Below are 57,671 nucleotides of genomic sequence, written 5' to 3'. Positions count from 1 at the left end.
GTTGCCTTACCAGACGGCGATGTCGATGCCAGCTTCACCACAACCCACGTCAAAGGCGGAACTTTTCCAGGCGGTCGTGTTTATTTCTGTGAGCATCATACGCCAGATGTGGTTTGGCGGCCGGAATGGCAACGTCATGCCAATGGTGCTGAGGCCATCACAGATTTTGTTGTCGCCTCCACTTCTCCAATGGAAGAAGCGGAGAAATTTGCCGCTCTCCTCGAAACCGAGGTCGCAACAGATGGTCAGACAAAAACCTTGCCGCTGAATGGTGCAACACTGACGATACTGTCTCCCGAAGCCTATGCGGCGCGGTTCGGGTCTCTCGCCTGTTCTCTCAACGATCGGCCGTCGATTTTTGGCGCCCTGCAAATTCGCACGAGCAGTCTTGAAGCCGTTAGGGAGGTCCTGAAAACGCTAAAAACATCAGTACCTGTTGTCGACGAACAGACCCGTATTCTCCTGTATGAACCAACCTTCGATAGTCTGTTCGAATTCACGGAATAGTCACATTACACGTCTATATAAATACCAACATATCTAGCCAACGGAGATCATCATGGGAAATCAACAAGCCATCCGCACAAACAGCATGTCCCTTGATGAATGGCAGGCCCGCGTCGACCTTGCGGCCTGTTATCGCCTGATCGCACATTTCGGCATGGATGATCTGATTTATACCCATATCTCTGCCCGGGTTCCCGGACCAGAAGAGCATTTCCTGCTCAACCCATTTGGGTTGTTATATGAAGAAGTCACCGCTTCCAATTTGGTCAAGGTGGATTTGAACGGCAATATCATTGACCACGGCGAAGATGAGATTAACCCGGCCGGATTTATCATTCATTCCTGTGTGCATGAGGCGCGGCCGGACATAGCCTGTGTTATCCATACCCATACAGTTGCCGGTGTTGGTGTTGCAGCGCAAAGTGAAGGCCTCCTCCCGCTCAGCCAGACGGCCCTGCTTTATACCGGCCTAATCGGTTATCATGAATATGAAGGGCTCGCCCTCAATCCCGAAGAACAGACCCGCTTGCTTGCGGATCTGGGATCGGAAAAACAGATATTGTTCCTACGCAATCATGGCCTGCTCACCTGCGGCCGCAGCATCCCCGAAGCCTTTATCATGATGTATTACATTGAGCAGGCATGTCGCATGCAAATTGCGGCACAAGCTGGCAATAATGTGCATCTGCCGTCAAAGGACGTTCAGGACCTGGCCCATGCGCAAGCCATGACCGGTCTCGGCGCCCCCATTGGCTCCCGCGAATTTGCCGCTCTCAAACGCCGCCTCGACAGACTTGGCGCCGATTACGCCCGGTGATATGATCACGCTTTACTAAGATCCGGAACGGTCCGAGCAAAAGTTCGACACGTTCTGTTGGGGGACTACAAAATTTGCGCAGATCCATGACGCCATGGTTCCGAAAATTCGTCTATGGGACGACCACGCCGCTGGCCTCCATTTTTGGCAGCGGCTTTTTGGTCATCGTCGCTGTCCTGGCGGATTCAGTTGGGCCCTACGCCCTGCCCGCCATGGCCGGCATCTGCTTTGTTGCCTATGGCGTTGGCGCGATTATCCGCTTTAATATCCGATATGCAGAACCGGTACTGGAAGCCGGTAAAGCCACCGGAATAACGTCCCTATTCGAGCGCATTGCCGATATCGCTTTGGTCCCGGCCTATGTTATTTCGGTCACCCTGTACATTCGTATTCTAGCGTCTTACGGCTTGGGATTTCTCGGCAATAACACGGAATATAATCAGCGGGCCCTGACCACCGGTATCATCCTGTTCATTTTGTTTATCGGGATCACCAAAGGCCTGCGCGTGCTCGAGGGTCTGGAACGATGGGCGCTGATCACCACGATGGCCATCATTGCCTTGATGATCGTCGCCTTTTTTGTGCATGACATGGGTGTCCTGTATAATGGCGGCCTGATCCTGCCAGATATCACCGACCAATCCCTCTGGCAGATTGTCACAGTTCTGGGCGGCAGTTTGATCGTGGTCCAGGGGTTTGAAACCACCCGCTATCTTGGCGATGAATTTGACGCCCCGACCCGTATCGCTGCCAGCCGTAATGCCCAGATTGTCTCGACAATTGTCTATATCCTGCTTGTTGGCCTGGCGACACCTATCATGTATGTCCTGTCCGACGATGTTGCCGACAACGCCCTCATGGATCTGGCCATGGCCGTCGCCGTCTGGTTGCCTCTGCCGCTGGTTATCGCTGCGATTTTCAGCCAGTTCAGCGCGGCCACCGCTGATACCATCGGTGCGTCGGGCAATATGCTGGAATTCACCGGCCACAAAATTCCGGTGCGGCTCACCTATCTGATCATCTGCGGCTTCGCCATTCTCCTGACCTGGTCCGCGGAAACATTCGAAATCCTGACCCTGGCCTCCCGCGCCTTCGCCTTTTATTACTTTATGCAATGCCTTGTGGCCTTCAGCGTGGCCACAACGAACAAACAGCGCGGCGTTTTTCTACTTGCCGCCGCCGGTCTGCTCTTCATCACGATTTTCGCCGTGCCCGTTGGCTAGCCTGCCGGTTTGCCGTCGCGATACGGTGTGAGCAACGCGTAGCACATATCATGGATTGGTGTCGGCACATCGAGGCGTTTGCCTTCCGTGCAAAGCCAACCCATCGTGCTATCAATTTCCAACGGTTTGCCGCGCTCCAGATCTTCCAGCATCGACGCCCGGGTGCCCGGATCCGCATGGGTTTGGCAGAATTCTACCTGCTTTTGGGCAATATCGCCGGAGATGGCGACGCCTTTGCGCATACCGACCGCGCAGACTTCCAGCATGGCCCGCAAAAACAGGTCCTGCATTTCCGGATTGACGATCCATTGGCCCAGCGACATGCGGGTCAGGCAGCCAATAATATGAAACGGTGCCAGCACGACAAATTTTTCCCAGACAGCCGGTAACGGCTCGTCCAGCGCTTTCAGCTCCAGTCCGGCCGCCTGCAACGCCGCTGCTAGCTCGTGATGCAGAGCCATATCCCGCGGCGTGTAGGGTCCGAACACCGATCGGGTCACCTTGCCCGTATGCCGTAACTGACCCGGTGCATCGATAACCGCCGGAATATAGGTAATCCCCGCCGACACCCGGTGTTCGCCAAACAACTCCACCAGTAATTCCACGCCAGACAGGCCATTCTGAAAGCTGATAATTTCCGTCTGCGGTCCGATCATTGGCCACATATCCTCGGCGGCCTTGGCCGTATCCTGCCCTTTCACCGTGAAGATCACCGCGTCCATTTGGCCCAGCGCTTCGGCCTTGTCTGACACCCCGGCGAATTTTACCGTGACATCCCCCGTATCTGAATGAACGGACAGGCCGTCGGTCGTCAGCACCTCAAGATTTTTTCCGCGGGCCAGTACGAAAACCTCATACCCGGCCGCAACCAGTTTCGCCCCGAAGAACCCGCCAATGGCCCCCGCCCCCACAATCCCGATTTTTTTCGTCATGTTACGCTGTCTCCACAGCACGGCGGCGAGCATAGTTTTCAGCGGGCCACAGGGTTTCCTGATGATAATAAACGTCGAAGACCGCCGCTTCATTGCTCAAATTGACCCAGGGCAATTTGGAGCGGGTAAAAATATGCACGTCCGGCGGCATCCGCGATGGCTCATCCAATGTGCCTACCCGTAAATATCGCAACGCTGGTTTACGGCCATAGTCACTCCACAGCGCTGTCTGACAGCTGCTGCAATGATAGATATCGTGGGGTCCACCGCTATGCGTCGGTACGGAAATCGGCGTCAAATCGCCGCTTTTGATCTGAATATGCGCGGTTTCAATCAGCGCGTTCATGACAAAAGCACTGCCGGTCAGCCGTTGGCATTCCGTGCAATGGCAGCAATGCACAAACATCGGCGGAACCATCACCTCATATCGCACAGCGCCGCAGGCGCAACCGCCAGAATAGGTCTCAAGCATTCTCGTTCTCCTGATAGGGTCGGTTACGGTAGGAAATAAAATGTGCGGCGGCAAGCGTCAAAACTGTTCAAGCCAAAAGATCAGGCCGGGTCGACGATCACGACGCCAAGGGATTGCCGATAGAGAAAAGACACAAAGGTGATCGTCACGGCGAGAACAAAAGGCGCAATCACAAAACTGGATGTCAGGAAGATCACCAAATCTCCAAGATCGGGATTCCGAAGGGCAATCAATATTCCGGGCAGATAAAGCAAAATTGAAATCCCGACGACGGCAACGAACCCCATAAATATGGTTCCAACCAGGGGAACAATCATGTCCAGAATGCGCCGGGCAAACACACCGATCTGAAGCGGCTGATCCAGGGCAATGGCGGGGAAAAGGAAGATGAAGGGCAAAAAAGCCAGATAAACAACGGCAATCACGACAAACACGGAACTGATAGAACTCACACCAACCGCACCCGCAAGACTACGCCCCAGAAGATAACTGGTCACCACGAAGACAAGAAGTGCTGCGGCAAACTTGATTTCTCGCAGCCCGAACGCCAGACCAAATCCCATCTGCGCGCGCAAATCGGGGCGCAGGACATATCGGTGCCAAAAGACAGCAAAAATCGCGTATAAAATTTCCCTCATCACCAGAGTGAAATATTCGGTGGCAGCCAGGATACTGGTTTCCAGAAAAGCCATAATGCCCGTTATCAAAATGATCGGTACCGCCCGGATCAGACAGGACCAACGGTGCGCCAGCACAAAGCGGAACGCGTCGAACAAACAAATTGTGGGTCTCAGCTCGCTGATCATCCTATCTCCTTCGCCCTGAAAATAGGCTGCAGACACTAAAGATCGGTTAATTCGGCTGGCCCATAAAAAAACGGCGACCCAAAAGTCGCCGTCTTGTCGTCCCTATGATCGCCCTGTTAGGCTTGTTTTGCTTTGATTTTACGCCGGCGGCTCAGGAAAACGAGGCCGAGAAGTGCGGCACCAAACAGCGGCAAGGCTGCTGGAAGTGGTACGGCCGATATCTGTGTGTTGTAGACACGGAGATTACTCCAGCCCTTTGCCGCCATATTAGCAAAAAAACCGTCCTGAACAGTTTCAAAGTACCAAGCCATGGCATATTGCCCAGCATGCAAATAGTAGATTTGGCCATCAATACCGGTAGAATAGTTTTTAACTTCATTATTGTCTGTCGAAATGCTGTCAACCTGTCCGACCAGTGTCAATGCCTCTCCGAACCAGTCTGATGATTCTAGTACAAGCCGGACGGCATCGGGGCTTTGATTTGGAAACGCTTTTGACGACCGCGGTGAATACGAGAATTGGGATTTGCTGAAACCCGGTGATACAGAAAGTTCTGACCAGTTATCTTCAGGGCTTCCATCAAAGGTCATTTGCCAGTCAAGAGCATTTTTAAAATCACCACTAGGATCGCCTCGACCGTTGATGTTCCAGCATTGCCCGCCGCCTGCAGTATCCGGACAGGTAAAGCTTGCCGCCGTCGCGGAATTTGTTGCACCGAGCAGCATGGTCGCGCCAATTATGGCCGCGGCACCAAAGCCCAGTACTTTAAGTTTTATAGAAATTGCATTAATGGACATTATCGCCCCTCTCATAGATAAAAGAATTAATTACGAAATATACGCAACAATAAATGACTGAACACTCTTAGTGCAAACGAGTGCTTTCGGAATATTGAATAGTCAGCACCTGATTAGTTAGAACGGGTGCATTTTACTAATTAATCTTTTTTTAACCACAATTTTAAACAAATACAAAATAAATTTTCAAACACGGTTAACGCTAATTGCTTGAAATCAAACAATTATATTTGTGAAACGTAATAAAACTGCCAGAAAAACGGCCGATTTTGTAAATTTTCCCACATCAGTTCCACATTTTCCTCACAGAAGAACACCGCCAATCACAACATAAACGAAGCCTAAATCCCTCTAATCGCTTGTTTTTCAGAATCGGTTTAATCGATTCTGCGCGCTCCCCTCACCTGATTGCGGATTTATATCAGCGTATCGCGGGTGAATTATTGATGTTTTCACCAACGAGCGTAATAAAGGTTTCGCGGGTTTTGGAAGATTTATTATGGTTAATAAATATAGTTAATAAATATAGTTAATTATTATAGTTAATTATTATGGTTAATTTTTAGGTAAAATGCGTCAATTTCGGCGTTAGTTCTAAATGCGTAGCTGCTCGAAGCTTCGGGCGGCTTCATCGGCCAGGTCCGCGAGGTCTTCGCCGTTGGTTCCGCGATGGGCCTCAATTCTGAGGGTCATCACCTCGGATTGGTAGCGCCGGGCAAGCCGCTTTACATCCAGATCCGCCGGCAGTTCCCCTGCCGCCTTTGCGGTCTCGAAAACCGTTGCAAAATCACCTTTCAACTCGTCAAGATATCCCCGCGCCTGATCGGCGATGGCATCCTCATCCGGTGTTGCGCTGAGCAGCGTCTTGACCAGCATGCAGGCCCGACATTCTGGATCTTCTGCCGGATTCTGTCCAAGATACCGCAGATAATCCACCATCTTCCCAAGCGGTGATACATTGCCGTCAAAGCCGCTTAAAAACTCTGCCTTATTGCGCCTGTAGTAGCGTTCAAGCGCCGCGCTGAACAAGGCTTCCTTACTGGAAAAAGCCGCATAAATACTGCCCGGCTTCATGTGAAGTGCGTCTTCAAGATCTTTGAGTGATGTCGCATGATACCCTTTTTTCCAGAAAAGGCGCATGGCGGCATCCAGAGCAACATCTCGGTTATAAGGGCGTGCACGGGTCATAGCCCTATACTTAAGGCAAATTACCCCGGTTGTCTTGCAGCTTTGCCCGGCACATGATCACGTTTGAGTGATTGCTCAAAGTTACTATTGAGTGATCACTCAAAGATACCTATATCCGGTTCACCCAACACGGGCTCAAATTTATACAAACCTGGAGCAAACCATGACTGACTTTACCCTGTACACAGCTACCGACGCCCCCACCGAAGAGGGCAGATCCCTTCTCGCCAATTCAATAAAGAAATTCGGCATGATCCCCGGCCTGCATGCCGTCATGGTGGAGGCACCGGGACTATTAAAAGCCTATAATGTTGTTGGCGATTTATTCACAGACTCGAGCCTTGATGCGGATGAGGTCACTGTGGTCTGGCAAACGGTCAATGTGGAACATGACTGCCATTACTGTGTGCCCGCCCATACAGCCATTGCCAAGGGCATGGGCGTCGGTGACGAGATCAATGACGCCCTGCGCAACGAAACACCGCTACCCAATGCACGGCTGGAAGCGCTTCGCGATTTTACCCTGAGCGTCGTGCGCAATCGCGGCCATGTAGATGACGCGGGCGTCCAGGCATTTCTCGATGCCGGCTTCAGCAAGCGCCAGATACTCGAAGTGGTGCTTGGCGTCGCCCAAAAAGTAATGTCCAACTACACCAATCATCTGGCGGACACACCGGTGGATGCGCCGTTCCAGAAATTTGACTGGCAAAAAGCGGCTTGACGGCACAGGCGGACGAACTGGGTTTCGTCCGTCATTTCCCCGCACTTCTGTTACCTTGAAAATCGCGATGACGCCGACACTCTTCCTGCACCGGAGATTATTAAATGACACGCACCGTTCACCCGACTGTATTCGCCGCGCTTTGGCAATCATTCCGATCCCTGCCCGGCTGGGTTCAAATTTGGATGCTGATCTTTCTCATGCCAATAAATATGGTGAGCTTGTTCTTTTTGACCGAACCGTTGGGTTACTGGATTGCCTTCCTGGCCAATGTCGGAATGATTTTAAATCTCCCGGTCATGCTATGGTGTCGCGGATTTTCCAAGGCAATGGCCCTGCCCCATCTGATCCCGTGGACGGCATTGGTCATCCTAATCGCCTTCTACCGGCCTGACGCGTCGGCGGCGTATGATATCTATTTGTGGATTTTGCTGGCGACCAATGTGATGTCACTGGTCTTTGATTATAGGGACGCACTTCACTGGTTCCGGGGCGATCGGCACGTCGCCGGCCAGTAAGCCGGTTTCCGTGAAAAAGGCTGCCGGACGGTCAGCCTTTTTTCTGGATCACGTCAAGTGTCTTGATAACACCGCTTGTCTCGATGCTCTGCGCGTTGGTTACATCATGATCACAACCGGTTGCAAAACCCGTTTCGCAGGTTGTCGCGTTCAACAATGTCATAGCGCCGATAATCGCCGCTACACCCACTCCAAGTACTTTAAGTTTTAAAGAAACAAAATTAATAGACATCGGCCCCTCCCGAAAATTTATACACATCCATACCGCTTTTACGAACTGTCTTCTATGACCCCGGTTACAAAATGAACTTAAAATCGGATCTTTTTCACCAGTATGTCCAGTTTAACGAGTAATAAGGCAGAAATAAGGTGTCGCTCGAGCTTTTTCGCATCAATGAATTGAACCAGAAAAATTCCATGCTACTCTGGCGTCATGGAACTGTATCTCACCTTGATAATTGTCAGCCTGGGGCTGGTGGTGATCCCCGGGCCCAATGTGGCGCTGATCATCGCCAACGCCATGCGCTAGATGACTTGGTTGAGGTTGTTTGGCCGTAAGAAGTGGCCTTCGAGTGTTCACCCTTCATAATTCCTCGCAGTCTGTACAAATAGCGTGGATAAATTATTTCCACTTGTTAGATATTAAATGGCCGGAAAACGGCCATGGTTTCAGATCTATAGTCGAGGGGAAAGTAAGTGTCAGATGGCCGCGTCGTTTCTGATTATATTTAAGGTAGCGGCATAGTCGGTATCCCTGGTTGCCTTATAAATTGCTCCACAATGAAAATGCCAGGCGAGTGAATAACACTCAAATTAGTTTTAAATTACTATATATTCTATTTATACTTTAGATGAATTTGATGAATGAGTCAAGAGATTCGGCGTTTCTTCGCCGACAACCCTTTGAAATACAATGCATTATTTAAGAATTTTGAATCTTGCTCTCGAAAGCTTTACTGAGGGTTTTTCGTTCTATCGATCTCAGCCCTTGAATATAAAGTGGGATATCCATAGATTAACAGGAATATACTGGTATAAAAAACAAACCACAGATGGATCACATGGAAACGCGCAAAGATTTCGTCGACAGCATCGGCAACACCCCCCTCATTAAATTAACTGCTGCCTCGGAACTCACCGGATGTGACATCTATGGCAAAGCCGAATTTCTTAATCCAGGCGGTTCTGTCAAGGACCGGGCGGCACTTGGCATTATCAAGGATGCGGAAAAAAAGGGGTTACTCAAACCCGGCGGTATAATCGTTGAGGGAACGGCCGGTAATACAGGGATTGGTTTGGCGCTCGTCGCCAATGCAAAAGGTTACAAGACGGTCATCGTCATGCCAGAAACCCAGACGGACGAAAAGAAAGCGCTGCTGCGTTATTGCGGGGCGGATTTACGTCTGGTTCCCGCCAAACCCTATAAGGATCCGGACAACTATATCAAATATTCCGGCCGTCTGGCCGAGGAACTGAACAAAACCCATCCGCAAGGTGTGATTTGGGCGAATCAATTTGATAATGTCGCTAATCGTCAGGGACATATCGACGGTACCGGCCCGGAAATCTGGGAACAGACCGATGGCAAGGTGGATGGCTTCATCTGTGCTGTGGGCAGCGGCGGCACCCTTGCCGGCATTTCAACCGTCTTGCGCGGCCATAATCCCGACGTCAAAATCGGCCTGGCCGACCCAATGGGCGCGGCGCTGTATAACTATTATAAACATGGTGAATTGAAATCAGAAGGCAGCTCCATTACCGAGGGCATCGGCCAAGGCCGGATTACTGCCAATCTGGAAGGGTTAGAAATCGATTTTCCGTATCAAATCGATGATGTGGAAGCACTAAACGTCCTCTATGACCTGAATATCCATGAAGGCCTGCAGCTTGGCGTGTCATCCGGTATCAATGTGGCCGGGGCAATTCGCATGGCGCGAGACATGGGGCCTGGGCATACCATCGTCACCATTTTGGCCGATACAGCGCAAAAGTACTTTAGCAAATTGATGGACGTTGATATGCTTCGGGAAAAGAACCTCCCGGTCGCTCCCTGGCTGGAAGGATAAAAATCCACACTGGAGTCTGTTATGACGCTGCCCCTGTTTCGAGATGATGCCTACCTGACCACCACTGAGGCCGTTGTCACGGCTATTAACGAGGCGGGCGGCATCGTCCTCGATCAGTCCATCTTCTATCCCACAGGCGGCGGCCAGCCCGGAGACAACGGCTGGATGACCATGGCGGACGGCACTGAAATCGCTATTGTCACCGCGGTAAAAGGGGATACTCCCGACGAAATCGTCCATGTCCCGGCAGAAGGATCAATTCTGCCCGACATTGGCAGCCCGGTCGATATTGAAATCGACTGGAAAACACGCCACCGTTACATGCGCATGCATAGCTGCTTGCACCTGCTCTCTGCTGTCCTGCCCTATCCGGTGACCGGCGGTCAGGTGTCCGATGGCAAAGGCCGTCTTGATTTCGATTTACCTGAAGCCACCCTCGACAAGGAAGAAATCACAGCCCAGCTAAACCGGGTGATAGCGGGCGGTCATTCGCTGACCAGCGACTGGATCAGTGAAGAAGAACTGGACGCGCAGCCGGAATTGGTTAAAACCATGTCCGTGCAGCCACCGCGCGGTAACGGGCGTATTCGCCTGATCAAAGTTGGTGACATCGATTTGCAACCTTGCGGGGGTACACATGTACGTAATACCTCTGAAATTGGGCCCGTACGGGTCCGAAAAATAGAGAAAAAGGGTCGGCAGAACCGCCGGGTATCCCTGATATTTGATGACGAAAATACCGGATGACGAAAGAACACGCATGTCCTATGTAAATCCCAATTCCCTTGTTTCCACTGACTGGCTGGCCGAACATGCCAACGCCCCAGATGTCCGCATTGTCGATGCCTCCTGGTATATGCCTGCTGCCAACCGCAATCCACGGGCCGAATATGATGCAGCTCATATTCCAGGCACCGTCTTCTTCGATATCGACGAGATCGCGGATACCGACAACTCCCTGCCGCATATGGTGCCGAGCCCGGAAAAATTCTCCAGCCGCATGCGGAAATTGGGCCTGGGCGATGGCAACCGTATCGTGATCTATGATGGATCGGGATTGGTTAGCGCCGCCCGTGCCTGGTGGTTGATCCGACTGTTCGGCCATGAAGATGTGGCGATCCTTGATGGCGGTTTGCCGAAATGGAAAGCCGAAGGCCGTCCGCTGGAGGATTTGCCTGTCAAGCCAGCGGAACGTCATTTCACCTCCCGTATCAACAGCTTTATGCTGCGCGAGAAAGATCAGGTTCTGCGTAATATTGACAGTGCCCGCGAACAAGTTGTCGACGCCCGCTCTGCTGGCCGTTTTCTTGGAACCGACCCGGAACCCCGCGCCGGTCTGCGCGGCGGCCATATTCCCAATTCCCGTAACCTGCCGTTCACCGACCTGCTAAATGCAGGCGACAGTACAGTGCGTTCAGCCGAAGAATTATCTGCGGCATTTGCCAAAGCAGGTATTGAATTCACGCGACCGGTTATTACGTCCTGTGGGTCCGGCATCACCGCTTGTGTGCTGGCATTTGGGCTGCATTTGCTGGGCCATCGACGGGTCGCCGTGTTCGATGGTTCCTGGACTGAATGGGGCCTGGACGAAACAACACCTGTGAATACTGGACAATAAACAATGCCTATCAAGCGCCCCCCCGAACCGACATTATCGGGCAAATGGCCGGTGACGATTACTTATTTGAAGATGGAAGATCGTCCAGCCCATGCCATGCTCCCCGCTCCGGCTGCCCCCCATGCGATTATCAAGGCCGAGAACCCGACGGTGTCCTTTTACCGTTATCTGTATGATACCGTGGGACGGGACTGGGCCTGGACGGACCGCAAGAAGCTTACCGATGCGGCGCTCGAGACGATCATCACCAGCTCGACAACAGAAATTTATGTCCTCTATATCAAAGGCGTTCCCGCGGGCTTTGCCGAGCTGAATAAAGCAGATATACCTGAAGCGATTGATCTGGCGTATTTCGGCATCATGCCGGAATTTATCGGTATGAAGATGGGCCCGTATTTCCTGAGCTGGGCGTTGGAAGAAGCCTGGCGCGATGACCCTGCCACGGTGACCGTCAATACCTGTACGCTGGATCACCCGAAAGCTCTGCCGATGTATCAACGGTTCGGGTTTCAGCCGATCCGACAGCAAGAACTGGAAATCGATCCCGTTATCGAGTCCTGATCACTTTTTTGGCAAAACCCTGAGTTTTCTTGACCTCTGCGCTATATAAACATACTCTGATAAAAGGGTGCATGAATGCCCTGTTATCGGAGTGGTCCTTATGAATTCTCAAACTTCAAGGGCAAGATTGTCACGATCCACTGCCCTCGCGTTACTCGCCACACCTCTTTTCGCTTTCGCCAGTGCTGCGGCACCGCAAATTATGGCTGTCGCTTCCACCGATCTGGCGATCCCGGTGACCTGTGACGGCGGCGAATGCAGTGTGGAACTTTCTTCTATTTGCTTGCAAGAACATCGCGGCTCGCCGTATCCCGGCACGGCCTATTATGTGCATGGGGATACCAATTTCCAGCTAACAGGCATCACCGACACGGGGCAGGAAGTCAAGCTGTCTAGCGTCGACTTGAAAATCGAGGCCGCCCGTGGCCATAACGCCGTCAAAGTCGCCTTTAACGAGACGGCGCTCAAAAAATATGGGCCCATGTCTGTTCGGATCTCGGTCCCTAAAGATATGTCCATTGTGCCCCTGCCCATCGCCAACGACATCAACCCGCAAACGGACGCGGATATTGACCTGGCGACCGGCCCGTTACGGCAATTGGCCAGCAGCATTGTCGATGACAATACGCAAAAGCGCGATGCAGCGGAGCTTCTCAATCAGACGATCAATCGCCTGCCCTGGCGTGGCCGGGCCACTGACGGTGAACGGCTGGCAGCCGAAGCAGAGTATCGAGACATATTGGCGACGGCGCCCTTCTCGCAGCAAGCGAAAGACAATGCCAATGCCGTTATGAAGGAATGCTCGGTCCGCACCTATGCCGGCTCGCTTACCCTTCGCCAATGCCTTGGCAGCTGGCATGACCGGCTGATCGGCAAGCTCAATACAAAATACTGGAACCAACTGAAAACCGGCAGCTAGCCTTTTCATCCAACAAAAAAAGCCCGGTGATTTCTCACCGGGCTTTTTTGTTGTCTTGCGCGATTTAGCCGTTGTGCAGGATCTGCGACAGGAACAGTTTCGTCCGGTCACTCTGCGGATTGTCGAAGAACTCCTGCGGCGGAGCCTGTTCGATAATCTCACCGGCATCCATAAACATGACCCGATCCGCCACGGTCTTGGCAAAGCCCATTTCATGGGTCACGCAGATCATGGTCATGCCTTCTTCAGCGAGACTGATCATAGTGTCCAGAACTTCCGAAATCATTTCCGGATCGAGGGCCGACGTCGGCTCATCAAACAGCATGATCCGTGGGTTCATGCAGAGCGAGCGGGCAATCGCCACACGCTGCTGCTGGCCCCCGGAAAGCTGTCCCGGATATTTCAGCGCCTGCTCGGGGATCTTCACCCGTTCCAGGAACTTCATAGCTACAGCCTCGGCTTCCTCTTTCGGTGTTTTGCGAACCCAAATCGGCGCCAAAGTGCAGTTTTCCAAAACCGTCAAATGCGGAAAGAGATTGAAATGCTGAAACACCATTCCGACTTCACGGCGGATTTCATCAATCTTCTTCACGTCATTGGTCAGCTCTATGCCATCGACGATAATCTGTCCTTGCTGATGCTCTTCCAGACGGTTGATGCAGCGGATCATTGTCGATTTGCCGGACCCGGAAGGCCCGCAAACCACAATCTTCTCACCCCGTTCAACCGTCAGGTTGATATCTTTAAGGACATGGAATTCACCATACCATTTGTGCATCCCGATCAGTTGGATGGCAACATCTTCTTGTGTTTGAGTATTGGCAGCTTCACTCATATCTCTGCCTCCTATCTTTTATGACCGGTATGGAGTTTGTTCTCCAACCAGATGCTATAACGTGACATGCTGAAACAGAAAACCCAGAATACCATGGCAACGAAGATATATCCTTCGTTCGCCATTCCGAGCCATTCCTTATCCGTTGTGCCGGTTTTAACGATGCTCAACAGATCCAGTAGACCAATGATCAGCACCAATGTCGTATCCTTAAACAGACCGATAAAGGTGTTCACAATTGACGGGATGGATATTTTGAGCGCCTGGGGCAAAACAATCAGCCCCGTGGCTTGCCAGAAACCGAGGCCAAGGGAATTGGCTGCCTCCGTTTGTCCTTTGGGGATTGCCTGCAGACCGCCGCGCACCACTTCTGCCATATAAGCAGCAGAGAAGAGCGACATACCTACCAATGCCCGAACCAGCTTATCGAAATTCATGCCTTCGGGCAGGAACAACGGCAGCATGACCGAGGACATAAACAACACCGTGATCAACGGCACGCCGCGGATCAATTCGATAAAGCCAACACAGAGCATTCTGACGATCGGCATTTCAGACCGCCGTCCCAGTGCCAGAACAATTCCCAATGGCAACGCCACGAAAATCGACACCGACGCCAAAACCAGAGTCAGGAACAATCCACCCCACTCAGATGTTTCAACGGTCGGTAAACCGAAATAACCACCTGAGAACAGGAAGTAGCAAAGCACCGGATAGATGGCGAACATGTAAACAGCTGGCCATTTCTTGTTCTTCACCCAATCTGACAGGATCGCAAAGATGCCGATGGCCCCAAGAACATAGCCAACATCGACGCGCCAGCGTTCTTCCACAGGGTAGAAACCATACATGATCTGCCCAAATCGCGCCTTGATAAAGACCCAGCACGCCCCGGTATCCGTGCAATCAGCTCGGGTTTCCCCGGCGAAATTCGCATTGATGACCGTATAGGACAGGAAGTTAGTGATTGCGACATAGGCCACATAAATGGAAACCAGGGTCAATATTATGTTCAACGGTGTGGAAAAAAGGTTTTTCCTCATCCAGCCAATAACGCCCGCTTCTGACACCGGCGGTGGCAGGTCGGGATGACGATCTGTTTTTACTATAGCCATCTTACCTCTCCACCAATGCAATACGTTTGTTATACCAGTTCATGAACATGGAGATGATCAAGCTGATCGAAAGATAGAACAGCATGGTAATCCCGATGACCTCAATGGCCTGGCCGGTCTGGTTCAACGATGTTCCAGCGAAAATCGCTGTAATATCCGCATAACCAATAGCGGTCGCCAAAGACGAGTTTTTCACGAGGTTGAGATATTGACTGGTCAGTGGCGGTACGATCACCCGAAGTGCTTGTGGCAGAACCACCAGACGCATAGCGAGGCCGGACCGGATACCTAATGAATTGGCCGCCTCCGTTTGTCCATGGCTGACCGAATTAATTCCTGACCGCACAATCTCAGCGATAAAGGCACCGGTATAAACCGACAGGCCAATCAACAGCGCCAGAAATTCCGGTTCCAGAACCCAACCGCCCCCGATTCCAAATCGTCCAAATTTCGGATAATCAATGGTATAAGGCAAACCCATGATAAAGGCCGCGATCGTCGGTAAGACGATGATCAAGACGACAAAGGACAAGAAGACCGGGAATGTTTCCCCCGTAAGATCCTGCCGCTTCTTAGCCCATTTGGAAATGAATACGCCAATCACGATCGCCACCAGTAGCGCCACTGGTATCACCCAGAAGCCTTCTGATGGAACAATGCTTGGAAAATTGATTCCCCGGTTATTGACGTAGAAATTTTCGCCCAACTGGAAGCTTTCTTTCACCAACGGCAAAACGCCAAGCACGGCGAAATACCAGAATAAAAGCTGCACCAACAGGGGAATATTCCGGACGACCTCGATATAAACAGCGGCGATCTTATTGACGACCCAGTTACGCGATAGCCGCAAAACACCGAAAATAAAACCGAGAGTGGTGGCAAGGAAGATACCGGAGATCGAGACGGCAAGTGTATTGATGATACCAATCAACAAGACGTCAAAATGAGTGGAAGTCTGGCTGCTATAGTCCATGATCAGGACAATGCCAATTCCGAAGCCCGAAGGCTGTTTCAGGAAACCTAGTCCAGAACTGATTCCCAGTTTTTGTAGGTTGTCTGCTGTGTTGCTGCCGACGTAGTAAACAAAAGCGATAAATAGAACGATGACAAGAATTTGGTAAATGATTGCCCGTATTCTCGGATCTCGTAACTTACTATCTCCCGCTCCTAGACCCTGTGCATCAGTGGTCATAAGAGTCCCCTCCTCAAAACGTTACTGCAAAATCAAGTAGTAAAAAGCAAAAAGAGTGCATGTCCCGTGAGGGGCATACACTCTTTTCTTTTCTTTTCGTTACTAACCTCGCTTAACGCATTGGTGGAGAGTAAAGGATACCGCCTTTGTTCCACTGAGCATTCAAGCCACGAGAGATGTTCAGAGGTGTACCTTCACCAAGGTTGGTGGCAAAGCTTTCACCATAGTTACCGACCAACTTAAGGATGTTGTAAGCGAATTCTTTTGACAGACCCAGCTGTTCGCCGAGATCACCAGAGGTTCCAAGAATACGGGCGATGCCAGGATTTTTGGTGTTGGCTTTCAAGTCGTCAACATTCGCAGAAGAGATGTTATGCTCTTCGCCTGCAATCATTGTATTCAATGTCCAACGAGCGATATCACCCCATTGATTGTCGCCGTGGCGAACCAATGGACCAAGAGGCTCTTTGGAAATGATTTCTGGAAGAACAATATGTGCTTCCGGATCAGCAATAATAGAGCGCTGTGCATACAGGCCGGATTGGTCAGTCGTGTAAACGTCACATGTGTCTTGAATGTACGCTTCACGAACTTCATCAGCTGTGTCGAACAGAACTGAGTCATATTTCATGCCATTGGCAGTGAAATAATCAGCCAGGTTCAATTCAGTTGTTGTACCGGACTGCAGACAAATACGCGCGCCATCAAGTTCCAGGGCAGATTTAACGCCCAGAGCCTTTTTGACCATGAAACCCTGGCCATCATAGTAATTTACGCCGATAAACTCGAAACCGAGGTTAACGTCACGGCTGAATGTCCAGGTTGTATTCCGGGCCAACACATCAATTTCACCGGATTGAAGCGCTGTAAAGCGCTCTTTAGCTGTTGTCGGTGTGTATTTTACTTTGTCTGCATCTGCAAAGATTGCAGCTGCCATTGCACGGCAATAGTCGACGTCGAAGCCTTCCCATTTGCCGTCATTATTTGGTGCTGCGAAGCCGGCAAGACCTGTGGTAACACCACATTGAATAAAGCCTTTAGCTTTCACATCGTCTAGGGTTCCAGCGGTTGCCGCTGTCGCCAAAAGTGTTGCAGAGGCTGCAACAGCAATAAAAATTGCTTTCTTCATGAATAAACCTTCCTGTCTATTTTTTAACATTTTATTATTTAGCACCCTTAATTGAGCGCTTTTTCACATGCCCTTATAAATTGGACATTTAAGTGAAAAAAAACTGAAAATCATAATTGAACTTTTCTGACTTTCTTCAAAAGCGACGATAGTATTTCTGGACCGATCGTCAACGGAAAAATGAACAAGAGTTTCTTTTTTTTGCCACACTAACTTCATCACCCTTCCAAAATTTGCCCTTTAAACTTCACACACCTTCCTATATTCAACTAGCAATACCCGGACATCGAGGACAAGGAGACACAGTGAATGAAAGACGAGACAAAGCTGGTAACAGCGGGCAGAGATCCTGAAGGAAATTTTGGTGTCGTAAATGCGCCTGTTTATCATGCGTCAACAATTCTATTCCCGTCATTGGACGCCTTGCAAAAAACGATGGCGGCCCGTGTCGCCGGTGAGCGAGTTGTCTCCTATGGCCGCAAAGGCACACCAACGACCTGGTCTTTGGAAGATGCGATTACGGCCCTCGAAGGGGGCCACAGATGCCAGGTTTTTCCGTCGGGTCTAGCTGCTTGTGCAAATGCCATGCTGGCCTACGTTAAAACCGGGGACCATCTTCTGATGACGGATAGTGTCTATGGTCCAAGCCGCGCTTTTTGCGACAATGTTCTGAGCCGGTTTGGTGTGGAAGTCACTTACTATGATCCACTGATTGGTGCTGGAATAGCAGATCTGATCCAACCCAATACCACTGTCTTATATGTTGAGGCTCCGGGATCGCAAACCTTCGAAATGCAGGACATCCCTACGTTATCGGAAGTAGCTCACCGCAAGGGGCTGGTTGTCATGATGGATAACACCTGGGCATCTCCGCTGTTTTGCAAACCATTTGATCTGGGTGTTGATGTCTCTATTCAGGCCGGAACAAAATATGTAGTGGGCCATTCTGATGTAATGATTGGAACCGTCACAACCACGAAAGAATGTTGGCCCGCATTGGAGGCAGGAGCCGCCGCATTCGGTCAAACAGCTGGCCCGGATGATGTCTATCTGGCACAACGCGGGATCCGTACTTTGTCCGTTCGGTTAAAGCAGCATATGGAAAATGGAATTGCCGTCGCCGAATGGCTAAAAGGCCGACCAGAAGTACACTCTGTTTTGCATCCCGCCCTGCCCGATCATCCGGGATATGATATATGGAAGCGGGATTTTCATGGCGCATCTGGATTATTTTCGTTCCGTCTCAACGCTGTTTCGCAAGACGCTATCGCCGCCTTTATTGACCATCTCGAATTGTTCGGAATGGGCTATTCCTGGGGTGGATATGAAAGCCTTGTCATACTGGCAGATCCGACGTCAAGCCGAACCGCAACCACTTGGGATAACACCAATCCTCTTCTCCGTCTGCATATTGGACTGGAGGCCGTTGAGGACCTGATAAGCGATTTGGGCGCGGGTTTTGACAGGCTAAATACAGCAAAATAGTGTATTTAATGCGAATCGCTGTTGAGAAGTTGAAATAAGGAATATGGTCAACAGATTGATTCGCATCTGAATTATGACGTTTTTGAAATTTAGGATAAACGCATGAACGCAGAACTTTTAGGCCAGATCAGCTTTGATAAAGCCGGGCTTGTCCCAGCAATTGCCCAGCAACATGACACCGGTGAAGTGCTGATGATGGCTTGGATGAATGCGGACGCCGTCGCCGAGACCCTGAAAACCGGACAAGTGTGCTATTGGTCCCGCTCCCGCGCTTCTTTATGGCGTAAGGGGGAGAGTTCTGGTCATGTGCAAAAATTGATGGATATCAGGATCGATTGCGATGGTGATACGGTGTTGCTGCTCGTCGATCAAACCGGTGTGGCCTGCCATACGGGGCGGCATAACTGCTTTTTCACCTCCATAAAGGAGGGCAAAAGCGAAATCATAGCCGATGTCGAAATCTCCCCGGAAACCATGTACGGAAAGCCGGCTGATCCGTCATGATGCTGTCCGTGGAAGAATGGGGCGTTATCCAGCTTTCCTTGAAAGTCGCTATTTGGTGTGTACTGGTATCCCTAATTCCATCCATTGCATTGGGGTGGGTGTTAGCGCGAAAGGATTTTTATGGAAAAGCCGTTTTAAATACGCTTATTCACCTGCCAATAGTTCTGCCGCCTGTCGTCGTCGGTTATTTTTTGCTGATCACGTTGGGACGCCGCGGATTTATCGGTAGTTGGCTCTTAGATACATTTGATATCTCTTTGATATTTAACTGGAAAGGCGTTGTTGTCGCTACGGCTGTTATGTCCTTTCCCCTGATGGTGCGGGCGATCCGACAAGGCATAGAAGCCATCGATCAGAATCTGGAAATTGCTGCTCAAACCCTCGGCAGGTCACCTATATATGTATTCCTATCCATAACGCTTCCGCTTGCGCTTCCGGGCATCTTCGCCGGTGCCGTCCTCGGCTTCGCCCGGGCGTTGGGCGAATTTGGCGCAACCATAACCTTCGTTTCCAACATTCCCGGCGAGACTCGAACCCTGCCCCTTGCCATTTATTCTTTGCTGCAAGTCCCCAATAGTGAAGATGCGGTCATGCGGCTGGTTATTATTTCCGTCGTTCTGGCTTTTGCCGCCATTGCCCTGTCCGAATGGCTTGCACATCGATCTCTCAAGAAGCTTGGAGTTCAGGGCTAATGCTGGATATTCATGTAAAAAAACAGTTTGATAATTTTGCCCTCGACGCCGTTTTTTCGGCCGGTCCAGGTATCACCGCTTTATTCGGACCCTCTGGTGCTGGAAAATCCACCATAGGCAAAATGCTCGGTGGGTTGCTGGCACCGACAGAAGGCCAAATTGTCATCGACGACAACGTAATTTTCGATTCCAGGAAAAACATCGATATCTCTGCTTATAAAAGGGAAATTGGTTTTGTTTTTCAGGAACACCGGCTATTTCCCCATTATACCGTGCGCGGCAATTTGAAATATGGCTCAAGACGCCGGCAAGTTGGAAAGCCGTCCGTGACATTTGACGACATGGTGTCTTTGCTCGGCCTGAAAAATATTCTCGACAGACGCCCAAATTCCTTGTCAGGCGGCGAACAGCAGCGTGTAGCCCTTGGGCGGGCGCTGCTAAGCAATCCCCGTGTTTTGGTCATGGACGAACCGTTGTCCAGCCTTGACGACGCCCGAAAACATGAAATCCTGCAGCTTTTAGAAACATTGAAGCAGGAATTGAATCCGACAATTCTTTATATTTCCCACTCAATTTCCGAAATCACCCGGCTGGCAGATAACCTTGTTCTAATCGAAAATGGTCAAATCAAAGGGTTTGGGCCGCTGGAAGAAACAGTGAGCCGATTAGATCTTCTGCCGTTTACTGGTGGATATGATGCCGGATCCGTGGTGACAGCCATCGTCGCCCGGCACGATCATACATATCAGATGTCAGAACTCGACACCGCTGGCGGACGCTTATTCATCCCAGGCCGTAAATCAGCGATTGGCACAACCCTTCGTCTGCGCATTCGGGCTAGAGATGTTGCTATTTCAATATCAGAGCCGTCCGATATATCTATTCTAAATCGATTTAAAGGAACTCTGACCGATCATCGGTCCGGCGCCGACGGAATGGAGGAGTTGCTTCTGGATGTTGGTTTTCCTCTCACAGCCCGTATTACCCGGCAATCCTATGAGCACTTAAACCTTTCAGTGGGATGTTCGCTTTGGGCATTAGTCAAATCTGTTACCATTAGCGCCTAAGCCGGTGACTTACTTGGATCCCTGTCCGGACGTCATGGCGAGGGTATTGATATAATCTTCGATAGCCGTACGATCCTTCAAGTAGAGGCTTTTCCCTTTTTTCAGAACCATGGCTTCTTGGGTGAGCTGGCCGAGGACCCGTGCCACGGTTTCCCGTGTTGTTGAGACGCGGCTGGCAATGACACTTTGCGTCGGCATCGGATATATAATCCAGGAATTTGGGGTAACTGGATCAGGCTCCGCCATCCGCAACAATTCCTGGCAAACCCGCTGAACCGCCCCCAATGTGGACAAATCCAGAATACGGTCATCATTGACCCGAATAATCCTCGCAAGCCGCTGCATTACGGACATCATGATTTCCGGATGGGTCATCAATAATTCCTTGAAATTTTCTGGGCTTAAAGACGCCACCAGGCATTTGGACCGAGCGATGACATTGGCTGACCGTGGTCGACCATCGATGGCGGAAAGCTCCCCAAAGAAATGGCCGGCTTCAACCGTCGCATACGCAACTTCCCGGCCGGTTACGCCGAAATTGACAATATTGACACTCCCGTCCGCAACAAAGAAAACATCACGGCTTTCGGTCGACCGTTCAAGAATCTGTTCCGCATTTTGGAATACCCGCCAGACGCACTTTGCGCCAAGTGCGGCTCGATCTTCTGGCGAAAGATCTTTAAAAAGCTCTATGTTATCAAGATTTTGCATTATTTACTTTATCTGATTCAGATGACTTATGCGAACGGAACATGGTATTTTTCAAACGCAGATTACGAACAGAACGGTCCAAGAGCAATAAAGATTTGAATAGATAGAAAAATATCGCTCTCTAAGTGAAAAAAAAGATAAGATATTTGAACAAGAATTCTTCATGCACAAGGAACAGGCGTGGCACATTTAACCTGGATAAAAAACCCACTGGCGATCCTCGCGGAAAATGCCGAGGGCGGAATAGTCGTTGAGGATCAGGAAATCGTTGAACTGGTCCCCGCTGGCGGATCACCAGCCGCCAGTTCTGACGACCAGATAACTATCTTTGACGCCTCCTACCATGTCGTGCTACCCGGCCTGATTAATGTCCATCATCATTTTTATCAGACCCTGACACGTGCCTGTCCAGTTGCCATCAACAAACCGCTTTTCCCATGGCTGAAATCACTCTACCCACTATGGGCTGAACTGGATGGGGAAATGATGGGTCAAGCCTCTACTTTAGCTTTAGCGGAATCCATGCTGTCAGGGTGCACGACAGCATCCGACCATCATTATTTATTTCCCAAGGCCCTGCCTGATGCCATCGACATTCAAGTGAAGCAGGCAAACATGTTGGGAGTGCGCGTTCACCTGACCCGCGGTTCCATGAGCCTGGGTGTGGATCAGGGCGGCTTACCTCCGCAATCAACGGTTCAAGACGAAGACACTATTCTGGATGACAGCGAGCGGCTCATAAATCTGTATCATGATCCCAATCCTGGCTCCATGGTACAAATCGCCCTCGCCCCCTGCTCGCCTTTCTCCGTCAGCACGGAATTGATGAAATCATCAGCCTTGCTTGCCCGAAAATATGGGGTTCGATTGCATACCCATCTGGCAGAAACCCATGACGAAACAGAATTCTGTCTGTCCATGTTTGGCCGCCGTCCCGTGGACTATCTGGAGGATGTCGGTTGGTTGGCCGACGATGTTTGGCTCGCTCATGGCATTCATTTCAATGATGAGGAAATTGTGCGCCTCGGGAAGGCTGGCGTTGGTATCGCTCATTGCCCGTCGTCCAATATGATCTTGTCGTCGGGAATTGCCCGAACGTTAGAGCTGGAAAAGGCTGGGTCCCCTGTTGGACTAGGTGTCGATGGATCTGCGTCTAACGACGGATCGAACATGATCCAGGAAGTACGGCAAGCCTTGCTGCTGCAACGCTTGCGCTATGATGCCAGCGAAATCACGCATCAATCCGCCTATCGTTGGGCGACAGAAGGATCAGCCCGATGCCTTGGCCGCGATGATATTGGAAAACTCAAAGTCGGCAATCAAGCTGATTTGGCCCTGTTCAAACTGGACGAGCCGCGTTTCTCCGGTTCCGGCGATCCCCTCGCCGCTTTGGTCCTGTGCGGTGCCCATCAAGTGGATGCCCTGATGATTGCCGGAGACTGGCGTGTGCGGGATGGCGAAATTCCAGATCTTGATATGGCAGAACTTATGCATCATCATCACCGGCTGGGATTGAAATTGCAGGCGAGTAGTGTGTAATCGGACAGGTGTTAATGTGAAGAACCATATGGACAAGCAGCTCAACTCCTTGTTCGAAAAACTCGATTTGAAGGCTAAATCCCTGCTGGTGACAGTTTGGGGTGATTGCGTGGCGCCGCACGGTGGCACCGTCTGGTTGCGCAGCCTGATTAATCTAGTCGAACCGCTCGGGCTTAATGACCGCATGGTGAGAACCGCCGTCTTCCGCTTACAAAAAGATGAGCTTTTGTCTTCAGAACAGCAGGGCCGGAAAAGTTTTTACAGTCTGACGGAAAATGGTCGTCACCGTTTCGCCGAAGCCACCCACCGCATCTATGCCGCAGAAGACATGCCGTGGAATGAAAAATGGGTTTTGGTCTTTGCCGCCCGCCGTGACATGAACGAAAAACAGCGGCGTCAACTTCAGGCGGAGCTTGGTTGGCTTGGGTTCGGAAGTCTGGGTGCCGGTATCTTTGCCCATCCAACCATTTCATTGCCGTCAGTGGAATCCGTCCTTGCCGATTTAAGTTTGAAGGAACGGGCAACCGTTTTGTACGGGAGCAGCTTACCCCAATCCCATTTCGGCGCGCCAAATGCCCTTGTCCGCAAGGGATGGAATTTAGAGACTCTGGAATCAGATTATCAGCAGTTCATCGATCGGTTCACAGGTTTTTTATCGCTGAAAGAACAGAAACCTGCCATCGATGAAAAAAAATGTTTCATTATTAGGAGCCTTCTGGTGCATGATTATCGTCGCGTTCTGTTAAGGGATCCGATGCTGCCAGCAAAACTGCTGCCTGAGGAATGGAATGGGAGTCAGGCACGGACATTGTTTCGGGAGATTTATCAACAGGTCTGGGAGGGCGCTGAAAGGCATTTGTTAAATGTGCTGGAAAATTCCACGGGGAGATTACCTCCCGCATCAGAAGAATTTAAAGCCCGCTTTGGCGGCCTGAAACGGTAAACGAGTAGTAGACATGGTAGCTGGTTTAAAGATTGTCATTGTCGGATCCGGTCCGGCAGGAATGTACGCAGCAGGCGCAATCGTAAAGAAAAATCCGGAAAGCGTCATAGATATAGTCGATAAATTGGCCACTCCGTACGGATTGGTCCGCGCCGGTGTCGCCCCCGATCATCAAACCACGAAGAATGTAACGCGCGCCTATGACAAGGTCATGGAGAACAAAAATGTCCGATTTGTAGGAAATATCGGCCTGGGCGATGATATCCCTCTTGATAAATTACGCGACCTTTACGATGTAGTTATTATTGCTACCGGGACGCCGAAAGATCGCAGCTTGGGTATCCCCGGAGAAGATAAAGATGGCGTCTTTGGCGCACAAACCTTTGTTTACTGGTACAACGGCCATCCCGAATTTCGGGACGCTGTACCAAATTTGGATATTACATCGGCCGTTGTTATCGGTAATGGAAATGTCGCCCTCGACGCCGCGCGTATTCTGATGCGAACGGAGGAAGAGATGGCTAATTCCGATCTTGCTGACCATGCCGCCGCTGAAATCTTCGACAGCCCGTTGCAATGCGTTCATGTGGTGGGGCGCAGGGCGCCGGAAAACGCCCAATTTTCATCAAAAGAATTAAGTGAATTTGGCGACCTGTCATCGGCCAAGACCTACACGGATAAAACAAATTTACTGGAGGAATTTATCTCCGAGGACAAAAAAGAAACCAAGGTCGTCAACCACAACCTGGATCTTCTTCGGAGTTTCGAGCAAATCGGCCCCAGCATTAAAGGGCGGTCAGTCCATCTGAATTTTCTGGCAAGTCCCATTGAAATTATGGGAGATACAGCTATTACCGGCGTGCGCTTCGAACGTAACGAAATTGTCGATGGCAAAGCAGTTGGAACCGGGGAAACCTATGATATCGAGTGCCAGCTTCTTGTTTCCTGCATTGGATATGAAATGGGCATACTGGAAGGGCTGCCTGTCGAAAAAGGTATTATCAAAAATGACGAAGGTTGTGTCGCCGATGGTTTGTATGTCGTTGGCTGGGCAAAGCGCGGCCCCTCCGGGACAATCGGGACAAATCGGATCGATAGCCAAAACGTGGTTGATAAAATTCTTGGCGACTTTGTAAAAGGTGGAAGCCCAGATAAAACGGGCCCCGCCGGCCTGGACCATTGGTGCCAGGAGCACAATATCCATGCTGTTTCGTTTGATGATTGGAAAAAAATTAACGCCGCGGAAATCGACCGCGCCGGAGACCAATCCCCCCGCCGAAAATTTGTTCGGACCCGTGATATGTTGTCTTTGTTGAAGGAAAGCGGCTAATTCATGATCATTGCGCAGATTACAGATATGCATGTGGTGTTACCTGATGATCCGATGGCGGAGTTGTATCAGACCGCCGAACGATTGGCAGAAGCTGTCCTTCATCTCAGCACAACACTTAATAAACCGGATATGGTTTTTATGACCGGTGACTTGGTAAACTGCGGGAAAATTGAAGAGTATAAATTGTTACGTAAGCTTATTTCACCGCTCACCATGCCCGTTTATCTTCTCGCCGGAAATCATGACGATTGTGCAAACTTGCGATCTGTTTTTCCTGACCATGACTATTTACCCGCCGAAGGCCCTTTATGTTATGCCCTCAACGGCGGATCCCTGAGATTGATCGCACTGGATACGAATATTCCTGGAAAACCACAAGGTCAGCTCGGCGAAGCGCAGCTGGCGTGGCTTGATGCTGAACTGACGGCATGCAAAGACAGGAACGCAGTCATCTTCATGCATCATCCTCCGTTTAAAACAGGGCTGGTGACCATGGATGCCATGAACCTGATTGACGCCGACGCATTTGGAGACGTTGTGGCCCGCCACCAAAATATCGAGCGTATTCTTTGTGGGCATTTACATCGGGGCATACAAACGCTGTATAAAGGAACCGTTGCCCAAACCTGTCCGTCTACGTCTCATCAGATCAATCTTCTATTGGGCGACAACAACGAATTGGAAACCGTCAAGGAACCGCCGGAGCTGATGTTGCATTACTGGACTGAGACCGAGGGGTTGGTCACTCATAATGACTATGTAAAGCGCTACCCGATTGCGTGGAAATTGGACGGCGGCGTCCAGTAACCTGAAATAAGTCGCCTATTTCTGATAATCCAATCCCATTTGCCAAAACCCGACTTCCAACCGGGTCGCATCACGAAATATTTTCGATATATGAGCTTTCTTTTGATCTGTCAGATGCCTATCTGCCAGCTCATCCAGATGCTTTAGAGTGTTATCGACAACTTCCTGATACTCTTCGCTGGCATACATATCGATCCACGACCCATAAGGGTTGCCGTCACTGACTGTGTCGGGTGAGCATTTAAGGCGCGCGCCGATTTCCCCATACCCCACAACACAGGGGCTAAGAGCGATCAACAGATCGAACACATCTCCCGACATACCACGATCCAGCACATAGCGAGTATAGGCAAGGTTTTCCGGAGCCTCTTCAATATGTTCGAGAGTGTCCGTATCAATGCCCCATTCCTTACAATAGGCTACATGCATATCCATCTCGACGTTGATCAATCCATGAAGAGTGTCTGATACAACACGCATTTCAGCCAAGGAATGGGATTTGAAAATAGCCAGCGCATAAGCCCGGGCAAAATGGATCAGGAACACGTAATCTTGTTTCAAGTAATGCTGGAAAGCTGCTTTCGGCAGATCACCGCGCTGTATTCCGGCGACGAATTCATGGTGCGTATAGGCTTGCCAAACGTCCGTATTCTCGGATTTTAGCCAATCAAAAATACCGTTTTTTATCATAACGTTATGCCTTGTCGCTAACATTTTAAGTAAATCAGAGAAGCAGGTTGTTAGACCCGCTGGGTAAATTCACGACAATACCATCCAGCTCCTCGGTGATACGAATTTGGCACCCAAGCCGAGAGGTACGCATCAAGCCATAGGCCAGGTCCAGCATATCTTCTTCATCATCATCCGCGTCCGGCAAGCGATCAAAATCTTCGTCGTCGATGATAATGTGACATGTCGAACAGGCAAGGCTGCCTTCGCATGCCCCCTCAAGATCAAGTTTATTCCGATGAGCAATTTCCAAAATGGACATGCCCAAAGGCGCGTCCACTTCAAGCTTGCTGCCATCCGGTTTAATAAAAGTCATCTTGGGCATAAAATATGGGCTCCTGAGTAAACTACCTGTTTTACCTATCGTGCTGGCACTTCGCTGTCCAGCTCTAAGGGTATATAATCCGGCGATTTTCGCTGAAACAAGGCCGTCCAGCTTTTTAGGACCGCGGCAATATCAGCGGAAGTCGTCGTCGTGCCGAGGCTGATGCGGATTGCCGTTCCCGCTTCGTCTTCCCCCACTCCCATCGCCATCAACACGTGGCTCGCCTTAACTTTCCCCGATGAGCAAGCTGAACCTGCACTCACCGCAATACCAGCCAGATCAAAGTTCATCACTTGTAATTCTGAGGGCACGCCTGGCATGGAAACCGAAATTGTGTTGGGTAAACGTGGGACATCGGCACCATATATCGTCGCACCAGGTGAGATTTCCGACAGCGCCTTTTCCAGTTTGTCCCGCAACTGCCGCACCTGATCTTGTTCATTAAGCCGTTTGTCCGCCAACATTGCGGCGACACCAAAGCCAACAATTCCGGCAACATTTTCCGTTCCGGCGCGCCGGCCCAATTCCTGTCCGCCGCCTTTAACCACAGGAACAATGGCGAGGCCCTCACGCAACACCAAAGCACCCATGCCCTGTGGTCCGCCAAATTTATGGGCGGAGACGGACATCATATCCACCCCGAACGCCCTGAAATCCACTGGAATTTTGGCCACAGCTTGAATGGCATCGCAATGGAGTAACGCGTCGTACTGATGGACAAGGGCTGCTATTTTCTCCACCGGCTGGATGACGCCGGTTTCGTTATTAGCCATCATGATGGAAACCAGAACTGGCCTCGCGGCGGATTGCAGCTGCTCCTCCAGATCCACCAGATTGATAACTCCGTTATGATCCACATCGACAATAATCGGTTCCAGCGCAGCGGCTGTGGTCAAAATGGAATCATGCTCGGTGGAGGAAATCATCACTTGTCGATCTATCAGTCCGGACAAGGCGAAATTATTTGCTTCCGTTCCGCCTGAGGTGAAAATGATTTCCTGAGCTTTGCAGTTTATCAAGCCAGCTATTTGCCGCCGCGCCTCTTCTACCTTATTGCGCGAGGTCCGGCCCTGTTTATGGACAGAGGAAGGGTTACCCCCCGCTTCCATGGTCTCCACCATGGCGGCAATGACTTCGGGACGTATCGGCGCCGTCGCATTGAAATCAAGATAAATAGTGTCAGTCATATTCATAAAATAGGCCCTGCCGATGGTTGCGGCAAGGCCTTACTCGTGTCTTGCAAATTGTATTTTAAAGTTCGCTCTTCCGATCCGGCGCCGTTGATTTTTCAGCTGGCTTTTTTCCTTTGAGGGGAATCGTCGTCTCCGACGATGATCCGGTTTCGCGTTCCAGTTCTTCCACTCGCATGGACAAGGATTGAACTTTATCCAACAGACCATCCATAACTTTAAAGACCGGATCCGGTAAATCGCTCGTGCCCACACCATACGCGGCAAATTTCGCATCTTCACGCACTTTTTTCGACGAGCTGACAGCCCGCGCCGGGATGCCGACAACCGTCGTCCGGTCGGGTACGTCTTTTAACACAACCGAGTTCGCACCCACACGGGCACAGTTTCCAACCGTGATCGGCCCAATGATCTGGGCGCCGGACGCGATAATGACGTTATCGTTCAATGTCGGATGGCGTTTTACGCCGCGTTGCGATTCTGAATCGATCGATGGCGCTACGCCGCCCAGGGTTACACCTTGATACAATGTAACGTTATCACCGATTTCAGCGGTTTCACCGACAACGATGCCCGTACCATGATCCATAAAGAATTTGCGGCCAATGCGCGCACCCGGATGAATTTCGATGCCAGTTATAAAACGACTGAATTGCGACAAAAACCGCGCAGTTATGCGCCATTTTCGCGTCCAGAGCCAATGGGCTATGCGATGGCTGACGATAGAATGGAAGCCCGGATAGAGCAAAGCGACTTCGAATCTGCTCCGCGCTGCGGGGTCCCGCTCCATAACGCAGGTAATTTCTTCGCTTATATGCTTGAACATTTACCTATACCTTCTGTATTGTGCCGCACTTGATGCGGAAATCATCGGAGGTTGTTTATAGCGCCCTTAACTACGAGATATATGTATTTCGTCCGTCCAGTCAAGGACCGAAAGACAATTGTAGCTGGCATTTCAACACTGTACCGATACAGATGCAACAGAATTAGAACATTTTTGGTCGGCCTGCCGATCTAGATTTAGGAATAATACGAATAATGCCTGACGTAATTTTTAATGGACCAGAAGGCCGCCTTGAAGGGCGCTATCATCATTCGGAAATCACCAATGCCCCACTTGCGTTGGTTTTACACCCCCATCCGCAATATGGCGGTGCGATGAACAACAAGGTTGTCTATCACCTGTTTACAACGTTCAAGAGGCGCGGATTTTCAGTTCTCCGCTTTAACTTTCGCGGTGTTGGCCGCAGCCAGGGCGACTATGATGGTGGCATTGGCGAATTGTCGGATGCAGCGTCCGCGCTTGACTGGATGCAAACTCATAACCCAAATGCACCGGCTGTCTGGATCGCCGGATTTTCATTTGGTGCCTGGATCTCCATGCAACTGTTAATGCGGCGACCTGAAGTTGCGGGATTTATTTCCGTAGCCCCGCCCGCAAATATGTATGATTTTTCGTTTCTGGCACCCTGCCCGTCTTCCGGCATCATCATTCATGGTGAGCAGGATGTACTTGTTCCGCAAAGCGACACATTGAAGCTTGTAGAAAAACTACAGTCTCAAAAAGGTATCGTCATTCACCATGACGAAATTCCCAACGCCGACCACTTCTTTGAAAATAGCCATGATGCGTTAATGCAATCCGTCGACGGCTATCTTGATATGCGCCTGCATGGCGAAGAGGAAGAAGTATAAATTTTAAACAACAGAGCTCATTTGAGATGGCGAGGCGGAAAAGAGCGTTCCGCCTGTCATCGGTTTGGGCACACCGGTTGTCTTTGGCAAACTGAGCGGCAAGCCTTTCAAACTTCGAACGGCGAGGAAGGCAAAAGCTTCAGCTTCCAGATCATCTCCGCGCCAGCCGACATCCTCCACAGGAGCAACCGGAGCGGCGACGGCTTCCGCAATCAATCGAATAAGTTCCGGGTTCTTGCGCCCCCCACCTGTCAGCAACCAACGTTTTGGCGCCGTCGGTAAATGACCCAATGATTTTCGGATGCTTTCGCTCGTGAAGCGCAATAGTGTCGCGGCACCATCTTCCAATGTCAGCCCGTCGACAACCGCTGTCGGGAATTGATCTCTATCGAGGCTTTTTGGTGGTACAATGTCAAAATACGGGTGATCCATTAGCTGTGCCAACACCGTCTCATCCACCGTCCCTGTGGCGGCAATACGCCCTTCCGCATCATATGTCTGCCCGGTATGCCGAAGGACCCAGTCATCCACCAGCGCGTTTGCCGGTCCCGTATCGAACGCAAGGACATCATCCCCATTAAGATAAGTGACGTTTCCGACACCCCCCAAATTAAGGACAGCAAGAGGGCCGCCCAGCTCATGGGATAATGCTCGATGATATAGCGGTGCAAAAGGAGCGCCTTCGCCGCCAGCTGCCACATCCTCCATGCGAAAACCGGCAATGATATCAATTCCTGTCAGATCCGCCATTTGCTGGCCGTCACCGATCTGAACCGTTAGCCTATTCGCCGGATCATGGAAAATAGTTTGGCCATGAAATCCAATAAGATCGACATCAGACGCGCCCAATCCGTTTTCATTCAATAGATTCTGTACAATTTCACAATGGATCTGCGTAAAGTCGCTGATCAGTGCCGGTGTTGCAGTTTGATGCCCCAGACAAGCCCGTAGCTTATTCCGAAATCCCGTTTGGTACGGCGTCGAACTTACGGGGCCATGCTCAAAAACACCAATACCATCGGTTTTTATTAGCGCAGCATCAATGCCATCCAATGAGGTGCCACTCATCAATCCAATCGCCGTCAATGGCCGATTTGGATCGTTATCTCGCTTATTCTGCACCATTTACAATCCTGCCCTTTAAATTTGGTTCCCTTATGTGCTAAAGGAGTGCTCGCAAATAACCTACTAGAAACAGATTAAATTCCAATGACCGATTTAAACTCACAATTCCTGAACGTGTTCACCGGACGCGGATACCTTCATCAATGTACAGATATTGAGGCTTTGGATAAAGCTTTTGATGACGGCATTGTGCCCGTTTATATCGGCTTTGATTGTACCGCGACTAGCCTGCATGTTGGCAGTCTAATGCAAATTATGATTTTGCGGTGGCTTCAGAAAAGTGGGCATAAACCGATTGTTCTGATGGGCGGCGGCACGACGAAAGTCGGTGACCCCACGGGTCGCGACGAAAGTCGTCCCATCATCACCGATGAAATCATCGCAAAAAACATGAACGGAATCAAAAAGGTATTTGAGAAGTTTCTGACGTTCGGCGACGGACCAACAGACGCGATCATGGTGAATAACGCGGACTGGCTGGATAATCTGGAATATATTCCGTTTTTGCGGGAATACGGCCGGCACTTTTCCATCAACCGCATGTTGTCTTTTGAAAGCGTAAAGTTACGTCTGGATCGTGAAGAATCCATGAGCTTTCTGGAATTCAACTACATGATCCTGCAAGCCTATGACTTCGTTGAACTGAAAAAGAACTACAATTGTTCTGTACAGATTGGCGGCTCCGATCAATGGGGTAACATTATCAATGGCGTGGAGCTCGGCCGACGAACTAACAGTTTTAATCTGTTCGGACTGACCTCGCCCCTACTGTCCACCGCGTCCGGTGTCAAAATGGGTAAGACGGCTGGCGGAGCGGTATGGCTAAACGAAGATATGCTCTCGCCATATGATTACTGGCAATACTGGCGCAACACAGAAGATGCGGATGTCGGCCGGTTCCTGAAGCTGTTCACTGAGCTGCCACTAGACGAAATCTCACGACTAGAGGCGTTGGAAGGTCAAGAGCTAAACGACGCCAAAAAGATCCTGGCAGATGCCTGTACGACCATGGCACATGGTGAGAACGCCGCAAAAGAAGCAGCAGAAACCGCCCGCCAAACGTTCGAAGCCGGCGAAACTTCTGAGGGCCTTCCAACCCTTGAAATTCCTAAAACGGAATTACAAGATGGAATTCCGGCTTTTGTTCTCTTTCAGAAAACCGGGTTATGCGCCTCTAGCTCTGAAGCTCGCAAATTAATTAAGGGTGGTGGTGCCCGCTTGAATGATGAAAAAATCAGCGACGAGAAACTAATGCTGACGGAGGCCCATCTCGACACCGAAGGCCGCCTCAAACTTTCAGTCGGCAAGAAACGCCATCATCTGGTGATTCCTGCCTAGTGTACAGGATTCATGGGGAAATACTGTTATCTTTACCACGGACATTGTCTGGCGGGACAATATCCGTTTGGTCCCACGGCTCAAAAAACATGCGACGTAATATGCCCGGTGCCAAAGCAGAAACGGCGTTGACGCTAACGTCTGGATCTTCCAATCCACCGGTCACCTTGTAGGAAAAGCCAAAGATACCTTCGCCTTTCTTACCCACCAACAAGGTACCCAAAATCGGTATATTACCAAGAGCAGAATTAAGTGTATAAGACGGGATTACCGTGCCAAAAGCATCTATGGTGCCTTTTGGCTGACTGACTTTTCCTGTGATGGTAATTCCGATTGACCCAACCGCTCGAAAATCCTTCGTTGTCAGTATACCATTTTCATAGGTAAACGGTCCTTCAATTGTCGCGAAAACAATACCGTCGCCATTGAGCAAATCAACAATTCCACCCAATGATCCCAGCGTCAACACTTTACCAAGAACGGGGGCATCAACAAGGCGGACGTCTTCAATATTCACGGTGCCAGTTGCGGGCCGACCTGCCACTGTATCGTCAATTTCCGCGCTCAGTGTCAGCTTACCCTCCCGCAGATCATCATAAAGGTCCAGCCCAGAGAATAACGATCCGGCGTCATCCGTTATAAATGTCAAAAACCGCGTCGTCGTCCGATCTTCAATCTTGAAGCTTATGTCTGCACCATTGCTAAACTTTCCAGTTAGGTCAGCGGTCATTATCAAAGTACCTTCAATATCCATATCAGCTTGAATATTATTGAGCGATTGATTGGAATCGAGCAAAAGTTTATCCAGGCGACCGGAAATCCTGAGATTCCGATCTAATGCCAAACCTTCGACATCAGCTTCATTAAAATCATAGGTTCCGACAACAAAGGGCCGTAAATCAAACTGTCGGCCGTCGAACTCTATCTCCATGAAATCCGTACCATTATCCTTGAAGATAAAGCCCAAGTCGTTGGATCCAAATGTTAGCGACGGGACATCCATCCTGATGATCGTGCTATCTCTGAGGGTTGCGCTCCCATTTGCTTCTAAACCACCCGCGATAATTATGACGTCGGACAACGTCATATCACCATCCGGATCCGAATTAATATTTGCCGTTATATTGCCGGGCACCGCCGCCTCTTTCGACCAGCGCAAACCTTCCATCGTAATTTCCGTATCCGTTAGATCGGCGGCAAAATTTCCGGTTACCGCGCCGTTCGGGCGCGTCTCCACGGTAAAATCAAGCTTAACCAAACCATCAATATATTCACTGGCAATATCCAGCGCCTGTCGATCCGCTTCATCCAAATCAACTTTGACATGATAGGATCGATAACCGGCTTTCTCACCCTTAAACCAGCTGTCCGCTTCGATAACAGAATCAATGCCTTTTATTTTGCCGGTTCCTTGAATATCTATGCCAGTCGCATCAACCTCCACAATCATATTGGCGTCGGACAGGTTTACGTCTTCAACAACATCGGCAATAAATGCATTTTTAAAAGTTCCTTTAGCTTCATAGCCTACTCGCTCCATCGTCAGATCATCTTTCAACGGAAACTGGAAAGATGCATCGACAACGCCAGTACCTGTCATCTCAGCAAGAGTAATGCCATATTCCGTCGAAAACCCCAAAGGCTCATGATCCAGAAAGGTAAAGATATCCTTGTTATTGGCTTCCACATGGACATTGATATCGGCCCGTTGCGTGTCTTCATCAAAGCCAAATATATGAACCTTGTCAGAGGTCACGTTCATATCGCCAAGCTTACCGGTGAGGTTAGTCAACAGGACGTCGCTCGCTGTTAAAACACCATCTCCGCGAATATCTGTCACCTTGGCGAGCGGCGGAAAATAATTCGTCGCGGCCCCCTCAATTTTAAACTTCAGTGTCACCGCATCCGCGGGAATTTCACCCGACGCCAAAGAACCGACAGGAAGGTTTATAGCAAAGGTCGCCGCCGGTATCTTGCCATCCCGAATTCGTGTTGTTACCCAGTTATACCCGTCCACCGCCATGGAATAAGGCCAAAATCGACCAAGATCGTTGGCTTTCAAATTGCTGACATCCCCTGATATTGTTAGGCCTAGTCCTTCTTGCGCTAGCGTGATGGATCCACTCATATTGACATCTGTACCCAACGTCAGTGCCGACACTTTTTCCAGAGTAATTTTTGTGAAGGCCTTATTTACAGATCCGGAAATCTGAAGATTGTCGATTTTCAACGGCTCCCGATACAGGTCCGGACGATTAATGAAGCCAATACCAGAGGTAATTTTGAAATCAATGTCTTGAAACGAAAAGGTTTCATCCAGATCCAGATGGAGCTGGCCCGACACCAGCATATCCAGCCCCTCTAACTCGGCGAGATCCGGAGATTGTTCAGATAGCATTTTGAGAGGTACATCTTCGATCTTGCCGTCAAGTTGCACGCGTTTCAACTGCCGGTCATAGTCGGCGAAGACAATCACATCGACATTTTCTGATCCGACTTTCAAGGCCCCGTTTGCTTGGCCGCTCAAGCCGTTTTCTTGACGCCAGACAAAAAGGTCGACATTCTTCGCCTGCCAGAATTTTTCCAGCGACTCATCTTCGATGAAGATTTTCGTATTGTAAAGTTCAACCCGGCTAAGATATCCGGTAAGAGACGACGTGTCCGGCGCAGAGCTCAATTCATCCAGCAACGCCAATAAGGCGTCTTTAGACGCGTCATCGAACTCCGGCTGTGTTACTTCTTCCGTTGGAACCTCCGCTGGACTTTCATTCATCAAGGCGTATTGATAGCCGAATTTTATGTTGCCATCTTTAGTCCGGGTCAGGCGTATGCTCATACCTGTGAATTCAAGTTCCGATGGCGCGATCTGCCCTTTCAGGAGAGCTTTTCCGCTGAAGGTCACAGCAACATCCGGGATCGTTGCTATTTGTCGGCCTTCTTTCTTGATAACCAAGTCGTCGACAGCGACAACCAGATTTTTGTCCCGGCCATTCCATTCCAATTCCAACTTGTCGAAAGCAAGATTAAATTGCGGGTATTGGGTAACCAGGGTTTGTTCAACATAAGGCGCTAAATATGTAAGGGAAACCGGCCCTCTCGCCAATCCTGCGATTACCGCCAAGAGCGCAATAAAGACGAGAACAAATGTACCCAGGATAACGCGCAGAAAAATTTTAGAAGTCGCTGTTACCAATTGCTTTTTGCGCCTATATTAATTGCTACTGCCCTGACAAATTGAACCGTAACCTAACCCATTAAAAACGGATAAGGAATGCAGGATATAAAAAACCTGAAAAATTTTCCGTTTGCCGACGAAGTAACGGACCTGCCTGCCGCCAGTAACCTTCAAGCATTGAAGGTCGGAATGGAAGAATGGGCGCAATTGGCCTCTGCTTCACCGGAGCGGACGAATTTTGCCAATGCTTTTCAAGATGGCACAACCAACTTGAAAATTTTACACTCTATTTTCGGTAATAGCCCTTATCTCAGCCACTGCCTGCAGTCAAATATCCCGTTCTTTCATCATCTTATGTACGAAGGCTCAGATGCCGCCTTGTCTCTTATATATGGCGACCTGAATACAAAAGTAAATCCGCACGGCGATAAAAACGAGATCATGTCAGTTTTGCGCAAGGCAAAGCAGCAAATAGCTTTGCTTACTGCCCTTTGTGACATGGGCCATGTTTGGCCGTTGATGCAAATCACCAAAGTATTATCGGATTTCGCGAGGCACGCCGTCGAGATTGCCTGTGCTCACCTGCTCACGGCGGCCGCGAACAAAGGAGAGTTGGTTCTCAAACACAATGACGATCCAACCAAAGACAGTGGTCTCGTTATTCTTGGAATGGGAAAACTTGGAGCCAATGAGCTCAATTACTCCAGTGACATAGATTTGATCATTCTATTTGATGCCGAGAAAATTAACTACACGGGTCGCCGAAGCCTCCAGGATTGCTTCGTAAAAATCGCCCGAGGGCTTGTACAGATGATGCAAGACCGCACCGCGGATGGATATGTATTTCGGACGGACTTGAGGTTACGGCCAGATCCAGGCGCAACACCCATCGCGCTGTCTTTCGCGGGTGCCCATGTCTATTACGAGAGCCAGGGGCAGAATTGGGAACGCGCGGCCATGATCAAGGTTCGCCCCATTGCCGGCGACCTGGTTGCCGGTGCAGATTTCGTCGAATTTCTTGTACCCTTTGTTTGGCGGAAATCCATAGATTTTGCCGCCATAGAAGATATTCAAGCCATAAAGTCACAAATTCATGCCCACAAAGGTTTCGCAGAAATCTCGCTCGCCGGCCATAACATTAAAATTGGCCGCGGCGGCATTCGTGAAATCGAATTTTTCTGTCAAACGCAACAGTTAATCGAAGGCGGGCGGAATCCACAATTACGGACGCCTAAAACACTGGATACGTTGGATCAGTTGACTATTCTTGAAAAAATAACAGAAACGGTTCGGGATGATTTACGGGAAGCCTATGTGTTTTTACGGACACTTGAACATCGATTGCAAATGATCAATGACGAACAAACGCAGATCCTCCCGGACTCCCAGATAGAACTCGATCAACTCGGTGTGTTTATGGGATATGATGATGCCGGGACTTTCCGCACTAAATTGTTGTCGACATTGATGTGCGTGAAAGGCCACTACGATAATTTGTTCCGGTTCGAGAAATCGCCAGAACGAACCGCAGGTCGTCTGGTTTTTACCGGATCCGACAATGACCCTGAAACTCTCAAATCTCTCCTGGCACTCGGGTTTACGGATGTCGGGCAATTATCGCAAACGGTACGCGATTGGCATCACGGACGCTATCGCGCAACTCGTACTGAACGAGCGCAACAAATGCTCACGTCTCTTATGCCGACACTCCTCGAAGCGCTGGGGAATACCAGCAATCCCGATGCCGCCTTCGTCCGTTTCGATACATTTTTGAAAAAACTTCCCGGCGGTGTACAGCTTTTTTCATTGTTCAAAGCTTATCCCAGCCTGCTAGCATTGGTCGCTAAAATTATGGGCATGGCGCCGGAGTTGGCCGACAAACTTGCCCACAATCCGACATTGCTCGATGGCGTCCTGACAACAGATTTTCTCTCGCCCCTTCCGAGCAGAGCTGATCTGGAAGAAGATCTCGCACTGATTTTGTCAACAGCCCGTGACTTTCAGGATATTCTTGATCTATCTAGACGATGGGCCAATGATCTCAAATTTCGCGTTGGCGTCCAAATCTTGGACAACATGGATCACGGCAGCAGCAAAGGCGCGACTGTTGCCGCTGGCAGACCCTTATCAAATATTGCCGAAGTCTTGCTGAATACTCTTTATCCCCTGGTGTTGACGGACCTGGCGCAAAAGCATGGCGTAGTTGAAGGCGGGGAATTCGCTGTGCTTGGTCTGGGAAAATTTGGTAGCCGGCAATTGATGCCTCAGTCAGACCTAGACTTGATCTTCATATTTGACACACCCGAAGAAGATATGATGACGAATGGCGAAAAACCTATTTCCGCTGGCCTCTTTTATACGCGCCTCAGTCAGCGCTTTATTAATGCCTTGAGTGCGCTCACGAGCGAAGGGGCCTTATATGAAGTGGACATGCGGTTGCGGCCGCATGGCAAATCGGGCCCGATCGCTCTTAATCTTGCCGCCATCGAAAAATACTACGAAGAAGAAGCCTGGACTTGGGAACATATGGCGCTGACCCGCGGCCGAGTTGTCGCTGGGAATGCAAACCTGCAAGAAAAGGCTTCTGCCGTACTCCTGCAAATCAACAGCAGGTTAAGTGATCCTAAAAAACTGAAACAAGATATTCAGAGCATGCGAGAGCGTGTTCATAAAGAGCATTCCGATGGCTCCCTGTGGTCTCTCAAACATGCCGTTGGCGGGCTAATGGATCTGGAGTTTCTCTGCCAATATTTTCGTTTGTTGCACGGGCATTCCCATCCGGAAGTTCTCATTCCCAACACTGTTGAATGTTTCCTGAAGCTAGCGGACTTGAAACTAATACCTGAAGATGAGACCGCTGAACTTGTCCAAGCCGGCCGCTTATACTTAAATATCATGGGGCTGCTGCAGCTATCCCTTGGAAGTCGAAAAATGGACGACGACGCGCCCCTTGCCCTTCAATCTGCCTTGGTAAAAGTTTGCGGATCTAACAACTATGGCACTTTAAAAGAAAAACTATCTGCTGCACAAAGTTACGTCGACAATCGCATTACGTATTATTTAAGCTCGTAAAACAGGAAAATGAGAAATATGGAAATTGGCAACCCCGCACCGGATTTTACTATGGCGACGGATACCGCCGGAGAAGTTAGTCTCAAAAGCCTTTCTGGGCAAAAATTCGTGCTTTATTTTTACCCAAAAGATGACACACCCGGTTGCACGAAAGAAGCAATTGGATTTACTGAAAGCGCAGCAGAATTCGAAAAACTAGATGTCCAGATTATTGGTGTCTCCAAGGATACCATCGCAAAGCATGAAAAATTCAGAGCCAAGCATAATCTTTCTGTCCAGTTGGCATCCGACGAAGATGGGGCAACTTGCGAGGCCTTTGGCGTCTGGGTGGAGAAGAACATGTATGGGCGAAAATATATGGGCATAGAACGCGCGACGTTTTTAGTGGATGGCGAAGGTATTGTCCGATCCATCTGGAAGAAGGTTAAAGTAAAAGACCATGTGGAAAGCGTCTTGGCCGCTGCTACGGATCTTTGATGCCGTCCATTGCAAATCTTGCTGTTGACGTTTTACGAACTGTTGAAGGAGCCGACAAAGCAACAGCAAGTCGCGCTGCTGCGGAAGCCTGGCGGGCATCAAAAGGTCTGATGGCCATTGGCAACGGATTACCGCCAGAGCGCCCCTCTCGCCCCTTAAAGCCAGAATTGTTGCCGCCGAATGAAATGCCCCGTCGGCGCGGACAGTCGGATGAAGCCAGAGCTGCTTTGCTCCATGCGGTGCTTCATATTGAACTCAACGCCATCGACCTGGCTTGGGATATGGTCGCACGTTTCACGCACTTAGAGCTGCCACGGCAATTTTATGATGACTGGGTAAAAGTCGCCGATGAAGAAGCCAAGCATTTCACTCTTTTAGCGACGCGCTTGCAACAACTCGGCTATAAATACGGTGACTTTCCGGCCCATGACGGCCTCTGGGAAGCGGCTGTTTCAACCAAAGATGATCTCGCGGGCCGCCTAGCGGTCGTTCCTATGGTATTGGAGGCACGAGGGTTGGATGTTACGCCCGCGATGATTACCCGATTCGGGAAAATGGGCGACACGGACAGCGTCGACGTCCTTAAAATAATATTAACAGAAGAAGTCGGGCATGTGGCAATTGGCTCCCGATGGTTTCTATATTACTGCGATAAACAGAAATTGGACGCCGAAAAATTCTGGCAGCAAATGGTTCGCAAATTCTTCAAAGGCCTTTTAAAACCTCCGTTTAACACAGACGCGAGAAGTCTTGCCGGGCTACCCCCGGAATACTATCTTCCGTTAGCAAAAATTGACCCAATAAAAGAGACAAAAAAAGGGTAAATTTTAACGACGGGTTTGCAGGTTGATGTTAACAAAAAAATCAGTTTTATTAAGATATATTGTTGCAAACTAAATCGACAAATTTATCAAATCAGGATGAACGACATGAAGCTGAAGGCCGTACTAGATAAAATATTTACGGACCGTCAGATCATCATCAGTACGCGTGGGCAGCTAAAATATTTCCGCCTGGGCGTATCTGCGCAAGTGATGGCAATGACCGTCGCCATCGGTTTTGGCGGCATGTTCACATACTATTTGGCAACTGAAACGTCTCAGGAAAAGCAGCTGGTCGCGCAAACAGCTCAGTTGTTTAAACTGAAAAACCAGTATGAAACTGCCTTTGCGGATTTGCAGTTGGCCAGTTCAACGCTCGACGCGACACAGACTGAACTCGATCAGCAATATGCACGCCTAGAAGGCATGCTTGCAGAACGCAAAAATGTTGAATCTGCCTTGAAGCTTGCATCTAAGACAAAAAAATCGTCGGAAGATCTTACGTCCGAAGAGCGCGTCCGCGCCCTGGGTGAAAGTCTGCATACCAGCAACACACAGCGCGAGCGCCTAGAGCTTGAGATCATGCAGGTCAATAAGGCTCTCTTTCAAACAGCTCAACAACGGGATCAGGCCGCCAATGATCGCCTGAAAACCGAACAAAAGCTTTCAAGCTTGCGTATGGTCCTCAATATGTATGCGTCGACCAAGGACGAAATTTATTCGGAGCTTCAAGAAACCAAACAAGAATTTGCGCGCTTGCAATTCGACCGCCAGGAAAAAATCGATACGGAATTCCGCCTGTCTTCTGAAATTTCTGGGCTGAAATCTCGCCTGACAAATATTTCATCAGAAAACAAGGAATTGATTGCCCGGGTCAACGATCGTGCGCACGAAAGCATAATGGCACTGAAAGAAGTCATTTCGATTACGGGCCTCGATTCCGAAAAGATATTGGGATCAACCAAAATCCTGGGGCAAGGCGGTCCGTATGTGGATTTCAAGCCCACGGGCGATATGTTACAAATGGAACAAAGTTTCTACGAGGAAGCCCAAAAAATGGAAGCCAGCCTTGCGCGCTGGGAATCCTTACAAACCATCCTAAAACATATCCCCCTCGCCCGACCTGTCGATGTCGGCTATGTAACATCAAGTTATGGTAAACGCCGCGACCCGATGACAAAGCGCAAGGCACATCATTCTGGCGTTGATATTGCTGGTCCGAAAAATTCAAAAATTCTAGCCACGGCTCCGGGCGTTGTCACCTTCGTCGGGACCAATGGCGCGTATGGGCGAATGGTCACGATTGATCATGGCAAGGGCTTTAAAACCCGGTATGGCCACCTTAAGAAGACCGTTGTCAAAAAAGGTGACAAGATAGACTTCAGAACTCAAATCGGCGTCATGGGCTCCACCGGTCGAAGTACCGGTCGGCATGTTCATTACGAAGTTATATTTGATGGAAAACATCGGGATCCGGTAAAGTTTTTTAAGGCCGGGAAATACGCGTTCAAAGTGACGCCAAAAATTCAGGAAGCTTCCAACAAGTAACTTTTTTAAAGCGAGGTTGTAGATGTTTTCCAACAACAATAAGACAGAAACGAAAATCACCAAGATGAATTTAATGCCGTCAATTATCAGTGAAAGCCTTACCATCGAGGGTAATCTTATCTCTGAAGGAGAAGTTCAAATAGACGGAACTGTCAACGGTGACGTAGCAGCAGCAAATCTAACTGTCGGCCAGTCAGCAGTCATTAATGGAGAAATCGACGCCAGCGTTCTGACCATTCGCGGTTACGTGGACGGACGGATCAAGGGGGAAGAAATTTCGATTATGTCGACAGCGACTGTAAAAGGCGACGTCATTCATACCTCTTTGAGCATCGAGCCTGGTGCGAAAATTGATGGCCATTTGCAGCATAACGATAACCCTCGGGATTTGCCACAAACAGTCTCCTATCTCGACAAGACAGAAGCCAGCGGAACTGACAGCTGAAACCTCCTAATTCAGCTAAACCGAAAAAGGCCCGCATTGCTGCGGGCCTTTTTTGTTGAGATTTGCTACCTGGAATTAGCCGGTGATTTCGGATCCAGAGAAGAAATATGCGATTTCAATTGCGGCATTCTCTGCGCTATCGGAACCATGCGCTGAGTTGGCTTCAATATTCTCCGCAAAAGTTGCACGGATTGTACCTTCCGCTGCTTCAGCTGGGTTCGTCGCGCCCATGACTTCCCGGTTACGCGCAATGGCATTTTCGCCTTCCAGAACCTGGACAACAACCGGACCGGAAGTCATGAATTCAACAAGGTCGTTGAAAAAAGGACGCTCTTTATGAACACCATAAAAAGTTTCTGCGTCACCACGGGTCATCTGTATCCGCTTCTGCGCTACGATCCGCAAACCGGCTTCTTCCAACATGGCGTTAACCTTGCCTGTTAGATTACGACGAGTCGCGTCTGGTTTAACGATTGAGAAAGTACGTTCTAGAGCCATTATTTTACCCACGGTTAAATCGAAAAAAGGAATATTGCGCGCCTTATACCGGGGATGCTGCGGCTCGGCAACCTAATTGATCCTTTTTCCCTGAATTCTGTAATTTTCAGCCTTCGCACCGGCCCCGCTTTCTGATAGAGAGTGCTCCATGCTTCAAATTAAAGACATTACATACCGCATCGCGGGACGCCTATTGTTGGAAAATGCATCTTTGCATGTTCCAGTTGGACATAAATTTGGCCTGATTGGTCGCAACGGAACGGGCAAATCAACTTTGCTCAAACTGATCATCGGTGAAATTCAGCAAGACGATGGCACAATCGAGCTTCGCAACGGCGCACGCCTCGGCGTATTGCCGCAAGAAGCGCCCTCTGGTCCAGAAAGTTTGCTTGAGGCCGTCCTGAGTGCCGACGTCGAACGAACCCGTTTGATGGCTGAGTCTGAAACGGCGACGGATGCACACCGGATATCGGAAATTCATTTACGTCTCGCCGATATCGATGCCCATACAGCGGAATCCCGGGCGGCAAAAATTCTTTCTGGACTTGGCTTTGACCACGATGCCCAGCAACGCTCTTGCTCATCCTTTTCAGGCGGATGGCGAACACGTGTGGCTCTCGCTGGTACGTTGTTTTCGGAGCCAGATTTGCTGCTGCTCGATGAGCCCAGCAACTATCTCGATCTGGAAGCAACTCTTTGGCTGGAAAGCTTTCTTCGCAACTACCAACGAACTTTGATCATTGTCAGTCATGATCGCGATCTTTTGAACAACGTTGTCACGACGATCGCCCATCTGGATAACCTGAAACTGGTCAAGTATACCGGCAATTATAATTTCTTCGAGAAAACACGCCGTCAACAACTTGAGCTCCTTAGTGGCATGCAAAGGAAACAAGACGCGCAGCGCAAACACCTGCAATCCTTCGTCGATCGTTTTAGGGCTAAAGCCTCTAAAGCTCGACAGGCACAAAGCCGCGTCAAAATGCTGGAAAAATTGAAACCAGTCGCCGCCATGATGGAAGAACATACGGCAAACTTCAGGTTTCCGGAACCAGACGAGCTGTCCTCACCTATCATTTCAATGGAAGAGTGTTCTGTTGGCTATCAGCAGGATATCTCTATCTTGCGAAATCTGAGCTTGCGAATTGATATGGATGATCGCATAGCCCTGCTCGGTTCAAACGGTAACGGAAAGTCGACTTTCGCGAAACTTCTAGCAAACCGCTTGCAACCGCAATCGGGACGCCTGCAAAAATCCAACAAGCTAAAAATTGGCTTTTTCGGCCAGCATCAACTGGATGAAATGTCAGCCGAACAAACCGCTTACCAGCATTTGGCGGCTAAAATGGATGATGGCAAGGAATCTCAGGTACGGGCAAAACTGGGCCAGTTCGGGTTTTCGCGCGATAAAACCGATGTTGCCGTGCACAAACTATCAGGCGGTGAAAAAGCACGACTGAATTTCTGCTTGCTCGCCCAGGACAAACCCCATTTGCTCATCCTCGACGAGCCCACAAACCATCTGGATGTAGACAGCCGCGAAGCGCTCATACAAGGCCTCAATGACTATCAGGGCGCCGTATTGATAATCAGCCATGATCCACATTTGGTCAGTCTGGTGGCGGACCGGCTATGGTTGGTCAGCGATGGCGGCGTTCACCCGTTTGATGGCGACATGAATGATTATAAGAAGATTGTATTGGATGCCGCCAGATCCGGGAATGGAGCCAAAAAACTAAATACGCTGCCAGATGGAGAACCCGCCAAACCGCGACTGTCGGGCAAAGAAGCACGAAAAGCACGCGCAGCGGCCCGAGCGGCTCTTGCCCCGAAACGGGCGGAAGTAAAGAAATTTGAAAAATCCATGCAGGATATTGCTGCCGAGCAAGCGAAACTTGAAACTGAACTCGCGAACCCGGAGACGTATGACAAAGGGCCAGATCATCAAGCAAGGCTAAGCGATGCGATCGGTCGCCTCAAATCACAGTTATCGAAAGCGGAAGAAAAATGGATGGAAGCTCATGAAGAATTGGAGCAATTAGAGCAAGCCTGATCAATCACCCGCATTGGTCAGGCGCACACCTGTAAAGTCGCTGTTAAATTCCTGCATGGGCTTCTTGTCAATAACGTTGACGTCCACATCTAAGGGATATATTCCACCTTTGAATTCTCCCGTAACTGATTGATATTTATCATAAAAATTAAATTTCATATCGACAATTCCAACACCCTTATTGTCGTAATCAAAACTGATAATTCGAACTGAAATTTGACGATCCCCAGTTTGTTTCCATACACCAGCGCCCGGAAAATATGAGTATTTTTTCTGATCCGCCGCGCTCCAGATGACCGAACCAAATTCTGTAAAAGTATAGCTGGAACGGTCCGTCTCTCCGTGTTGATCCAGAATATATGTTCCTTCAATATTCCGGCCAAAGCTGAATTTTTCCTCGGCGGACGCTGAGCCATATGGCGTCGGCATCATCAAAGTAACTGAAAATACGAAAAGTACTATTGCAAGCAAGTTTAGTTTGTAGGTCACGATACCGGTTCCCTTCGTCCAGAAATCCTGTTTAGTTCAATTTTTTTCAGGCCTTTTTCTGCCAGCCTGTTTCAGTTTGCTGGTAATAGCTCACCGGCACATCTTGATCCTTGAACTGCTTCCATCGCGTGCGGGCAGCAACAAGTGCCTCCTCATCATTCCCATCGAACATATAGAGACATCGTTCAAAACTGCTAATATCAGATGCGTCGGCATCCTCCACCAATACCAGAACATTTGCATTGTTCTGGTTTTGGTCGGGAGATAACGTCAATAGAATGGGTTGAGCCGCCGCCTCCAATCCATCTTGCTCGATTGCATGAGGCATAAAAGACAACGGTTTAAAAGACCAAAGACATTCATCCAACTCACCCAGACACTCTTCTGTACGGCCCCGAATAAGAGCCGTCAGCTGCCGCTCATATACTTTTTCAAGCAATCGCGGCAGCGCCCGGATTAAGGGATCAGACTGCAGGTGATAAAAATTAACATCTGTCACAGCCGACGTTATTACCCTTCGTAGTTATCTTGAACGAACTGATTGAGCAGCCGCACACCGTACCCGGTACCCCCTTTTGGAACTGTTGGTTTTTCTTGTTTTGACCAAGCCATACCTGCGATATCAAGGTGAACCCACGGAACATCGTTGACAAATTTTTTCAAGAACTCTGCAGCAACAATCGATCCTGCCCCGCGCCCACCCGTCCCGATGTTCTGCAAATCGGCGATGGGAGATTTCGTTTGCTTGGCATAATTGGCCGACATGGGAAAGCGCCATACGCCTTCGTCCACGACTTGCCCAGCTTTATAAAGCTTGTCTGACAAATCATCGTCGTTAGAGAATAAACCAGCGTTTTCATGCCCAAGTGCAACAATGATAGCGCCCGTCAATGTCGCCAGATCAATCATGAACTCCGGTTTGTATTTTTCTTGTGTATACCAGAGGGCGTCAGCCAAGACCAACCGCCCTTCTGCATCGGTATTTAGGATCTCAATGGTTTGGCCTGACATTGACTTCACAATATCACCGGGTCGCTGCGCATTTCCGTCTGGCATATTTTCGACCAGACCAATCACACCAATGACGTTGACCTTCGCTTTTCGTCCGGCAAGCGCTTTCATCAGGCCGGTTACAGTTCCAGCACCGCCCATATCCCATTTCATTTCTTCCATGCCAGCACCGGGCTTCAAGGAAATACCGCCGGTATCAAAGCAAACGCCCTTTCCAACAAATGCCAGAGGCTTCTTAGAAGCATTTTTCCGGGTATCGCCATTCCACTTCATGACAACCAGTTTACTTTCCCGACGAGAACCCTGTCCGACGCCCAATAGGGCGCCCATTCCAAGCCGTTTCATTTTGGCCTCGTCCAGAACTTCCACCTCAATGCCTAGGCTTGTCAGTTCCTTACAACGGTCGGCAAAGCTTTCCGGATAGAGCTCGTTTGCTGGTTCGCTTACCAAGTCTCTGGTCAAAAAGACGCCTTCAGCCAATGCGTCGAGGTCTGTGAAGGCCTTTCGTACTGCGGCCGAGCCTTTGCACGCTACAGTCATGCGCGCCAATGTCGGCTCGGCACTATCTTCCGTATCCGTCTTATATTTCTGGAACCGATAGGATCCGAGTTTTGCGCCAAAAGCTACTGACGCTGCTGCATCGGAAGCCTTGATACCCGCAGATTTAATTTCATCCAGAACAACGGTTACATTTTGGACGCCAGAGCCATTCAATTTTTTAACCAAGCTACCGCCCAGATTTTCTGCATCAGTTTGCGAAAGCTCTGCGGGATTTCCCACTCCGAACAACAACACGCCAGACACTTCGAGTTCTGCTGGTGCGAGGATTTCCAAAAATTCCCCTGTTTTACCGTTGAAACGGCTGCTTTTCATCGCACTCGATAGAGCGCCCTTGGTTTGTTTATCTAGCGTGGCCGCGGTTGCAGACAAAGTATTTCCTGCTGATACGGCAACGGCAATTGTGCCACGTTTTGGTATAGAGATTTCTGAAAAAGCGAACTTCATAAGCTTACCCTGTTTTTATTGTGAGTAATGGAGAAGGAGTAGTCCTCAAATTGGTCTATTTTTCATACCCTAGCCAGCAGCTACTGGCAACATACAAACAATTTCATGGAGCCAAATCAACCAATTATACCTGTCCATTCGGTAATTTCATCAGGTTCCGTCTAGCGCAATCATTTTCATTCGCTATACTCGCCCTTATGAAAAATATAAACCGTTATATAATGACGCAATTGGCTGTTCCAATGCTTTTCATAACGTTCTCTTTAACCGGCGTGATTTGGCTTTCCCAGTCGCTGAAGTTCGTGGAGAAATTGATTAATGGTTTGCCTGTTTCAACATTTCTGTATTTATCGATTTTATTGCTTCCGGGCATATTGAAATACACGCTTTTACTTGGTATTTTTTTTGGAACACTTTTCGCCTTCAACAAACTCTATTCAGATTCAGAATTAATCGTTATGTGGTCAGCAGGGTTGAGCAAATGGGCTCTCGCCCGCCCCGCAATTTACTTGGCTTTATTAACTGCTCTTGCCTTGTACTTTCTCGGATTTTTGTTAACACCCTATGGCGTCAGAACTGTAGATGAACTCAGGGTCCAATGGCAGGATTCTCTTGCAGCCGTGGTTTTGCGAGAAGGTGTGTTTAACTCCCTCGCGGGAGGCGTTACAGTTTATATCAGAGAAAAAAGTTCTTCCGGCGAATTGCTCGGAATTCTAGTTCATGACGAGCGGGTACGTGACAAACCAGTAACCTACATGGCCGAAAGAGGTGCTTTCATTAAAACCGCAGACGGACCGCGGTTTGTGATGAATACAGGAAACCTTCAAGAAGTTGCAAAAGATGATGCGAAACTCAGCCTTTTGTATTTTGATCAATATATTCTTGATATAAATCAGTTCGAAAAACAAAGTTCCGCCGTTTGGTTAAAACCTGAACATCGTTATTTGATGGAATTGATTAACCCGGAAAAATCGGAGCGTATCGATCGTGAGGGCTGGAAATTGAAAGCCGAACTTCATCAACGACTGGTTTTGCCCCTATATGCAATTTGCCTTGTATTTATAGCATTGGCTGGCGTCCTAAGCGGTGAATTCAGTCGCCGAGGGCGCGTCAAACGGATCGCGGCGGCAGCAATAATTGGTGTCGCCCTCCTAATTGCAGCAATGGCTTTATTCCGTGTCTCGGGCAATAGTCCCCTAATTACACCTGCGCTATATTTCATGCCTATTATTTCTACGGTAGTTGCAGCTTATCTCGCGGCAGGCGGTAGTTTTAAATTTCTCGGATCGCTTTTTAATCGCCACCCAATGTTACCAGGGGAGCCAAAGTGATGAGGCTGCCGGGGTCGCTTTCTATCTATTTAGGAAAACAATTTTTAAAGAATGTTGGCATCATTTTTGGAATATTGATGACAGTCGTGTTTCTCATCGACTTTATTGAGCTTCTGAGACGTGCATCCAATAAAGATGGCATAGGTATTTTCGTTATTATTCAAATGGTGTTGTTACGTTTACCTTATTTAGCGCAAAAACTATTACCGTTTATTGCTCTTTTTGGCGGTATGTTGACTTTTTTCAAACTCACCAAAACCAGCGAGTTAACGGTCATCCGGGCGGCGGGGGTTTCTGTATGGCAATTCCTCCTGCCTTCAATGTTCATTTCTTTTGGCATCGGAATGCTGATTTTAACTGTCATCAATCCAATAAGTGCGGCCATGCAGGCCCAATATGGACAAATGGAATCAAAATACTTTGATAAACGATCGAGCTTGCTGTCCATTTCTCCTAGTGACCTCTGGTTGCGCCAGGTTGATGACGATGGTCTTTCTGTCATTCATGCAAGGGGTGCGCAAAATCAAGGCATTGACCTGACCGATGTAATCATCTTCGAGTATAATTTGGATGACGTCTTCACCGGCCGCATCGATGCGTCCCGAGCCAAGCTTTTTCCTGGATACTGGGAATTGCAAAATGTTGTCATCACAGGACCAAATAAACCTGCAGCGACAGAAACCTTTATGAAATTGGAAACTTCTCTGACTGTTCATCAAATTCAAGAAAGTTTTGCCTCTCCAAAAACTCTGTCATTTTGGGATCTACCCGAATTTATTGAAACCCTCGAGCTAGCTGGGTTTTCTGGCGATCGGCATCGCCTCCATTGGTATAGTCTAATGGCGGGCCCAATTTTAATGTTGGCGATGGTTCTGGTTGCCGCCACATTTAGTTTAAGATCAATCCGCCAAGGGCATACGAGCCTGATGGTCATCGGCGGCATCACGACAGGCTTTGTTTTTTACTTTCTTACAGATATTATTTATGCATTAGGCCTTTCTGGTAGTCTTCCCATCGCCCTCGCCGCCGGTATTCCTGCGATTGCGATTACATTGTTTGGCTTGGCCATGATGTTTCATCTTGAGGACGGCTGAAGGATGAAATCTCTTGCGCGACTATTTTTAACAACGACATTCCTATGCACAGCATTTGTCCCACATTTTGTTTCGGCTGAGAAATCACCTGAATTGGATTTTGCTAAAGAATCTTTGTTCAGTGCAAAAGAAATTACGTATGACAAAGAAGGCCAGAAAGTAGAAGCTACGGGCGATGTCGAAGTCGTGCAGGGTGATCGCGTTCTGAAAGCCGATAAAATCATCTACAATATTCCCGCAGACACAATCAAGGCAAAAGGCAATGTCGTTTTACTCGAGCCAACCGGGGACGTCGTTTTCGCCGACGAAATGGAGTTACAAAACGAACTCAAAACCGGCGCTATCCGCGATATCCGAATTTTATTTTCAGATCAATCCCGCCTTGCCGCACATGAAGCAATTAAAATTGACGAAAACCGAACGGTTATGACGAAGGCCGTCTTTAGCACTTGCCGTTTGTGTGAAGAGGACCCTGAGAGACCTGTTTTGTGGCAAGTAAAAGCTGAAAAAGTTGAGCATGATAGAGCGGAACAATCTGTGACATATAGAAATGCCGTCTTTGAATTTTTTGGTGTTCCAGTAATGTACACACCGTACTTCTCTCATCCTGATCCGACGGTGGATCGGGAAAGCGGTTTTCTGTCACCAAAAGTTTATGATTCCTCAACCCTTGGCTACGGAATAAAACTCCCATATTACATCGTAATTTCCGAAGACAAGGATATGACGATTACACCGAACATCACGACAAAAGAAGGAGTGCAGCTGGCGGCAGAATATAGGCAAGCTGTCTCAAATGGCGATTTTGAGTTCGATGGCTCCACGACCTATGTCGATGAACGAAATGATCAAAATCAAACAACCGGCGGCCATGAATTTCAAAGCCACATACGAGGCGACGGCCAGTTTCAAATCGATGACACATGGCTATGGGGATTCGATGTATTCCGCACTTCTCATGATACTTATCTAGATAAATATGATATCAGCGATGAAGATACTCTTACATCAAAAGCTTATATACAAGGGCAAAGGGGAAGGAACTTTTCCGTTTTGAGCGCCTATAGTTTTCAGGGCCTGACCGAAGCGGACGTTTCTAGTGAAACACCCTTTGTGCCCGCCTGGTGGGACTATTCTTACGTCGGTGAACCGAATGATTTTGGTGGCCGTGCCAGCGTAAATATGGATACCCTTCTAATTTATCGAGAAGACAGTCAAGATACCAACAGGCTTTCGTTGTCCGGTGGCTACCACATCCCCTATACCACTGCAAATGGTCAAGTCCTGTCCTTTGATACATCACTCCGCGGAGATATGTATTACGCTCGAAATATTCTTTCAGACCCATCCGACCCTTCTACTGGAACTGGTGAGGACGCGTTTACGGCACGCGCCGTCCCATCGATCTCCATGGAATGGAAATATCCCTTCGTAAGACAAGCTGGTTCCGTCCGGCAGGTCGTCGAACCTATTGTCGAAGGAGTATGGTCTGATATACTCGGCGATGAAGATACCCCTAATGAAGATAGTCTCAGCTTTGAATTTGATGATACCAACTTATTTGGCTCAAACCGTTTCGCTGGGCTTGATGTGGTAGAAGAAGGAGCAAGGCTTAACTACGGTATCAATATGGGGGTTTATGGCGAATCCGGTGGTTATACAACTTTGCTGATTGGTCAGAGTATCCATAGTGATAAAGACACCAGTTTCCCGGATGGAACAGGACTAGAAGATCAGTTTTCAGATTTTGTCACGCGGCTAGAAATCAGGCCTACCAGTTACCTTCAGTTCATTAATCGGACTCGTATAAACCACGACAAATTGTCTTTGGCACGCAACGAAATTGATTTGAAAGTTGGAACATCAAAGAATTTCTTTGATTTGGGCTATGTGTATTTACGTGACGATCCAAATGGATTGACGCAGGACACCCGGGAAGAAATATATGTTGCAGGTAAGGTCGAAATCGCGGAATTTTGGAGCGCCTACGGAGACTATCGCCGTAACCTTGCAGGAACAGGAAATTCCGTTGATGGCAGAATTGGCATAGAATATCTCGACGAATGTTTTGGGTTTTCGTTAGAATTAAAAAAATCCTTCACGCGAGATAGAGATTTGGAACCCGACACCACAATTGGCTTCAATATCAGATTGCTGCCTTTCAATTAATTCCTGAGAAGGCTATTCTGGCGGCGGGATGATTTGGTGTGAAACTTTTACAAAATGTATTTATGAAGAATAAAATGTCTGTACTACGTACTTTGTTTGATGCAGCGGTTTTTGTAGGCTGGTTTGCGCTATCGCCCCCACTTGCGACAGCACAAGATATTCAAAATATCGCGGCTATTGTCAATGACGAAATAATTTCTGCTTATGATCTAGATCAAAGAATTTCCCTTACCATATTGATGTCAAGGTTTCCAAATACTGAAGAGACAAGGCAGCAACTAGTAAGCTCAACATTGACGAAGCTGATTGACGACCGCCTAAAACTTCAAGAAGCCAATCAATATAATCTTTCAGTATCAGATGAAGAAGTAGCCGCCACACTTGATAACTTTGAAAAAAGCAACAATATGCAACCTGGTGATCTAGATAAATTGCTTTTGGAACAGGATATTGATTTATCTACATTGATCGAACAGTTTCGTGTCCAATTAGCATGGAACAAAATTATCCAACGTCGAATAATGCCCCGTATTACTATTTCTGAAGACGAAGTTGCTGCAGTACAACAAAAACTAAAAGCGAATAAAGGTAAGAATGAGTATTTTCTCAGCGAAATTTACCTTCCCTTAGAAAACGATACCGACGAAGGACAGTTGCGTAATTCAGCTCAAAACCTGGTTGATCAAATCCGTAACGGCGCATCCTTCGCGCGGGCGGCAGGACAATTCAGTGAAGGCTCAACAGCGTCCGCAGGCGGTGCCATTGGTTGGGTCCTTGTGGACGACGTCGAACCGGAAATTAGCGAAGTCCTGGCTACTATTTCGGAAAATCAGGTATCCGATCCAATCCGGACCGCTCTAGGTTACTTCATAATAACTGTACAAAAAATTCGTACCGTGATGGAAAATAACCCAGACAATGTTGTTTTCGATTTGACACAAATTGTCGTCCCAGCAAGCAGCGAAGGCGAATTAGCTAGCCCAAAATCACAGAGTGCTCTGGCTAATTCATTAAGTAATTTCATTGACGATTGCAGGTATTTACCAAGCCTTCTTACCGAGATTTCCGGTGAAGAATCCGGCAGCGGTAAACTCGGGAAAATTCGGCTCGGGGATTTACCGGATACTATAAAGGAAATTTTGAGAGATATGCAGCCAGGGCAGGCCAGCGCTCCGTATGAAGATGATGGCGTCTATAGAATTTTTGTTGTCTGCGATCGCCAAGATCCGCAAATGCTAAGTGGGTCGGAGAATCAAATCCGACAAGACATACTGATACGCCGAGCCGAAAATCGCGCCCGCGGATATTTACAAGACATGCATAACGCTGCGACCATTGAAACACGGTAATAAAAGCCGTCAAACATGCCTTTTATTGAGTTGGATGAAGTATAATGACCGTTGCCCCGTTAGTTGTGACGATAGGCGATCCAAGTGGAATAGGAATAGAGATAATCTCCAAAGCCTGGATGCAACGTGATTCAAACAAAATTCCAGCATTCTTTCTTCTCGGCAGCTTAAAAACAATTGAACATTATGTGAAAACAACGGCATTGACGGTACCAATAATGGAAATAACTTCTCCCAGCGAAGCAGCGAGTGTTTTTTCAAAAGCGATGCCCATTCTCGCTCTTGAAGGAACAAAAAGCATTGCTGAAGAGATCTTATTGTCTATTCGCCGCGGAACCGAATTCTGCTTGAGCGGTGAAGCCAGCGCCTTGGTGACAAATCCTATTCAGAAAAAACGGCTCTATGATACGGGATTCAATTTTCCGGGGCATACCGAATATCTCGCCAGCTTAACCGGTGTTACAAATCAAGCGGTTATGATGTTGGCCTGCCGCGAATTGAAAGTCGTCCCTGCAACCATACATATTCCGCTTAAAAGTGTTTCGGCTCGGCTTTCTGAAGAACTCCTTACACATGTTATTTCTACGGTCCATCGCGATCTGCAAAGTCGGTTTGGCATCGCGACCCCGCGAATAGTTGTTGCCGGGCTCAATCCTCACGCAGGCGAAGCTGGCAGTATTGGTGTTGAAGAAATTGAGATTATCGCTCCCACTGTCAAAGCTCTGCACCAAAACGGCATAGATGTTAAAGGTCCGTTTCCGGCAGATAGCCTGTTTCATGAGGCCGCCCGCGCGAAATATGATGCGGCAATCTGCATGTACCACGATCAGGCATTGGTTCCAATAAAGACCATAGATTTCGATGGCGGCGTAAATGTAACACTTGGTTTGCCTATTATCAGAACATCACCGGACCACGGCACAGCGGAAGATATTTTTGGCAAAGGCATCGCTAATCCGACAAGCTTGACCGAGGCATTGAAAATAGCGGCCGAAATGGCCGCGAAAACCAATGGTTGAAGATGCCCTCCTCCCCCCATTGCGAGACGTCATAAATCGATATGGCCTGCGTGCGGAGAAATCTTTGGGGCAAAATTTCCTTCTGGATCTTAATTTAACAGGACGTATTGCTCGGTCGGCGGGACCATTAGCAGGCGAAACCGTACTAGAAATCGGTCCCGGCCCAGGTGGCCTCACACGCGCCATCCTTTCAGAAGGTGCGTCCATGCTAATTGCTGTCGAAAAAGACAGTCGCTGCCTGCCAGCGCTTGCCGATATCAGTAATGCCTATCCAAACCAACTTCAGGTCCTCAACACGGATGCCCTTGAACTCGATGAAACATCTCTTTTTGAAGGACAGGCAAAAATAATTGCCAACTTACCCTATAACGTGGCAACGCCATTACTGATTAAGTGGCTCGGCCGTGCGGATCGATTTTCATCGATGACATTAATGTTTCAAAAAGAGGTCGCCGATCGAATAACCGCTGAACCAAGTACAAAAGCCTATGGGCGCCTGACAATTTTATGCCAATGGTTATGCGTCTGCACCCGTCAGTTTGATATTTCACCAAAAGCATTTACGCCGCCACCGAAGATTACCAGCACCGTCGTTAAATTGGTCCCCCGGCCCAAACTCGCCTTCCCTGCCACTCAGGCTATTTTGGAGAAAGTCGTCGCGGCTGCGTTCGGACAACGCCGCAAAATGTTGCGAGCAAGTTTAAAACCATTGGGTCAACCCACTGATATTCTTTTGCGAAAATCTGACATCAATCCAACACGACGTGCGGAAGAACTGACGGTTGAAGAATTTTGCCGATTAGCGCAAGTTTTTGAAAATTCTCAATAGCCTTCGCGCAATCCGCTGACAAAATCGATTAATCCTGTCCGGCGGTTACACCGAACACGTTCTGCCTTTAAAATGGCTCTTACTTCGGACAAACATTCATCAATGTCATCATTAACGACTACGTAGTCATACTCTCGCCAATGGCTAATTTCTTCGGACGCTTTCGACATCCTTTGCGCGACAACTTCATCAGAATCCTGGGCTCTGGATTTAAGACGCTTTTCGAGAGCCGCTGTTGAGGGCGGCAAGATAAAAATGCTGACAAGATCATCCCGCATCTTCTGAGAAAGTTGCTGAGTTCCCTGCCAATCAATGTCAAAAAGCACATCATTTCCACTGCTTAAAGCTTCCTCAACAGCGGCGCGTGGTGTGCCATAATAGTTTCCAAAGACTTTAGCATGCTCCAGCAATTCATCCCGGTTGATCATCAGATTAAAATCAACGGGTTCGACGAAATGGTAATCTTTCCCGTCTATTTCTCCCGGACGCATCGGTCTTGTCGTCGCTGATACCGACATTTTCATATTTTCCGTATCAGCCAATAATGCGCGTGAAAGCGTTGTTTTTCCAGCACCTGACGGAGACGACAAAACAAGCATCAATCCGCGCCGGTCAACGGTCATTGTTTCGCTTATAGCCGACATACCCACCTACTCCTACTCGATATTCTGTACTTGCTCGCGCAACCGATCTATTACCGCCTTCATATCCAATCCTGTTTGTGTCAGCGCTTTATCACTCGATTTAGAGCAAAGAGTATTTGCTTCTCGATTGAATTCTTGGCAAATGAAATCCAAGCGTCTGCCCATACCATGGTCAGTATCACCGTTTAAAATATCGCGCGTTGATTCAATATGACTGGTCAAACGATCCAGTTCTTCGGAAATATCCGCCTTGGTTGCCAACAAAGCAAGCTCTTGTTCTAACCGACCTTCATCTAGCGTATTATTTTCTGCCAGTATCCGTTCCATCTGAGTTTTCAGCCGTCTCCGATTGTTATCTGGCCCGTCCGCAATTTGTTCCTTTGCTCGAGAAACCAAAATTTCTATTTCGTCTAGCTGAACTTTTAAAATAACAGAAAGACGACCACCTTCTTCCGCTCGAACAGCCGCCAGATGCGTGAAAACGTCCGCAGCTGATTCCAACAGCACTAATTGTAACTCTTCATTGCCGGCAAGGTCCTGTGCTCCATCATTTTGTTCTATGACGCCCTTAACAGCCAGCATGCCATCCATAGCCGGCAGTTGCGCACGGCCTTCCTCTGCATACTGGTTTGCCAAGGTCAGCAATTCATCAAGAAAAACGGTATTAACGCGGTAAGGTTGCTCCCCTTGCGTATTTTCAAATTGCAATTGAATATTCATCGATCCTCGATGAAATGTAGATTTAAGTCGCTTGCGTATTTTGTCTTCCAGTTGGTCAAAGCCAGCCGGCATACGGCATCGGATGTCCAATCCTTTGCCATTAACGCTTTTAGCTTCCCATTGCCAGCTATAAGCTGCGAAGGAGCCGCTGGAACGCGCGAAACCTGTCATACTATTTACGGTCACGGATGCCTCATGCGTTAATTAAAATTGAGGCCTCTTGTATATCTTTTTCACGGTTGCGTCACAAGCTCAGGTATCGCTTATTTTTTGCTGGGCTCAATGATGCCCGTAACCAAGCTTGTCACACGCTGTAGCGCCGCAAAAATCATGCCTGCAGCCATCCCGACCGCAAATGCTGCCAGATTCAATCCGAATTCAGCAGCAGCATTAGATATCGGCACCCAAATCTGAAGGGCGAGAAAACAGAAGCAACCAATTATACCGCCTAGTGCACCTTGCAATGCAGAGGAATACCTGATGTCTGCATCATACTCCCGGTGCCTTACTTGCAACGCGATTGTCACCGTTAGCAAAGTCAACGCCCCGACAGTCCCCCACAGAAAAGCAGAAGAAGCACCAAATACCCAGACAAGGTTAGCCGCAAAATCTGCTATGAACATTTCATTCGCCATGGTTCGCGAAAACAAAAGAAATGGAAAAACCACAAGAACCAAGGCCGCAATACAAAGCGGTATAATCCATAAAAGACGGGCACCGTTTTTACTATCGATAAGCGTTGTTCCATTGATATTCTGGTTTGCATAGCTTTGACTGGCGACAATTCGGTAGGCTTTTCGAAGGCTATGATAGGCATCTATGGATTTGGCAGGTGCCACGTCTTCGTAACCGGAAATCGCTGCGTCCAGCGCGGCGAGCTGCGCCGGCTGCGCGATAGAAGGATGCTCGAGAAAAAAGGCTGAAAGACTCTGAGCATTGGCCATTAGTCGAGACGGATCATCCCTCTCTGTAAGCGGAATTTTTGCCCGGACCATTGTTTCTTTCTCTACGGGAGTTGAT

Annotated in this window: 57 protein-coding genes (1 of these 57 running past the window's edge); 33 read left to right on the top strand and 24 right to left on the bottom strand. The window is 49.0% G+C overall.

Translation table 11 applies throughout. The annotated features are described in order from the left end of the window. The 3 genes from V7723_RS04495 to V7723_RS04485 all read left to right on the top strand — a co-directional run. Positions 1–507 carry the 3' portion of a VOC family protein gene (locus V7723_RS04495; protein WP_335683240.1) on the top strand. 339 nt of this gene lie to the left of the window's left edge, so the window shows 507 of its 846 coding nt (coding positions 340–846); the start codon falls outside the window, past its left edge; the stop codon is at positions 505–507. A 52-nt stretch (positions 508–559) separates the two neighbouring features. Continuing rightward, entirely contained in the window at positions 560–1,324 is a 765-nt protein-coding gene (locus V7723_RS04490; protein WP_335683239.1) for a class II aldolase/adducin family protein, read from the top strand. A gap of 74 nt (positions 1,325–1,398) precedes the next feature. Then, positions 1,399–2,547 carry a hypothetical protein gene (locus V7723_RS04485; RefSeq protein WP_335683238.1) on the top strand — a complete coding sequence of 383 codons (1,149 nt, stop codon included), beginning with the start codon at positions 1,399–1,401 and terminating at the stop codon, positions 2,545–2,547. On the opposite strand, the gene V7723_RS04480 is transcribed toward V7723_RS04485, so the two are convergent. The 5 genes from V7723_RS04480 to V7723_RS04460 all read right to left on the bottom strand — a co-directional run bounded on the left by V7723_RS04480 (position 2,544) and on the right by V7723_RS04460 (position 6,742). Beyond that, positions 2,544–3,479, bottom strand: coding sequence for a ketopantoate reductase family protein (locus V7723_RS04480; protein WP_335683237.1), 936 nt, complete (start codon positions 3,477–3,479; stop codon positions 2,544–2,546). The two genes, V7723_RS04485 and V7723_RS04480, sit on opposite strands and share 4 nt — an antisense overlap. 1 nt (position 3,480) lies before the next feature. Continuing rightward, a complete protein-coding gene (locus V7723_RS04475; RefSeq protein ID WP_335683236.1) occupies positions 3,481–3,951 on the bottom strand; it encodes a GFA family protein in 471 nt (156 codons plus the stop codon). Between the two features lie 80 nt (positions 3,952–4,031). Beyond that, positions 4,032–4,757: a hypothetical protein gene (locus V7723_RS04470; RefSeq protein ID WP_335683235.1), complete on the bottom strand. Its 726-nt coding sequence runs from the start codon at positions 4,755–4,757 to the stop codon at positions 4,032–4,034. A 116-nt stretch (positions 4,758–4,873) separates the two neighbouring features. After that, positions 4,874–5,554, bottom strand: a complete 681-nt coding sequence (locus V7723_RS04465) for a VPLPA-CTERM sorting domain-containing protein (RefSeq protein ID WP_335683234.1) — start codon at positions 5,552–5,554, stop codon at positions 4,874–4,876. Positions 5,555–6,148: 594 nt separating this feature from the next. Beyond that, positions 6,149–6,742, bottom strand: coding sequence for a TetR/AcrR family transcriptional regulator (locus tag V7723_RS04460; RefSeq protein ID WP_335683233.1), 594 nt, complete (start codon positions 6,740–6,742; stop codon positions 6,149–6,151). Positions 6,743–6,905: 163 nt separating this feature from the next. Here V7723_RS04460 and V7723_RS04455 point away from each other — a divergent pair, with 163 nt between their 5' ends. Together V7723_RS04455 and V7723_RS04450 are read left to right on the top strand one after the other, a co-directional pair. Beyond that, complete coding sequence (locus V7723_RS04455; protein WP_443024187.1) at positions 6,906–7,463, top strand: carboxymuconolactone decarboxylase family protein; 558 nt, start codon at positions 6,906–6,908, stop codon at positions 7,461–7,463. A 104-nt stretch (positions 7,464–7,567) separates the two neighbouring features. Continuing rightward, the gene (locus V7723_RS04450) at positions 7,568–7,981 is read left to right on the top strand and encodes a hypothetical protein (protein ID WP_335683231.1); all 414 of its coding nucleotides are present in this window, start codon (positions 7,568–7,570) and stop codon (positions 7,979–7,981) included. A 31-nt stretch (positions 7,982–8,012) separates the two neighbouring features. On the opposite strand, the gene V7723_RS04445 is transcribed toward V7723_RS04450, so the two are convergent. Further along, positions 8,013–8,213 carry a hypothetical protein gene (locus V7723_RS04445; protein ID WP_335683230.1) on the bottom strand — a complete coding sequence of 67 codons (201 nt, stop codon included), beginning with the start codon at positions 8,211–8,213 and terminating at the stop codon, positions 8,013–8,015. Between the two features lie 137 nt (positions 8,214–8,350). Between V7723_RS04445 and V7723_RS04440 the strand changes: the two genes are divergently transcribed. The 6 genes from V7723_RS04440 to V7723_RS04415 all read left to right on the top strand — a co-directional run bounded on the left by V7723_RS04440 (position 8,351) and on the right by V7723_RS04415 (position 13,145). Continuing rightward, positions 8,351–8,539 (top strand): hypothetical protein, encoded by a 189-nt coding sequence (locus V7723_RS04440; protein ID WP_335683229.1) that lies wholly within the window; start codon positions 8,351–8,353, stop codon positions 8,537–8,539. Positions 8,540–9,042: 503 nt separating this feature from the next. Beyond that, positions 9,043–10,047: a cysteine synthase A gene (locus V7723_RS04435; RefSeq protein WP_335683228.1), complete on the top strand. Its 1,005-nt coding sequence runs from the start codon at positions 9,043–9,045 to the stop codon at positions 10,045–10,047. Between the two features lie 21 nt (positions 10,048–10,068). Then, a complete protein-coding gene (locus V7723_RS04430; protein ID WP_335683227.1) occupies positions 10,069–10,794 on the top strand; it encodes an alanyl-tRNA editing protein in 726 nt (241 codons plus the stop codon). Then, positions 10,775–11,665: a 3-mercaptopyruvate sulfurtransferase gene (gene sseA / locus V7723_RS04425; RefSeq protein WP_335683226.1), complete on the top strand. Its 891-nt coding sequence runs from the start codon at positions 10,775–10,777 to the stop codon at positions 11,663–11,665. Before V7723_RS04430 ends, sseA begins: the two co-directional genes overlap by 20 nt. Positions 11,666–11,668: 3 nt before the next feature. Beyond that, complete coding sequence (locus tag V7723_RS04420) at positions 11,669–12,226, top strand: GNAT family N-acetyltransferase (protein WP_335683225.1); 558 nt, start codon at positions 11,669–11,671, stop codon at positions 12,224–12,226. A 100-nt stretch (positions 12,227–12,326) separates the two neighbouring features. After that, the gene (locus V7723_RS04415; protein WP_335683224.1) at positions 12,327–13,145 is read left to right on the top strand and encodes a hypothetical protein; all 819 of its coding nucleotides are present in this window, start codon (positions 12,327–12,329) and stop codon (positions 13,143–13,145) included. Between the two features lie 64 nt (positions 13,146–13,209). Here V7723_RS04415 and V7723_RS04410 read toward each other — a convergent pair whose 3' ends face one another. The 4 genes from V7723_RS04410 to V7723_RS04395 form a co-directional block, all read right to left on the bottom strand. Continuing rightward, a complete protein-coding gene (locus V7723_RS04410) occupies positions 13,210–13,980 on the bottom strand; it encodes an amino acid ABC transporter ATP-binding protein (protein WP_335683223.1) in 771 nt (256 codons plus the stop codon). A gap of 11 nt (positions 13,981–13,991) precedes the next feature. Beyond that, positions 13,992–15,095: an amino acid ABC transporter permease gene (locus tag V7723_RS04405; RefSeq protein ID WP_335683222.1), complete on the bottom strand. Its 1,104-nt coding sequence runs from the start codon at positions 15,093–15,095 to the stop codon at positions 13,992–13,994. Position 15,096: 1 nt separating this feature from the next. Beyond that, positions 15,097–16,287: an amino acid ABC transporter permease gene (locus V7723_RS04400; RefSeq protein WP_335683221.1), complete on the bottom strand. Its 1,191-nt coding sequence runs from the start codon at positions 16,285–16,287 to the stop codon at positions 15,097–15,099. Positions 16,288–16,399: 112 nt separating this feature from the next. Beyond that, complete coding sequence (locus V7723_RS04395) at positions 16,400–17,416, bottom strand: amino acid ABC transporter substrate-binding protein (RefSeq protein WP_335683220.1); 1,017 nt, start codon at positions 17,414–17,416, stop codon at positions 16,400–16,402. A gap of 309 nt (positions 17,417–17,725) precedes the next feature. Between V7723_RS04395 and metC the strand changes: the two genes are divergently transcribed. The 4 genes from metC (at position 17,726) to modC (ending at position 21,164) form a co-directional block, all read left to right on the top strand. Continuing rightward, positions 17,726–18,901 carry a cystathionine beta-lyase gene (gene metC, locus V7723_RS04390; RefSeq protein ID WP_335683219.1) on the top strand — a complete coding sequence of 392 codons (1,176 nt, stop codon included), beginning with the start codon at positions 17,726–17,728 and terminating at the stop codon, positions 18,899–18,901. Positions 18,902–19,003: 102 nt separating this feature from the next. Further along, positions 19,004–19,405, top strand: a complete 402-nt coding sequence (hisI, locus tag V7723_RS04385) for a phosphoribosyl-AMP cyclohydrolase (RefSeq protein WP_335683218.1) — start codon at positions 19,004–19,006, stop codon at positions 19,403–19,405. Beyond that, positions 19,402–20,097, top strand: coding sequence for a molybdate ABC transporter permease subunit (gene modB / locus V7723_RS04380; RefSeq protein ID WP_335683217.1), 696 nt, complete (start codon positions 19,402–19,404; stop codon positions 20,095–20,097). The genes hisI and modB overlap by 4 nt, the downstream gene beginning before the upstream one ends. Further along, a complete protein-coding gene (gene modC / locus V7723_RS04375; protein ID WP_335683216.1) occupies positions 20,097–21,164 on the top strand; it encodes a molybdenum ABC transporter ATP-binding protein in 1,068 nt (355 codons plus the stop codon). Before modB ends, modC begins: the two co-directional genes overlap by 1 nt. Positions 21,165–21,173: 9 nt before the next feature. On the opposite strand, the gene V7723_RS04370 is transcribed toward modC, so the two are convergent. Beyond that, positions 21,174–21,875 (bottom strand): Crp/Fnr family transcriptional regulator, encoded by a 702-nt coding sequence (locus V7723_RS04370; RefSeq protein WP_335683215.1) that lies wholly within the window; start codon positions 21,873–21,875, stop codon positions 21,174–21,176. 180 nt (positions 21,876–22,055) lie between these two features. Between V7723_RS04370 and V7723_RS04365 the strand changes: the two genes are divergently transcribed. Genes V7723_RS04365 through V7723_RS04350 form a run of 4 tightly spaced genes read left to right on the top strand, consistent with a single transcriptional unit; the run spans position 22,056 to position 26,497 of the window. After that, positions 22,056–23,414: an 8-oxoguanine deaminase gene (locus V7723_RS04365; protein WP_335683214.1), complete on the top strand. Its 1,359-nt coding sequence runs from the start codon at positions 22,056–22,058 to the stop codon at positions 23,412–23,414. Continuing rightward, a complete protein-coding gene (gene paaX / locus V7723_RS04360) occupies positions 23,407–24,357 on the top strand; it encodes a phenylacetic acid degradation operon negative regulatory protein PaaX (protein ID WP_335683213.1) in 951 nt (316 codons plus the stop codon). Before V7723_RS04365 ends, paaX begins: the two co-directional genes overlap by 8 nt. A gap of 13 nt (positions 24,358–24,370) precedes the next feature. Next, positions 24,371–25,687, top strand: a complete 1,317-nt coding sequence (locus V7723_RS04355) for an FAD-dependent oxidoreductase (protein WP_335683212.1) — start codon at positions 24,371–24,373, stop codon at positions 25,685–25,687. Between the two features lie 3 nt (positions 25,688–25,690). Next, entirely contained in the window at positions 25,691–26,497 is an 807-nt protein-coding gene (locus V7723_RS04350; RefSeq protein WP_335683211.1) for a phosphodiesterase, read from the top strand. Positions 26,498–26,512: 15 nt separating this feature from the next. Here V7723_RS04350 and tenA read toward each other — a convergent pair whose 3' ends face one another. Genes tenA through cysE form a run of 4 tightly spaced genes read right to left on the bottom strand, consistent with a single transcriptional unit; the run spans position 26,513 to position 29,567 of the window. Continuing rightward, positions 26,513–27,187 carry a thiaminase II gene (gene tenA, locus V7723_RS04345; protein ID WP_335683210.1) on the bottom strand — a complete coding sequence of 225 codons (675 nt, stop codon included), beginning with the start codon at positions 27,185–27,187 and terminating at the stop codon, positions 26,513–26,515. A gap of 34 nt (positions 27,188–27,221) precedes the next feature. Next, a complete protein-coding gene (locus V7723_RS04340; RefSeq protein ID WP_335683209.1) occupies positions 27,222–27,551 on the bottom strand; it encodes a 2Fe-2S iron-sulfur cluster-binding protein in 330 nt (109 codons plus the stop codon). A gap of 35 nt (positions 27,552–27,586) precedes the next feature. After that, entirely contained in the window at positions 27,587–28,744 is a 1,158-nt protein-coding gene (locus tag V7723_RS04335) for a cysteine desulfurase family protein (RefSeq protein ID WP_335683208.1), read from the bottom strand. Positions 28,745–28,802: 58 nt separating this feature from the next. After that, on the bottom strand, positions 28,803–29,567 hold the full coding sequence (gene cysE, locus V7723_RS04330; RefSeq protein WP_335683207.1) for a serine O-acetyltransferase: 765 nt from the start codon (positions 29,565–29,567) through the stop codon (positions 28,803–28,805). A gap of 215 nt (positions 29,568–29,782) precedes the next feature. On the opposite strand from cysE, the gene V7723_RS04325 reads away from it, so the two are divergent. After that, complete coding sequence (locus V7723_RS04325; RefSeq protein ID WP_335683206.1) at positions 29,783–30,439, top strand: alpha/beta hydrolase; 657 nt, start codon at positions 29,783–29,785, stop codon at positions 30,437–30,439. A 3-nt stretch (positions 30,440–30,442) separates the two neighbouring features. Here V7723_RS04325 and V7723_RS04320 read toward each other — a convergent pair whose 3' ends face one another. Then, complete coding sequence (locus V7723_RS04320) at positions 30,443–31,564, bottom strand: anhydro-N-acetylmuramic acid kinase (protein WP_335683205.1); 1,122 nt, start codon at positions 31,562–31,564, stop codon at positions 30,443–30,445. 84 nt (positions 31,565–31,648) lie between these two features. On the opposite strand from V7723_RS04320, the gene tyrS reads away from it, so the two are divergent. Further along, positions 31,649–32,902, top strand: coding sequence for a tyrosine--tRNA ligase (gene tyrS / locus V7723_RS04315; protein ID WP_335683204.1), 1,254 nt, complete (start codon positions 31,649–31,651; stop codon positions 32,900–32,902). 10 nt (positions 32,903–32,912) lie between these two features. On the opposite strand, the gene V7723_RS04310 is transcribed toward tyrS, so the two are convergent. After that, positions 32,913–36,095: a YhdP family protein gene (locus tag V7723_RS04310; protein WP_335683203.1), complete on the bottom strand. Its 3,183-nt coding sequence runs from the start codon at positions 36,093–36,095 to the stop codon at positions 32,913–32,915. Positions 36,096–36,173: 78 nt separating this feature from the next. Between V7723_RS04310 and V7723_RS04305 the strand changes: the two genes are divergently transcribed. The 5 genes from V7723_RS04305 (at position 36,174) to V7723_RS04285 (ending at position 42,440) form a co-directional block, all read left to right on the top strand. Beyond that, positions 36,174–39,149 carry a bifunctional [glutamine synthetase] adenylyltransferase/[glutamine synthetase]-adenylyl-L-tyrosine phosphorylase gene (locus V7723_RS04305; protein ID WP_335683202.1) on the top strand — a complete coding sequence of 992 codons (2,976 nt, stop codon included), beginning with the start codon at positions 36,174–36,176 and terminating at the stop codon, positions 39,147–39,149. Between the two features lie 9 nt (positions 39,150–39,158). Further along, entirely contained in the window at positions 39,159–39,626 is a 468-nt protein-coding gene (bcp, locus tag V7723_RS04300) for a thioredoxin-dependent thiol peroxidase (RefSeq protein WP_443024185.1), read from the top strand. Then, on the top strand, positions 39,626–40,450 hold the full coding sequence (locus V7723_RS04295) for a ferritin-like domain-containing protein (protein WP_335683200.1): 825 nt from the start codon (positions 39,626–39,628) through the stop codon (positions 40,448–40,450). Before bcp ends, V7723_RS04295 begins: the two co-directional genes overlap by 1 nt. A gap of 105 nt (positions 40,451–40,555) precedes the next feature. Next, positions 40,556–41,995, top strand: a complete 1,440-nt coding sequence (locus tag V7723_RS04290; protein WP_335683199.1) for a peptidoglycan DD-metalloendopeptidase family protein — start codon at positions 40,556–40,558, stop codon at positions 41,993–41,995. A 73-nt stretch (positions 41,996–42,068) separates the two neighbouring features. Beyond that, entirely contained in the window at positions 42,069–42,440 is a 372-nt protein-coding gene (locus V7723_RS04285) for a bactofilin family protein (RefSeq protein WP_335683198.1), read from the top strand. A 75-nt stretch (positions 42,441–42,515) separates the two neighbouring features. On the opposite strand, the gene ndk is transcribed toward V7723_RS04285, so the two are convergent. After that, positions 42,516–42,938, bottom strand: coding sequence for a nucleoside-diphosphate kinase (gene ndk, locus V7723_RS04280; protein WP_335683197.1), 423 nt, complete (start codon positions 42,936–42,938; stop codon positions 42,516–42,518). Positions 42,939–43,086: 148 nt separating this feature from the next. Here ndk and V7723_RS04275 point away from each other — a divergent pair, with 148 nt between their 5' ends. Continuing rightward, positions 43,087–44,991 carry an ABC-F family ATP-binding cassette domain-containing protein gene (locus V7723_RS04275; protein WP_335683196.1) on the top strand — a complete coding sequence of 635 codons (1,905 nt, stop codon included), beginning with the start codon at positions 43,087–43,089 and terminating at the stop codon, positions 44,989–44,991. On the opposite strand, the gene V7723_RS04270 is transcribed toward V7723_RS04275, so the two are convergent. The 3 genes from V7723_RS04270 to V7723_RS04260 are packed head-to-tail and all read right to left on the bottom strand — an operon-like array spanning position 44,992 to position 47,496. Then, positions 44,992–45,480, bottom strand: a complete 489-nt coding sequence (locus V7723_RS04270) for a hypothetical protein (RefSeq protein ID WP_335683195.1) — start codon at positions 45,478–45,480, stop codon at positions 44,992–44,994. Between the two features lie 46 nt (positions 45,481–45,526). After that, the gene (locus tag V7723_RS04265; RefSeq protein ID WP_335683194.1) at positions 45,527–45,979 is read right to left on the bottom strand and encodes a DNA polymerase III subunit chi; all 453 of its coding nucleotides are present in this window, start codon (positions 45,977–45,979) and stop codon (positions 45,527–45,529) included. An 11-nt stretch (positions 45,980–45,990) separates the two neighbouring features. Further along, positions 45,991–47,496 carry a leucyl aminopeptidase gene (locus V7723_RS04260; RefSeq protein WP_335683193.1) on the bottom strand — a complete coding sequence of 502 codons (1,506 nt, stop codon included), beginning with the start codon at positions 47,494–47,496 and terminating at the stop codon, positions 45,991–45,993. 197 nt (positions 47,497–47,693) lie between these two features. Between V7723_RS04260 and lptF the strand changes: the two genes are divergently transcribed. The 6 genes from lptF to rsmA all read left to right on the top strand — a co-directional run bounded on the left by lptF (position 47,694) and on the right by rsmA (position 55,287). After that, positions 47,694–48,827 (top strand): LPS export ABC transporter permease LptF, encoded by a 1,134-nt coding sequence (gene lptF / locus V7723_RS04255; RefSeq protein WP_335683192.1) that lies wholly within the window; start codon positions 47,694–47,696, stop codon positions 48,825–48,827. Continuing rightward, entirely contained in the window at positions 48,827–49,921 is a 1,095-nt protein-coding gene (lptG, locus tag V7723_RS04250) for an LPS export ABC transporter permease LptG (protein WP_335683191.1), read from the top strand. The genes lptF and lptG overlap by 1 nt, the downstream gene beginning before the upstream one ends. A gap of 3 nt (positions 49,922–49,924) precedes the next feature. Further along, complete coding sequence (locus V7723_RS04245) at positions 49,925–52,090, top strand: LPS-assembly protein LptD (protein ID WP_335683190.1); 2,166 nt, start codon at positions 49,925–49,927, stop codon at positions 52,088–52,090. 74 nt (positions 52,091–52,164) lie between these two features. Further along, positions 52,165–53,439 (top strand): peptidylprolyl isomerase, encoded by a 1,275-nt coding sequence (locus V7723_RS04240; protein ID WP_335683189.1) that lies wholly within the window; start codon positions 52,165–52,167, stop codon positions 53,437–53,439. Positions 53,440–53,483: 44 nt separating this feature from the next. Next, positions 53,484–54,458 carry a 4-hydroxythreonine-4-phosphate dehydrogenase PdxA gene (gene pdxA / locus V7723_RS04235; RefSeq protein WP_335683188.1) on the top strand — a complete coding sequence of 325 codons (975 nt, stop codon included), beginning with the start codon at positions 53,484–53,486 and terminating at the stop codon, positions 54,456–54,458. Then, a complete protein-coding gene (gene rsmA, locus V7723_RS04230; RefSeq protein WP_335683187.1) occupies positions 54,451–55,287 on the top strand; it encodes a 16S rRNA (adenine(1518)-N(6)/adenine(1519)-N(6))-dimethyltransferase RsmA in 837 nt (278 codons plus the stop codon). The genes pdxA and rsmA overlap by 8 nt, the downstream gene beginning before the upstream one ends. Here the strand turns inward: rsmA and gmk are convergent. The 3 genes from gmk to V7723_RS04215 all read right to left on the bottom strand — a co-directional run. Beyond that, positions 55,281–55,931, bottom strand: a complete 651-nt coding sequence (gene gmk, locus V7723_RS04225; protein ID WP_335683186.1) for a guanylate kinase — start codon at positions 55,929–55,931, stop codon at positions 55,281–55,283. The two genes, rsmA and gmk, sit on opposite strands and share 7 nt — an antisense overlap. Before the next feature lie 12 nt (positions 55,932–55,943). Further along, positions 55,944–56,837 (bottom strand): YicC/YloC family endoribonuclease, encoded by an 894-nt coding sequence (locus tag V7723_RS04220; RefSeq protein ID WP_335683185.1) that lies wholly within the window; start codon positions 56,835–56,837, stop codon positions 55,944–55,946. Positions 56,838–56,914: 77 nt separating this feature from the next. Beyond that, positions 56,915–57,671: hypothetical protein (locus V7723_RS04215; RefSeq protein WP_335683184.1), on the bottom strand; the 757-nt coding region annotated here is incomplete at its 5' end.

The sequence above is a fragment of the Sneathiella sp. genome, assembly GCF_036960985.1.
Taxonomy (GTDB): domain Bacteria; phylum Pseudomonadota; class Alphaproteobacteria; order Sneathiellales; family Sneathiellaceae; genus Sneathiella.
The sequence above is the reverse complement of the archived record's forward strand: the minus strand, read 5'-3'. Positions and strand labels throughout refer to the sequence as shown.

Coding starts and splice junctions, on each gene's coding strand:
- V7723_RS04475 (WP_335683236.1), bottom strand. CDS start 3,951: ATGCTTGAGACCTATTCTGGCGGTTGCGCCTGCGGCGCTGTGCGATAT.
- V7723_RS04405 (WP_335683222.1), bottom strand. CDS start 15,095: ATGGCTATAGTAAAAACAGATCGTCATCCCGACCTGCCACCGCCGGTG.
- V7723_RS04320 (WP_335683205.1), bottom strand. CDS start 31,564: ATGGTGCAGAATAAGCGAGATAACGATCCAAATCGGCCATTGACGGCG.
- V7723_RS04415 (WP_335683224.1), top strand. CDS start 12,327: ATGAATTCTCAAACTTCAAGGGCAAGATTGTCACGATCCACTGCCCTC.
- V7723_RS04430 (WP_335683227.1), top strand. CDS start 10,069: ATGACGCTGCCCCTGTTTCGAGATGATGCCTACCTGACCACCACTGAG.
- V7723_RS04455 (WP_443024187.1), top strand. CDS start 6,906: ATGACTGACTTTACCCTGTACACAGCTACCGACGCCCCCACCGAAGAG.
- V7723_RS04410 (WP_335683223.1), bottom strand. CDS start 13,980: ATGAGTGAAGCTGCCAATACTCAAACACAAGAAGATGTTGCCATCCAA.
- lptF (WP_335683192.1), top strand. CDS start 47,694: ATGAAAAATATAAACCGTTATATAATGACGCAATTGGCTGTTCCAATG.
- V7723_RS04450 (WP_335683231.1), top strand. CDS start 7,568: ATGACACGCACCGTTCACCCGACTGTATTCGCCGCGCTTTGGCAATCA.
- V7723_RS04260 (WP_335683193.1), bottom strand. CDS start 47,496: ATGAAGTTCGCTTTTTCAGAAATCTCTATACCAAAACGTGGCACAATT.
- V7723_RS04490 (WP_335683239.1), top strand. CDS start 560: ATGGGAAATCAACAAGCCATCCGCACAAACAGCATGTCCCTTGATGAA.
- V7723_RS04420 (WP_335683225.1), top strand. CDS start 11,669: ATGCCTATCAAGCGCCCCCCCGAACCGACATTATCGGGCAAATGGCCG.
- gmk (WP_335683186.1), bottom strand. CDS start 55,931: ATGTCGGCTATAAGCGAAACAATGACCGTTGACCGGCGCGGATTGATG.
- cysE (WP_335683207.1), bottom strand. CDS start 29,567: ATGTTCAAGCATATAAGCGAAGAAATTACCTGCGTTATGGAGCGGGAC.
- V7723_RS04340 (WP_335683209.1), bottom strand. CDS start 27,551: ATGCCCAAGATGACTTTTATTAAACCGGATGGCAGCAAGCTTGAAGTG.
- V7723_RS04460 (WP_335683233.1), bottom strand. CDS start 6,742: ATGACCCGTGCACGCCCTTATAACCGAGATGTTGCTCTGGATGCCGCC.
- V7723_RS04370 (WP_335683215.1), bottom strand. CDS start 21,875: ATGCAAAATCTTGATAACATAGAGCTTTTTAAAGATCTTTCGCCAGAA.
- tenA (WP_335683210.1), bottom strand. CDS start 27,187: ATGATAAAAAACGGTATTTTTGATTGGCTAAAATCCGAGAATACGGAC.
- V7723_RS04355 (WP_335683212.1), top strand. CDS start 24,371: ATGGTAGCTGGTTTAAAGATTGTCATTGTCGGATCCGGTCCGGCAGGA.
- V7723_RS04275 (WP_335683196.1), top strand. CDS start 43,087: ATGCTTCAAATTAAAGACATTACATACCGCATCGCGGGACGCCTATTG.
- rsmA (WP_335683187.1), top strand. CDS start 54,451: ATGGTTGAAGATGCCCTCCTCCCCCCATTGCGAGACGTCATAAATCGA.
- V7723_RS04325 (WP_335683206.1), top strand. CDS start 29,783: ATGCCTGACGTAATTTTTAATGGACCAGAAGGCCGCCTTGAAGGGCGC.
- modC (WP_335683216.1), top strand. CDS start 20,097: ATGCTGGATATTCATGTAAAAAAACAGTTTGATAATTTTGCCCTCGAC.
- modB (WP_335683217.1), top strand. CDS start 19,402: ATGATGCTGTCCGTGGAAGAATGGGGCGTTATCCAGCTTTCCTTGAAA.
- V7723_RS04350 (WP_335683211.1), top strand. CDS start 25,691: ATGATCATTGCGCAGATTACAGATATGCATGTGGTGTTACCTGATGAT.
- bcp (WP_443024185.1), top strand. CDS start 39,159: ATGAGAAATATGGAAATTGGCAACCCCGCACCGGATTTTACTATGGCG.
- ndk (WP_335683197.1), bottom strand. CDS start 42,938: ATGGCTCTAGAACGTACTTTCTCAATCGTTAAACCAGACGCGACTCGT.
- V7723_RS04245 (WP_335683190.1), top strand. CDS start 49,925: ATGAAATCTCTTGCGCGACTATTTTTAACAACGACATTCCTATGCACA.
- V7723_RS04465 (WP_335683234.1), bottom strand. CDS start 5,554: ATGTCCATTAATGCAATTTCTATAAAACTTAAAGTACTGGGCTTTGGT.
- V7723_RS04400 (WP_335683221.1), bottom strand. CDS start 16,287: ATGACCACTGATGCACAGGGTCTAGGAGCGGGAGATAGTAAGTTACGA.
- V7723_RS04335 (WP_335683208.1), bottom strand. CDS start 28,744: ATGAATATGACTGACACTATTTATCTTGATTTCAATGCGACGGCGCCG.
- V7723_RS04435 (WP_335683228.1), top strand. CDS start 9,043: ATGGAAACGCGCAAAGATTTCGTCGACAGCATCGGCAACACCCCCCTC.
- tyrS (WP_335683204.1), top strand. CDS start 31,649: ATGACCGATTTAAACTCACAATTCCTGAACGTGTTCACCGGACGCGGA.
- V7723_RS04305 (WP_335683202.1), top strand. CDS start 36,174: ATGCAGGATATAAAAAACCTGAAAAATTTTCCGTTTGCCGACGAAGTA.
- V7723_RS04290 (WP_335683199.1), top strand. CDS start 40,556: ATGAAGCTGAAGGCCGTACTAGATAAAATATTTACGGACCGTCAGATC.
- V7723_RS04395 (WP_335683220.1), bottom strand. CDS start 17,416: ATGAAGAAAGCAATTTTTATTGCTGTTGCAGCCTCTGCAACACTTTTG.
- lptG (WP_335683191.1), top strand. CDS start 48,827: ATGAGGCTGCCGGGGTCGCTTTCTATCTATTTAGGAAAACAATTTTTA.
- pdxA (WP_335683188.1), top strand. CDS start 53,484: ATGACCGTTGCCCCGTTAGTTGTGACGATAGGCGATCCAAGTGGAATA.
- sseA (WP_335683226.1), top strand. CDS start 10,775: ATGACGAAAATACCGGATGACGAAAGAACACGCATGTCCTATGTAAAT.
- V7723_RS04240 (WP_335683189.1), top strand. CDS start 52,165: ATGTCTGTACTACGTACTTTGTTTGATGCAGCGGTTTTTGTAGGCTGG.
- V7723_RS04295 (WP_335683200.1), top strand. CDS start 39,626: ATGCCGTCCATTGCAAATCTTGCTGTTGACGTTTTACGAACTGTTGAA.
- V7723_RS04470 (WP_335683235.1), bottom strand. CDS start 4,757: ATGATCAGCGAGCTGAGACCCACAATTTGTTTGTTCGACGCGTTCCGC.
- V7723_RS04480 (WP_335683237.1), bottom strand. CDS start 3,479: ATGACGAAAAAAATCGGGATTGTGGGGGCGGGGGCCATTGGCGGGTTC.
- V7723_RS04445 (WP_335683230.1), bottom strand. CDS start 8,213: ATGTCTATTAATTTTGTTTCTTTAAAACTTAAAGTACTTGGAGTGGGT.
- V7723_RS04285 (WP_335683198.1), top strand. CDS start 42,069: ATGCCGTCAATTATCAGTGAAAGCCTTACCATCGAGGGTAATCTTATC.
- hisI (WP_335683218.1), top strand. CDS start 19,004: ATGAACGCAGAACTTTTAGGCCAGATCAGCTTTGATAAAGCCGGGCTT.
- metC (WP_335683219.1), top strand. CDS start 17,726: ATGAAAGACGAGACAAAGCTGGTAACAGCGGGCAGAGATCCTGAAGGA.